The sequence below is a fragment of the Capnocytophaga sp. H2931 genome (assembly GCF_002302535.1).
GTDB lineage: Bacteria > Bacteroidota > Bacteroidia > Flavobacteriales > Flavobacteriaceae > Capnocytophaga > Capnocytophaga canis.
Genome location: NZ_CP022381.1, coordinates 1,043,530 through 1,101,200, shown reverse-complemented (window position 1 = coordinate 1,101,200; position 57,671 = coordinate 1,043,530). Strand labels below are relative to the sequence as shown.

51 protein-coding genes (2 of these 51 only partly in view) are annotated in these 57,671 nt (G+C 35.8%); 25 read left to right on the top strand and 26 right to left on the bottom strand.

Annotated elements, in window-relative coordinates:
- Positions 1 to 324, top strand: the 3' end of a protein-coding gene (locus CGC52_RS04670; RefSeq protein ID WP_042008927.1) for a M81 family metallopeptidase. Its footprint begins 1,248 nt before the window's first position; the window shows 324 of its 1,572 coding nt (coding positions 1,249–1,572); the start codon falls outside the window, past its left edge; the stop codon is at positions 322 to 324.
- 207 nt (positions 325 to 531) lie between these two features.
- On the opposite strand, the gene CGC52_RS04665 is transcribed toward CGC52_RS04670, so the two are convergent.
- Both CGC52_RS04665 and CGC52_RS04660 read right to left on the bottom strand, forming a co-directional pair.
- Complete coding sequence (locus tag CGC52_RS04665; RefSeq protein WP_232751841.1) at positions 532 to 2,109, bottom strand: exo-alpha-sialidase; 1,578 nt, start codon at positions 2,107 to 2,109, stop codon at positions 532 to 534.
- 103 nt (positions 2,110 to 2,212) lie between these two features.
- The gene (locus CGC52_RS04660) at positions 2,213 to 3,373 is read right to left on the bottom strand and encodes an AGE family epimerase/isomerase (RefSeq protein WP_095893578.1); all 1,161 of its coding nucleotides are present in this window, start codon (positions 3,371 to 3,373) and stop codon (positions 2,213 to 2,215) included.
- A gap of 167 nt (positions 3,374 to 3,540) precedes the next feature.
- Here CGC52_RS04660 and CGC52_RS04655 point away from each other — a divergent pair, with 167 nt between their 5' ends.
- The 14 genes from CGC52_RS04655 to CGC52_RS04590 all read left to right on the top strand — a co-directional run bounded on the left by CGC52_RS04655 (position 3,541) and on the right by CGC52_RS04590 (position 18,885).
- Entirely contained in the window at positions 3,541 to 4,275 is a 735-nt protein-coding gene (locus CGC52_RS04655; protein WP_042345034.1) for a FadR/GntR family transcriptional regulator, read from the top strand.
- 130 nt (positions 4,276 to 4,405) lie between these two features.
- Entirely contained in the window at positions 4,406 to 5,854 is a 1,449-nt protein-coding gene (miaB, locus tag CGC52_RS04650; RefSeq protein WP_095893577.1) for a tRNA (N6-isopentenyl adenosine(37)-C2)-methylthiotransferase MiaB, read from the top strand.
- A 23-nt stretch (positions 5,855 to 5,877) separates the two neighbouring features.
- Positions 5,878 to 6,867 (top strand): SDR family oxidoreductase, encoded by a 990-nt coding sequence (locus tag CGC52_RS04645; RefSeq protein WP_095893576.1) that lies wholly within the window; start codon positions 5,878 to 5,880, stop codon positions 6,865 to 6,867.
- A gap of 83 nt (positions 6,868 to 6,950) precedes the next feature.
- A complete protein-coding gene (locus tag CGC52_RS04640; RefSeq protein ID WP_198540573.1) occupies positions 6,951 to 7,310 on the top strand; it encodes a four helix bundle protein in 360 nt (119 codons plus the stop codon).
- A 2-nt stretch (positions 7,311 to 7,312) separates the two neighbouring features.
- Complete coding sequence (locus tag CGC52_RS04635; RefSeq protein WP_095893574.1) at positions 7,313 to 8,641, top strand: nucleotide sugar dehydrogenase; 1,329 nt, start codon at positions 7,313 to 7,315, stop codon at positions 8,639 to 8,641.
- A gap of 64 nt (positions 8,642 to 8,705) precedes the next feature.
- A complete protein-coding gene (locus tag CGC52_RS04630) occupies positions 8,706 to 10,217 on the top strand; it encodes an oligosaccharide flippase family protein (RefSeq protein ID WP_042008910.1) in 1,512 nt (503 codons plus the stop codon).
- A 36-nt stretch (positions 10,218 to 10,253) separates the two neighbouring features.
- On the top strand, positions 10,254 to 11,342 hold the full coding sequence (locus CGC52_RS04625; protein WP_095893573.1) for an EpsG family protein: 1,089 nt from the start codon (positions 10,254 to 10,256) through the stop codon (positions 11,340 to 11,342).
- Positions 11,342 to 12,226 (top strand): glycosyltransferase family A protein, encoded by an 885-nt coding sequence (locus tag CGC52_RS04620; protein ID WP_042008905.1) that lies wholly within the window; start codon positions 11,342 to 11,344, stop codon positions 12,224 to 12,226. The genes CGC52_RS04625 and CGC52_RS04620 overlap by 1 nt, the downstream gene beginning before the upstream one ends.
- A gap of 15 nt (positions 12,227 to 12,241) precedes the next feature.
- On the top strand, positions 12,242 to 13,339 hold the full coding sequence (locus CGC52_RS04615) for a glycosyltransferase family 4 protein (protein ID WP_095893572.1): 1,098 nt from the start codon (positions 12,242 to 12,244) through the stop codon (positions 13,337 to 13,339).
- Positions 13,340 to 13,430: 91 nt separating this feature from the next.
- Positions 13,431 to 15,263, top strand: a complete 1,833-nt coding sequence (gene asnB / locus CGC52_RS04610; protein WP_095893571.1) for an asparagine synthase (glutamine-hydrolyzing) — start codon at positions 13,431 to 13,433, stop codon at positions 15,261 to 15,263.
- A gap of 12 nt (positions 15,264 to 15,275) precedes the next feature.
- The gene (locus tag CGC52_RS04605; RefSeq protein WP_198540572.1) at positions 15,276 to 16,439 is read left to right on the top strand and encodes a glycosyltransferase family 4 protein; all 1,164 of its coding nucleotides are present in this window, start codon (positions 15,276 to 15,278) and stop codon (positions 16,437 to 16,439) included.
- The gene (locus tag CGC52_RS04600; protein WP_042008897.1) at positions 16,432 to 17,037 is read left to right on the top strand and encodes a sugar transferase; all 606 of its coding nucleotides are present in this window, start codon (positions 16,432 to 16,434) and stop codon (positions 17,035 to 17,037) included. The genes CGC52_RS04605 and CGC52_RS04600 overlap by 8 nt, the downstream gene beginning before the upstream one ends.
- 2 nt (positions 17,038 to 17,039) lie before the next feature.
- On the top strand, positions 17,040 to 17,690 hold the full coding sequence (locus CGC52_RS04595; protein ID WP_042008895.1) for a NeuD/PglB/VioB family sugar acetyltransferase: 651 nt from the start codon (positions 17,040 to 17,042) through the stop codon (positions 17,688 to 17,690).
- 61 nt (positions 17,691 to 17,751) lie between these two features.
- Entirely contained in the window at positions 17,752 to 18,885 is a 1,134-nt protein-coding gene (locus CGC52_RS04590) for a DegT/DnrJ/EryC1/StrS aminotransferase family protein (RefSeq protein ID WP_111966934.1), read from the top strand.
- Between the two features lie 428 nt (positions 18,886 to 19,313).
- Here the strand turns inward: CGC52_RS04590 and CGC52_RS04585 are convergent, their stop codons facing one another.
- The 8 genes from CGC52_RS04585 to CGC52_RS04550 form a co-directional block, all read right to left on the bottom strand.
- Complete coding sequence (locus CGC52_RS04585) at positions 19,314 to 22,589, bottom strand: DUF2723 domain-containing protein (RefSeq protein WP_095893570.1); 3,276 nt, start codon at positions 22,587 to 22,589, stop codon at positions 19,314 to 19,316.
- 166 nt (positions 22,590 to 22,755) lie between these two features.
- Positions 22,756 to 24,354: a SusD/RagB family nutrient-binding outer membrane lipoprotein gene (locus CGC52_RS04580; protein WP_042005348.1), complete on the bottom strand. Its 1,599-nt coding sequence runs from the start codon at positions 24,352 to 24,354 to the stop codon at positions 22,756 to 22,758.
- 9 nt (positions 24,355 to 24,363) lie between these two features.
- Positions 24,364 to 27,483: a SusC/RagA family TonB-linked outer membrane protein gene (locus CGC52_RS04575; RefSeq protein ID WP_095893569.1), complete on the bottom strand. Its 3,120-nt coding sequence runs from the start codon at positions 27,481 to 27,483 to the stop codon at positions 24,364 to 24,366.
- Between the two features lie 683 nt (positions 27,484 to 28,166).
- Positions 28,167 to 28,526: a diacylglycerol kinase gene (locus CGC52_RS04570; RefSeq protein WP_369800750.1), complete on the bottom strand. Its 360-nt coding sequence runs from the start codon at positions 28,524 to 28,526 to the stop codon at positions 28,167 to 28,169.
- Between the two features lie 30 nt (positions 28,527 to 28,556).
- The gene (locus CGC52_RS04565) at positions 28,557 to 29,264 is read right to left on the bottom strand and encodes a polyprenol monophosphomannose synthase (RefSeq protein ID WP_095893568.1); all 708 of its coding nucleotides are present in this window, start codon (positions 29,262 to 29,264) and stop codon (positions 28,557 to 28,559) included.
- A gap of 156 nt (positions 29,265 to 29,420) precedes the next feature.
- On the bottom strand, positions 29,421 to 30,683 hold the full coding sequence (locus CGC52_RS04560) for a pyridoxal phosphate-dependent aminotransferase family protein (RefSeq protein WP_095893567.1): 1,263 nt from the start codon (positions 30,681 to 30,683) through the stop codon (positions 29,421 to 29,423).
- An 81-nt stretch (positions 30,684 to 30,764) separates the two neighbouring features.
- On the bottom strand, positions 30,765 to 31,010 hold the full coding sequence (locus CGC52_RS04555; protein ID WP_095893566.1) for a recombinase RecA: 246 nt from the start codon (positions 31,008 to 31,010) through the stop codon (positions 30,765 to 30,767).
- A 108-nt stretch (positions 31,011 to 31,118) separates the two neighbouring features.
- Complete coding sequence (locus tag CGC52_RS04550) at positions 31,119 to 32,120, bottom strand: PLP-dependent cysteine synthase family protein (protein WP_095893565.1); 1,002 nt, start codon at positions 32,118 to 32,120, stop codon at positions 31,119 to 31,121.
- Between the two features lie 383 nt (positions 32,121 to 32,503).
- Here CGC52_RS04550 and CGC52_RS04545 point away from each other — a divergent pair, with 383 nt between their 5' ends.
- The 5 genes from CGC52_RS04545 (at position 32,504) to CGC52_RS04525 (ending at position 40,630) form a co-directional block, all read left to right on the top strand.
- Positions 32,504 to 32,833 (top strand): PadR family transcriptional regulator, encoded by a 330-nt coding sequence (locus CGC52_RS04545; protein ID WP_042007682.1) that lies wholly within the window; start codon positions 32,504 to 32,506, stop codon positions 32,831 to 32,833.
- Between the two features lie 3 nt (positions 32,834 to 32,836).
- The gene (locus CGC52_RS04540) at positions 32,837 to 34,699 is read left to right on the top strand and encodes a PspC domain-containing protein (protein ID WP_095893564.1); all 1,863 of its coding nucleotides are present in this window, start codon (positions 32,837 to 32,839) and stop codon (positions 34,697 to 34,699) included.
- A gap of 406 nt (positions 34,700 to 35,105) precedes the next feature.
- Positions 35,106 to 38,339, top strand: coding sequence for a SusC/RagA family TonB-linked outer membrane protein (locus CGC52_RS04535; RefSeq protein ID WP_095893563.1), 3,234 nt, complete (start codon positions 35,106 to 35,108; stop codon positions 38,337 to 38,339).
- A 21-nt stretch (positions 38,340 to 38,360) separates the two neighbouring features.
- On the top strand, positions 38,361 to 39,929 hold the full coding sequence (locus tag CGC52_RS04530) for a RagB/SusD family nutrient uptake outer membrane protein (RefSeq protein WP_095893562.1): 1,569 nt from the start codon (positions 38,361 to 38,363) through the stop codon (positions 39,927 to 39,929).
- A 353-nt stretch (positions 39,930 to 40,282) separates the two neighbouring features.
- Positions 40,283 to 40,630 carry a hypothetical protein gene (locus tag CGC52_RS04525; RefSeq protein WP_095893561.1) on the top strand — a complete coding sequence of 116 codons (348 nt, stop codon included), beginning with the start codon at positions 40,283 to 40,285 and terminating at the stop codon, positions 40,628 to 40,630.
- A 385-nt stretch (positions 40,631 to 41,015) separates the two neighbouring features.
- Here the strand turns inward: CGC52_RS04525 and map are convergent, their stop codons facing one another.
- The 5 genes from map to CGC52_RS04500 form a co-directional block, all read right to left on the bottom strand.
- Positions 41,016 to 41,822 carry a type I methionyl aminopeptidase gene (gene map / locus CGC52_RS04520; protein ID WP_042343858.1) on the bottom strand — a complete coding sequence of 269 codons (807 nt, stop codon included), beginning with the start codon at positions 41,820 to 41,822 and terminating at the stop codon, positions 41,016 to 41,018.
- Positions 41,823 to 41,890: 68 nt separating this feature from the next.
- Entirely contained in the window at positions 41,891 to 42,547 is a 657-nt protein-coding gene (locus CGC52_RS04515) for a DNA alkylation repair protein (RefSeq protein ID WP_095893560.1), read from the bottom strand.
- A 101-nt stretch (positions 42,548 to 42,648) separates the two neighbouring features.
- Complete coding sequence (locus CGC52_RS04510) at positions 42,649 to 43,014, bottom strand: hypothetical protein (protein WP_095893559.1); 366 nt, start codon at positions 43,012 to 43,014, stop codon at positions 42,649 to 42,651.
- A gap of 54 nt (positions 43,015 to 43,068) precedes the next feature.
- Positions 43,069 to 44,688: a glucose-6-phosphate isomerase gene (gene pgi / locus CGC52_RS04505; protein ID WP_095893558.1), complete on the bottom strand. Its 1,620-nt coding sequence runs from the start codon at positions 44,686 to 44,688 to the stop codon at positions 43,069 to 43,071.
- Between the two features lie 5 nt (positions 44,689 to 44,693).
- Positions 44,694 to 45,992 (bottom strand): peptidoglycan DD-metalloendopeptidase family protein, encoded by a 1,299-nt coding sequence (locus tag CGC52_RS04500; RefSeq protein ID WP_042343855.1) that lies wholly within the window; start codon positions 45,990 to 45,992, stop codon positions 44,694 to 44,696.
- A 308-nt stretch (positions 45,993 to 46,300) separates the two neighbouring features.
- On the opposite strand from CGC52_RS04500, the gene CGC52_RS04495 reads away from it, so the two are divergent.
- The 5 genes from CGC52_RS04495 (at position 46,301) to CGC52_RS04475 (ending at position 51,387) form a co-directional block, all read left to right on the top strand.
- Positions 46,301 to 47,596 (top strand): TolC family protein, encoded by a 1,296-nt coding sequence (locus CGC52_RS04495; RefSeq protein WP_042343854.1) that lies wholly within the window; start codon positions 46,301 to 46,303, stop codon positions 47,594 to 47,596.
- Positions 47,597 to 47,683: 87 nt separating this feature from the next.
- Positions 47,684 to 48,925 (top strand): efflux RND transporter periplasmic adaptor subunit, encoded by a 1,242-nt coding sequence (locus tag CGC52_RS04490; RefSeq protein WP_095894449.1) that lies wholly within the window; start codon positions 47,684 to 47,686, stop codon positions 48,923 to 48,925.
- A 71-nt stretch (positions 48,926 to 48,996) separates the two neighbouring features.
- Entirely contained in the window at positions 48,997 to 49,545 is a 549-nt protein-coding gene (locus CGC52_RS04485) for a porin family protein (protein WP_157909106.1), read from the top strand.
- A gap of 291 nt (positions 49,546 to 49,836) precedes the next feature.
- On the top strand, positions 49,837 to 50,493 hold the full coding sequence (locus CGC52_RS04480) for a CBS domain-containing protein (RefSeq protein ID WP_095893556.1): 657 nt from the start codon (positions 49,837 to 49,839) through the stop codon (positions 50,491 to 50,493).
- A gap of 3 nt (positions 50,494 to 50,496) precedes the next feature.
- Entirely contained in the window at positions 50,497 to 51,387 is an 891-nt protein-coding gene (locus CGC52_RS04475) for an NAD kinase (RefSeq protein ID WP_095893555.1), read from the top strand.
- A 655-nt stretch (positions 51,388 to 52,042) separates the two neighbouring features.
- Here CGC52_RS04475 and CGC52_RS04470 read toward each other — a convergent pair.
- The 11 genes from CGC52_RS04470 to CGC52_RS04420 all read right to left on the bottom strand — a co-directional run.
- The gene (locus CGC52_RS04470; protein WP_231550011.1) at positions 52,043 to 52,507 is read right to left on the bottom strand and encodes a DUF6691 family protein; all 465 of its coding nucleotides are present in this window, start codon (positions 52,505 to 52,507) and stop codon (positions 52,043 to 52,045) included.
- Positions 52,508 to 52,560: 53 nt separating this feature from the next.
- Entirely contained in the window at positions 52,561 to 53,124 is a 564-nt protein-coding gene (locus tag CGC52_RS04465; RefSeq protein WP_042344605.1) for a YeeE/YedE family protein, read from the bottom strand.
- Positions 53,125 to 53,132: 8 nt separating this feature from the next.
- On the bottom strand, positions 53,133 to 53,426 hold the full coding sequence (gene trxA / locus CGC52_RS04460) for a thioredoxin (protein WP_042344603.1): 294 nt from the start codon (positions 53,424 to 53,426) through the stop codon (positions 53,133 to 53,135).
- Positions 53,404 to 53,628: a DUF6132 family protein gene (locus CGC52_RS04455; RefSeq protein ID WP_095893554.1), complete on the bottom strand. Its 225-nt coding sequence runs from the start codon at positions 53,626 to 53,628 to the stop codon at positions 53,404 to 53,406. The genes trxA and CGC52_RS04455 overlap by 23 nt, the downstream gene beginning before the upstream one ends.
- Complete coding sequence (locus CGC52_RS04450) at positions 53,612 to 53,845, bottom strand: hypothetical protein (protein ID WP_095893553.1); 234 nt, start codon at positions 53,843 to 53,845, stop codon at positions 53,612 to 53,614. Before CGC52_RS04450 ends, CGC52_RS04455 begins: the two co-directional genes overlap by 17 nt.
- The gene (locus CGC52_RS04445; RefSeq protein ID WP_042009765.1) at positions 53,845 to 54,105 is read right to left on the bottom strand and encodes a heavy-metal-associated domain-containing protein; all 261 of its coding nucleotides are present in this window, start codon (positions 54,103 to 54,105) and stop codon (positions 53,845 to 53,847) included. Before CGC52_RS04445 ends, CGC52_RS04450 begins: the two co-directional genes overlap by 1 nt.
- Positions 54,102 to 54,311, bottom strand: a complete 210-nt coding sequence (locus CGC52_RS04440; RefSeq protein ID WP_042344600.1) for a DUF2892 domain-containing protein — start codon at positions 54,309 to 54,311, stop codon at positions 54,102 to 54,104. The genes CGC52_RS04445 and CGC52_RS04440 overlap by 4 nt, the downstream gene beginning before the upstream one ends.
- Before the next feature lie 31 nt (positions 54,312 to 54,342).
- The gene (locus tag CGC52_RS04435) at positions 54,343 to 54,672 is read right to left on the bottom strand and encodes a rhodanese-like domain-containing protein (protein WP_095893552.1); all 330 of its coding nucleotides are present in this window, start codon (positions 54,670 to 54,672) and stop codon (positions 54,343 to 54,345) included.
- A 26-nt stretch (positions 54,673 to 54,698) separates the two neighbouring features.
- Positions 54,699 to 56,111: a rhodanese-like domain-containing protein gene (locus CGC52_RS04430; RefSeq protein ID WP_095893551.1), complete on the bottom strand. Its 1,413-nt coding sequence runs from the start codon at positions 56,109 to 56,111 to the stop codon at positions 54,699 to 54,701.
- Positions 56,112 to 56,187: 76 nt separating this feature from the next.
- Positions 56,188 to 56,985, bottom strand: coding sequence for a sulfite exporter TauE/SafE family protein (locus tag CGC52_RS04425; protein ID WP_095893550.1), 798 nt, complete (start codon positions 56,983 to 56,985; stop codon positions 56,188 to 56,190).
- A gap of 63 nt (positions 56,986 to 57,048) precedes the next feature.
- A protein-coding gene (locus CGC52_RS04420) for a Crp/Fnr family transcriptional regulator (RefSeq protein ID WP_042005374.1) crosses the window boundary here: on the bottom strand, positions 57,049 to 57,671 show its 3' portion. Its footprint extends 1 nt past the window's final position; the window shows 623 of its 624 coding nt (coding positions 2–624); its start codon straddles the right edge of the window (only 2 of its three bases are visible, at positions 57,670 to 57,671); its stop codon occupies positions 57,049 to 57,051.

The following is a 57,671-nucleotide window of genomic DNA, read 5'->3' as shown; positions in this document are numbered from 1 at the left end:
GTTAAAAGTGGAGCTATTTCTGTGATTATCACCGAAAAACGAAAAGCGTATCACTATGAGCGTTACTTTACTGAAATTGGGTTAAACCCTCGAGAAACGGATATTTTAGTGGTAAAAATCGGATATTTGGTACCTGAACTTTACAATATGCGTAAAGGCTGGGTAATGGCTTTAACGCCAGGTGGTGTTGATCAGGATTTATTGCGTTTGCCTTACAAAGGTATCCAACGTCCGATGTATCCATTAGATGCAGATATGCCCACGCCTAATTTAAAGGCTCGTTTTGTGCCGTTGGCAGATGAGCCACCAGTTACGAAACTATGATTTTTTATCACATATAGTGGGCTATTTGAGGAATTTTCCATAGCCTCTTTTTTGTGTGATTGATTGCTATTACTTAAATCAGACTTCCCAGAAGTATAAAGAAACCTCATCAAAGTTTTCCACCCAGAGTGGTTGAATTTGATGAGGTTTTATAGCATAATTTTGAAAGAGAAAGTCGCTAAAACGATATATTTTCAGATCTTTTGTTTATTTTATAAGTTCCGAAATAGGAATTTTTTGAAAGATTAAATCACCAACTCCTTCGTAAAGTATTCCGATGTATTTGTTATCGATCAGAGACATGCAAGAATATCCGAAATTACCATTGGCATAGAGTTTTATTTGAGGGAGTTTATTCCACGTATTGCCGTCGTCATCACTCGCTTTGATGGTGATGTTAATTCTATTTTTTGCATCGGCAGGGTTCGAGAAAAACAAATATTGTTTACCGTTATTAGCCGAGTAGGAAATGATACTTGCCATACAGTTGGGTTCGGTTAGTGCCTTACGTGATGTGCTGTGTTCTGTCCACGTTTTTCCAAAATCGCGAGTAACAGCCACTGAACGTCCGTGAAAGGCATCGGAAAGCGTGTAATTCTGCCGATTTCGGTCGTCACGCATATTAAGCATTATACTTCCATCAGAAAGCTGAACCACCTGAGCCTCTGTAGTATGCGATTTAGCTCCCGTTCCACAATGCCACGTTTTTCCGTGGTCGTCGCTATATATTAAGGTAGAATGTGGTACTTGATTTTCATCTTTATATTGTGCCGCAAACATTATTTTTCCATCAGCAAGGGTAATTCCGTTACCAGGACCATTGAAGAAAAGATACCATTTGGGGTCTTTGGTCTGCGGAGTGATGCTGATGGGGTCGCTCCACGTGATGCCGTCATCGTCGCTTTTTACGAGCATTAGCTGACCTGTTTCGTGTGGCGTCATTCCAGGTTTGGAAGCCCACCACGCCATTTTGTCTTTGTCGTGTCCGTGAAGCCAAAGAGCTGCTACCCAAATAGTTCCTGTGTTTTTATCCACCAATACGGCAGGGTCGCCAATTCCGTTGAGTTGGTTGGAGAGTCCGCCCCATTCGCCCAAATCCATAATTTCTTTCATCGGTTCCCACGTTTGTCCGCCATCGGTACTTCGGCTCATTCCCACGTTTACGTCCTCTTGCAGGTCTTTGCAATTGTTGTAACGATTGTCGTACACCGCAATGAGCGTTCCTTTGTTGGTGGTCGCCAACCCTGGAATGCGATAACACTCAACGCCGTCTTGTTTTTTGTCGCGAACGGTAAAGGCGAAGCGTTGTGCAGGGTTTTTGATGTTTTTCGTGATGATTTTTTGTGAGTTTGGCAAATTTACCTCCACTTGTGTTACCTTTATCTTGTTTAAAAGATTCGGATTTGCCACCGTTTTAGCCACTACCCATACGTATAGTGTTTTTTCTGCGGAAGTGTAATTTCCGTTGAAGGTGTTTTTGTTTTTAATTTGGTGGATTTTTCCGAAAGAAACACCGCTCTTAAATTCGTCTTTTTCAGCAAGATAAATTTCGATTTCATTTAGGTCGAACGCATTGGTTTCCGCTTTCAAATCAATGGCGATTTTTTTAACCGAAATAGGTTTATCACTTCGTATTACGGCTTTTGCCAGAATATTATCCCGATTTGTTTGCAATGGCATTTCGGGTTGGGTTACGTCTATCGAAATTGACGGCGTTGTCAAAGCACTTTTACAAGCACTTGCCATAAAAATCATTGCCCCGAGGCATAAAATGTATTTTTTCATTTTAATTTGGTATTATTTTATTCGTATTTATTTTTTTAGCGATTAGTGGTTGGTGGTTGGTGGTTAGTGGTCAGTGATTAGTCTAATTGCTAATCCCTATTCCCTAATTTCTATTCTCTATCTGTTCAAATGTTTTCCAGCATTGGAACATTGCACGCGGCACGTGAAAACAACCTTTCCATTTTCCGCCTTTAAGCGTAAGCAAGGGCTTGCCTTCCCGATTGAGGTAACCAAACCATTCGCCATTTTCAGGGTCAGAGAAATGCGACCAAGCATAGTTGTGTACTTTTTCGTACCACGTCCAAATTTCTTGGTTTTTGGTGTGAAGATATGCCTTTGAAAGTGCAACCAAAGTTTCCAGATGCACCCACCAAAGTTTTTGGTCCCACTCCAATTGCTGTGGCGGGTTTCCTTTGGAATCCATAAAATAGAAAATACCTCCGTGAGTTTTGTCCCAGCTGTAATTGAGTATGTTAAGTATGGTTTGCGTAGCTTTTTCGATAAGGGATTGGTCGCCACGACGCAGGGCAATGTCAATCATAAACCACATCGCTTCGATGCCGTGACCAGGGTTTAACAATCGACCGTTAAAGCTATCTTCTTTGCTTCCGTCAGGGCGAACATTCTCAAAAATAATACCTGTTTCAGCATCTAAAAATACGTTCATTACTTCATTGATACTGAAATCTATCGTTTTGTTGATTTCTTCTTCTGAAAGAACGCTTTCCAATTCCAAAACCAAGTTAGAAAGAATCATCGGGAGTGAAAATCCTTTGAGCGGACGCACGTCGGTTGTTTTTTCGTATTTGCCCTTGGGATTGTTTTGTTTTTTTAATATGTTGTGATATGTGCTGATAGCCAGTTTTTTATAAGTTTCATCACCCGAGGCTTTTGCATACTGACTGAAAGCCATTGCTGCAAAACAATCCGAAAAAATGTTGTAAGGTTGAACCAGTGGTTTGCCATCGCGAGTGAGTGCAAAATAGAAATTCCCGTCGCTGTCCATTGCGTGATTTTTCAGAAATTCAACGCCTAATTTTGAGATTTCAAGCCATTTTGGATTTTTCTCTACCTGATTGTAAAGCATCGCAAAAGTCCACGCTTGTCGTCCTTGCAACCAGATGAATTTATCGGTGTCAAAAACGTTTCCTTCACGGTCAAGGCAAGTGAAATATCCGCCAAATTCGTGGTCTAACGAATGTTTTTCCCAGAAGGGAATGACATCTTCTAATAATGTTTTTTTATAAAGTTCGCTGTGTTTCATAAAGATATTTTATGTTATTTTTTCTCTACTTGTTTGTTGTTTATGTAAAAAAGGCGTACCTTAGCAGGGTTTTGTTACTTGACCCGAGAAGTACTTTTCAATTTCCGCAAATGTAGGATTTTTTTTTGAATAAAAGAACATGTTGTGGACGTAAATAATTAAAACAAATGATAGAACTTCAGAAAATAGAACCTTCAGAAAACGTCTCTTTAGTAGATAGAATTGAACAACAAATTATTTTGTATATCAAAGAAAATGATCTTCGTCCTGGAGATTCGCTTCCAAAGGAGATGGAATTGGCTGAACAGTTGGGGGTAAGTCGTACGGCAGTGAGAGAAGCTATGTTACGACTGCGAACCTTAGGACTTATTGAGTCAAAAAGACATAAAGGGATGGTTCTCAAAGAACCCAATTTGATTGAAAATTTGGAGAAAATGCTCGATCCACACATGCTGGATAAAGCTACATTGCATAATTTGTTTGAATTTCGTTTGATGTTTGAAATCGGAATGACTGATTTTGTGTTTGCACGTAAAACTCAAGAGCAAATTCAAACATTGGAACAAATTGTCAATAAAACCAGAGATGTGCAATGTGATAGTAATAGCTTTTCATTGGAAGATGAGGTCTTGTTTCATAAATCACTTTACAAAATAGCTGATAATGAGATGCTTTTGCGATTTCAGAAAATTATCCTTCCAGTATTTGAATATGTTCATCACCTCCAAAGAGAAGAGATGAATGGAGCGTTAGCGAATGGTACTCTGGAAGACGAAATTTCCATAGTAACTCACAGAGATTTGGTGGAGGAATTAAAAAATGGGACTCCGCAATCATTTCGCGAAGCTATGCGACAACATTTGCAACCGCATTTCAGTCGAATTTTGCGAAGTAAATGTTAGTAGTGTTGGGTAGGCAGTTCCAGTGCAATCTGATTTGTTTTGGTAAGTTGTTGTTTTTCAAAAACAACGATGAATCAGGTTGTGGATTGCTAATTATTTTCTATCTTTGTGGCTTGAAAAATATGCATTTATGGAAAAAGTGATAGATGAATCGAAGCAGGGGCAAAGTCTTGTTTTAGAGGTAAATAGAAATAACAGCAAAAAGGTATATATCGAAAGTTATGGCTGTCAGATGAATTTTTCTGATAGTGAGATTGTGGCTTCTATTCTTTCTCAAGAGGGCTACAATACTACGCAAACTTTAGAGGAGGCCGATTTGGTGTTGCTTAATACTTGTTCGATTCGTGAGAAAGCTGAACAAACCATTCGAAAACGGCTGGAGCAATTTAACTCTGTAAAACGCAGTCGTCCGGCTATGAAAGTGGGGGTGTTGGGCTGTATGGCAGAACGTTTGAAACATGCCTTTTTGGAGGAGGAAAAGATAGTAGATATGGTAGTTGGCCCTGATGCCTATAAAGATTTGCCTAACTTATTACAAGAGGTAGACGGAGGACGAGAGGCCGTAAATGTGATTCTTTCCAAGGAAGAAACGTATGCCGATGTTTCTCCTATACGTCTCAATAGCAATGGAGTAACTGCTTTCGTTTCAATTATGCGTGGATGTGATAATATGTGTACATTCTGCATCGTACCTTTTACGCGAGGGCGTGAACGAAGTCGCGATCCATTTTCTATACTTGAAGAAATCAATAGTTTGCAAGTAGCAGGTTTTAAGGAAGTTACTCTATTGGGGCAGAATGTAGATAGCTACCTTTGGTATGGTGGCGGACTTAAGAAGGATTTTGATAAAGCTACTGAAATGGAAAAGGCAACGGCGGTCAATTTTGCCAAATTATTGGATATGGTTGCCACGGCACATCCAAAAATGCGTATTCGTTTTTCAACATCCAATCCTCAAGATATGACTTTGGATGTGATAGATACGATGGCAAAACATCATAATATCTGCAAGTATATTCATTTGCCTGTACAAAGCGGAAGCGATCGCATACTCCAAGCAATGAATAGACTACATACTCGAGCTGAGTATTTTACGTTGATTGACAACATTCGTGAGCGTATGCCTGAATGTGCCATTTCTCAAGATATGATTGCAGGATTTCCAACGGAAACCGAAGAGGATCACCAAGATACGCTTTCTCTCATGGAATATGTGAAATATGATTTTGGATTTATGTTTGCCTATTCAGAACGACCAGGAACATTAGCTGCTCGCAAAATCGCTGATGATGTTCCCGAAGAAACAAAGAAACGTCGTTTAGCAGAAATTATAGACCTACAACAGAAACACAGTCTGTATCGCACACAACAAAAAATCGGACAGATTTGCGAGGTGCTCATAGAGGGGAATTCCAAAAAATCAGATGCTCAGTGGATGGGGCGTAACACTCAAAATACAGTGGTGGTTTTCCCGAAAGAACATTACAAAGTGGGTGATTTTGTGAATGTTAAGATAAAAAGTTGTACTTCAACTACGCTCATAGGAAAAGCGATAGGATATAGCGAAATAATGAAATAGAAGAAATCTGAGTGATGATGCAGATGGAATTTTCTGAGTTGAAAAACAAAAAAATATTAGTAACCGGTGGAGCAGGCTTCATCGGTTCTAATCTTTCTGAAAAGCTCTTGGAATTAGGAGCTATGGTGACCGTTTTGGATAATTTTGCCACAGGACATAGACACAATATAGAGGCTTTCCTATCCGATGAGAATTTTATCTTGATAGAGGGAGACATCCGTGATTTAGAAACTTGTAAAAAAGCTTGTGAAGGACAGGATTTTGTCTTGCATCAGGCGGCTTTAGGTTCTGTACCGCGTTCCATCAATGATCCGATTACCAGTAATGATGTGAATGTAGGTGGTTTCCTTAATATGCTCGTAGCGGCGAGAGATGCGGGAGTAAAACGCTTGGTTTATGCCGCGAGTTCCTCTACTTATGGTGATTCTAAATCGTTACCTAAGGTGGAGGATGTTATCGGAAAACCTCTTTCTCCATATGCGATTACCAAATATGTAAATGAACTATATGCCGATGTTTTTAAAAGAACTTATGATTTTGATACTATTGGATTGAGATATTTTAATGTCTTCGGAAGAAGACAAGATCCTAAAGGAGCGTATGCGGCGGTAATTCCCAAATTTGTGATTCAGCTGATGAACCACCAATCGCCTACCATTAATGGCGATGGAACTTACTCTCGTGATTTTACTTATATTGATAATGTGATTCAGATGAATCTTTTAGCGATAACTTCGGAGAATCCTGATGCGCTAAATCAAGTCTATAATACCGCAGTAGGCGACCGAACGACCATCAAAGATATGGCAGAATTGCTCAAAAAATATCTTTCGGAATACGACCCTAAAATCGCAGAAGTAGAAATTCTGAACGGTCCTAACCGATTGGGCGATGTACCGCACTCATTGGCTTCCATAGAAAAAGCACAGAAAAACTTAGGCTATCAGCCCACTCATAAATTTGCTGAAGGACTGAAAGAAGCGGTAGATTGGTATTGGGAAAATTTGAAGTAGTGGATGGTGAATAGTGGGTAGTGAATGGTGGATGGTGAATGGTGAATGGTGGGAGAATTATTAACAATAAATAACCATAAAATATGATGTTGAGTTATAGAGAATTGGATGTTTGGAAAAATGCAATGAATTTAGTGGACGATGTTTATATATTGACGAAATCGTTTCCGCGAGAGGAGTTATTTGTTTTGACCAGTCAAATGAGAAGGGCATCGATTTCTATTCCATCTAATATCGCCGAAGGTTTTGATAGAAAAAATACTAAGGAATATTTACAATTTTGTTATATTGCTTTAAGCTCACTAAGTGAATTAGATACACAAATTGAGATTGCATTTAGACAAAAATACACTGGAAACACAGAAATATTATCTGAAAAAGTGTTGATTATAAAGAAACAGCTGTTAGCTTTGATAAAAAGTTTGAAATTAAAATTGAAATAAACATGAACAATACGAATACTCCAATCACTAATCTCCAATCACTAACCACGAATCCTAAAATCGCTGTTATCGGATTGGGATATGTAGGGCTGCCATTGGCCAGACTTTTTGCTACAAAATATCCCGTAGTAGGATTTGATATTAATAAAGAACGAGTAGAAAAACTTAACGGAGGACACGATGATACTTTGGAGGTTTCTGATGAGTTATTACAATCCGCTTTAGTGAAAGAGAATCCTTTAAAAACAGGAAATAATGGACTCTTATGTTCGGCAGATTTAAAAGATATTGAGGACGCGAATATTTACATCGTTACCGTTCCTACGCCAGTGGATAAAAACAATCGTCCTGTGCTTACGCCTTTAGTAAAAGCCAGTGAAACGGTGGGAAAAGTGCTGAAAAAAGGAGATATTGTAGTCTATGAATCAACAGTTTACCCAGGGGCTACGGAGGAAGATTGTATCCCTGTGGTAGAGAAAACTTCAGGAATGAAGTACAATGTAGATTTCTTTGCAGGTTATTCCCCAGAGCGTATTAATCCAGGAGACAAGGAACACACGGTAGAGAAAATTTTAAAAGTAACCTCGGGTTCTACACCAGAAATAGGAAAAATCGTAGATGATATTTACCAATCAGTGATTACAGCAGGTACGCATTTGGCTCCGACTATAAAAGTGGCTGAGGCGGCAAAAGTAATTGAAAATTCACAACGAGACATTAACATTGCTTTCGTTAATGAGTTGGCAAAGATTTTCAATTTGATGGATATCGATACCCATGCCGTGTTGGCAGCTGCAGGTACGAAGTGGAATTTCTTACCATTCAAACCAGGTTTAGTGGGCGGACATTGCATCGGTGTTGACCCATTCTACTTGGCTCAAAAAGCGCAAGAATACGGTTATCATCCTGAGATTATTTTGGCAGGAAGAAGATTGAACGATTCGATGGGCAAATATGTAGCAGAGCAAGTGGTAAAGGCAATGATTAAAAAGAACATCAATGTGAATGGAGCAGAAGTATTGATGTTAGGAATTACCTTTAAAGAAAACTGTCCTGATGTTCGCAATACGAAAATTGTGGATGTGATTGCTGCTTTGGAAGATTTTGGCGTAAAAGTAACTATTTTTGACCCATGGGCAAATCCAGAAGAAGTACAACACGAATATGGTGTGGAAAGCACCCAGAAACTATCTTCTACAAAGTTTGATGCCGTAGTTCTTGGTGTGGCTCATAAAGAATTTAAAGAGTTGGATATTCATTCTTTGACCAAAGAAAATGCCGTGGTGTATGATGTAAAGGGAATTTTAGAGGCGGTAGATGGAAGGTTGTGATTAGTAAATGAAGAAAAAATTAAACTTATTAAAATAAAAAGATGATTTAGTAAAATATACACCAATGAATCAGCTGAAAAAAGGAGCTATATTATCATATTTAAACATCATTCTTACTAATGTTGTAGGGTTAGTACTTACCCCTTTTATCATTCGTTCGTTAGGAGATAGTGAATATGGACTTTATACTTTGATAGGAGCATTTGTAGGTTATTTATCTATTATGGATTTGGGATTAAACAATACAATTGTAAGATATGTTGCTAAATATAGAGCAGAAAATAATAAAAAGAAAGAAGAAGATTTCTTAGGAACCTCCTTAATGATATATGGAGGTATTTCATTGATTGTTATGATATTTGGATTGTCTCTATACTCTAATATAGAAAATATTTTCGGAGAAACATTAAATCCTGAACAAATTTCAAAAGCAAAATTAATGATGCTTTTGCTTGTTTTTAATTTAATGGTATCTATACCTGGAGGCTCTTTCGCTGCAATTTGTAATGCCTATGAGCATTTTGTTTTTCCAAGAGCAATGAATGTTATTAAGTATGTACTTCGTAGTGTTTTAGTTATTACTGTGCTGTATCAAGGGGCCGATTCTGTGGGACTGGTGCTGTTGGATACCATTCTAAATGTTTTTTTTATATTAATAAGTTATTTTTATGTTAAAAATAATTTAAAAATTATTTTTCGTTTTCATAAAATGAATAAGAGATTTATCTTCGAAATATTTTCTTATTCTATGTGGATTTTTCTGTTTGCAGTTACTGAACAAATACTATGGAAAGGAGGGCAGTTTATAATAGGAACAAAGTCAGATCCTTCTCAAGTGGGGATTTATGCGATAGGAATTGTACTAGGGTCTTATTATGCAGCTTTTTCGGGAGCAATATCTAATCTTTTTTTACCCAAGGCTATTCAAATGATTGTAAAAAAAACGAGTTCAATTGAGCTGACTTTTCAGATGACTAAAATCGCAAGATTTTCATTATTTTCTTTAATGCTCATATTTATTGAATTCTTGCTTTTAGGGAGGCAGTTTGTAAGCCTATGGGTTGGTAAGAATTATATCGAATCTTACTATATAGCAGTTATCGTAATGATAGGATACACTACACCTCTAATTCAAAAGTTTGCCAACTCTATATTAGAAGCTAAAAATCTTTTTAAATATAACGCTTTGATTTATTTAGGTTGCATAGTTTTAGGAATGTTAAGTTCTTTGTTTCTTGTTGAAAAATTTGGCGTGATTGGTGTTATTAGTGGAATTGCAACAGGATGGATTATTGCACAGATTATTATGAATGTTTTTTTTGTTAAGAAGCTTGGATTAGATATTATATTATTTTTTAAGTTAACAGCAAAAGGGTTGGTGTTTGTGTTTGTATTAACCTTGGTAGTATCTTTTTTAATAACTCAAATAGTTCTATTTAAAGTTGGTTGGTTAGATTTTATGATAAAGGCAGTACTAATAGGTATAGTATATATTTGTTCTCTCTATACCATCGGAATGAATACCCAAGAAAAAGGTATGATTGTAAGTTTAATAAAGCACTATTTGAAACCTTAGAAGATTCTGTATTAAAATTCACTAACAGAGCAAAAAATGTTTGACTGGATTCCTTTAGAATATTATAAACCTTTATACTATTATACAAGTTTGATAATAGTATTGTTTATAGGTATTCATACCATGTCAAAAGATTTGCAAGATAGAAAAGTTGTAATAATGTCCCAAAATATTGGAATGTTATTTTTAATAGGATTAGTTTTTTACGTAGGCTTCAGGCCTGTGAGTGGTCAATATTTCGGTGACATGAGTGTCTATGCAAACTATTTTAACAATTATCAGGAAGGGAACCCAATCACTATTAAAGAGGATGTGTTATTTCATATATTTACAAAAATTTGCTCCTCTTTCATGAGCGTACATGCTTACTTCTTGACTTGTGCAGCCATGTATATTGTGCCTTTATACTTTGTCAGTAATAAATGGTTCAAGGCTTATTGGTTTTATGCGTTTTTATTATTGAGCGTTTCTTTTTCTTTTTGGGCTTATGGAACGAATGGTATAAGAAATGGGATAGCAACATCATTTTTTTTATTAGCCATATCAAGAACTCAATGGTTATGGCGAGGACTCATCTTATTTATTGCTGTAAGTATTCATAACTCTGTAGCTTTGCCGATGTTAGCATATTTATTAGCAAATTTTTATACTCAGCCCAAATATTATTTGTACTTTTGGATAGCATGTATTCCAATATCTTTGGTAGCAGGTATGGATTTACAAGGCATTTTTGCTGGTTTCATAGATAGTAGCAGAACCTCTTATCTTACAGATGGAAATGTGAATGATGATCATTTTTCAAGTACAGGATTTCGTTGGGACTTTTTATTGTATAGTGCTTCTGCAATAATAGCAGGATGGTATTATGTTTTCAAGCTAAATTACAAATACAAACCGTACTTAGTGCTGTATTGCACCTACTTGATAGCCAATAGTTTTTGGATATTAGTTATTAAAGCTAACTTCTCAAATAGATTTGCTTATTTATCTTGGTTTATGATGGCACTAGTCATTGTTTTTCCACTGATAAAACATAAGATTATGTCTAAACAAACTCAATTTTTGGTGTATGTTACTTTGGCTTATTTCGGTTTTACTTTTTTTATGTTTTTAATATCTAGGTAATGAAAAAAATCACTGTTTTTACTCCCACATATAATAGAGCTCATTTGTTACCAAGGCTGTATCAAAGTCTTTGTGAACAGACTTCTAGAGATTTTATATGGCTCGTAATAGATGATGGCTCTCATGATAATACTCAAGAATTGATTCGTCAATGGCAAAAGGATAATATAATAGAAATAACTTATCTTTTTAAAGAAAATGGTGGTATGCATACAGGACATAATCTTGCATACAAAAATATATCAACAGAACTTAATGTGTGTATAGATTCAGATGATTATATGCCTAGAGATGCTATTCAAAAAATATTGATAACTTGGTTACAAATTGAAAACAAAGAAAAAATTGCAGGGATTATAGGTTTAGATGCAGATAATAAAGGGAAAATAATAGGTACAGATATTCCTGTAGAACTTAAAAAAGGTTCTCTTTGGGATTTATATAATAAGTACGGAGTAAAGGGAGATAAAAAGCTTGTAATTCGTACCGATGTTATAAAACAATATCCACTGTATCCAGAATATGAACATGAACGTCTAGTTCCTTTGGATGTGCTATACATTATGATAGGAAGAGATTATGACTTTATGTATCAAAATGAAGTGTATTGCATTGTAGAATATCAGGAGGAAGGTTCTTCCAAAACTATTTTTAAGCAATACAAACAGTCTCCAAGAGGATTTGCATACGCTAGAAATATTTATAAGAAGTATGAAAAATCTTTTATTTCAAATTTAAAAAGTTCGGTGCATCTTGTTTCTTCTGCAATTTTTGCTAAAGATATAAAATTGATTTTGAAAGGTGAAAAAATATATCAAAATTGGATAGTTTTGCCATTAGGCTTCATATTAAATATGTATATTAGGTGCAAAATTCGATTTTAAAAATGATTACTTAAGATGAAGGTGTTACATGTAATAAATTCTTTAGGGACAGGAGGAGCCGAAAAATTAATCTTGGATACGCTTCCATTACTATCTCAAAAAAAAGGGGTAGAGATACATTTGGCTCTGTTGGATGCTAAAGCTTATCCTTTTTATGAGCAGATGAAAAAAAATACTAATATTAAAATAATAGAACTTTCTAAGGGAACCCCATATAATCCTCTGCTTATTTTTAAAATGATTCCCCTTTTGCGTGAGTATGATTTGGTACATGTGCATCTCTTTCCCGCTATGTACTTTGTAGCTTTTGCGAAATTATTATCTCTATCAAAAGTTAAGTTAGTATTTAGTGAACATAGTACATTTAATACTCGGACAAATAATATGCTATTATCAATATTAGATAAGAAAGTGTACAAGCTGTATGATCATTTAATAGCCGTTTCTCATGATGTAAAATCGGCTTTTGATAGATATTTGAATAAATTTCCTATAACTTTAATAGACAATGGAGTGAACTTATGTAGGATTTTTACTGCAAGGGGGTATGAAAAAGAAAAATTAGAAATAAAACAAATTGATAAAAATGATTTTTTAATTGCTCAAATCTCTGCATTTAGAATTGGAAAAAGGCAAGATATACTTGTAAAGGCTATGTCTTTATTACCAGAATCGGCTAAATTACTTTTAATAGGGGATGGACCAGATGAGAGAAAAAAGCAAATTAAAACTTTGGTAAAGGAGTTGGATTTAGAGCATCGTGTGTTTTTTTTAGGATTAAGGATGGATATTCCAGAGCTACTAAAAACGGTAGATGTTAATGTATTGTCTTCTGATTTTGAAGGATTATCTCTTTCGTCTATAGAAGGAATGGCATCTGAAAAACCTTTTGTAGCATCCGATGTAGAGGGGTTGAGAGATATAGTAAATGGTTCAGGAATTTTATTTGAGAATGAAAATTATAAAGAGCTATCATCAATTTTATTAAAACTGATGACTGATAAACAATTGGCGATAGAAGTAGGAAAAAAATGTAAAGAAAAAGCTAAGCAATATGATATTCAAAAAACCGTTGATCAAACATTTCAATTATATCAAAGGTTATTGAAATGAATATTACGATACATAAATTCACGGTATTTTCATGATATTTTAGTGGTATATACAAAGGGGGAATTAAAGTATTTTTTGTAACATTTTTATTATGAGCGGAATCAAGGGATTAATATATAAAAAAGCAGATTTGTTGTCTAAACAGCATTCGGAAGAGATGAATTTGAAAATTATTCATCCAAAACATGACGAGCACAGAATTTTCGTAGAGGAAAAAGAAAAACATACATATCCTGTTCATCTAGAAGAGCAGTCTAAAGTTCTTACTTTTGATGGGAGAATTTATAATTATTCTTCACTCAGAAAAAAATTAGAAAACCAAGGTTACCGTTTTAAAAATAAATCTGATACAGAATTAATACTTTATTTATATCAAGAATATGGAAATCAGTGCTTTAAAATGCTTGATGGTATGTTTGCTATTGCTCTATATGATAAAAGTAATGATAAAGTATTTATCGCTAGAGATTTCTTTGGAAATAAGTCATTATATTATACTCAAACACAAAATGGATTCGTTTGGTCATTAGAGTTGAAAGAAATTATTTCAACTTTGTCTCAAAAACCAAAAATTGATAAAATAGGACTGAATCTTTATTTTCAGTTGACTTATATTCCAGCACCTTTTACAATATATGAGGGGGTAAAGAAATTAGAAGCCAATAGCTTGCTGATCTATGATTTAAAAGCAGATACTTATTATATAGAACCTATTCATACAGATAAAGTTCAAAAACAAAATATAGACTTTTATTCCGCAAAAAAGAAAGTCAAGGATTTGGTTACTGAGAGTGTATTAGCCATGAGCGTTTCTGATGTGCCTTTGGGTACATTTCTTTCAGGAGGGGTAGATTCTTCTATTGTCAGTTTATGTTTGGCACAAAATACTGACCAGAAAATCAATACTTTTTCAATAGGTTTTGATAAAAAATCTTTTGACGAAACTGAAAAATCTAGAATGGTAGCTCAGTTGATAGGAAGCGAACACAATGAATTTGTTATTTCTCAGAAGGATTTAACACAACATTTAGATGCTATTTTATTGAATTTTGATCAGCCTTTTGCAGATTCTTCAGCTTTGCCAAGCTATATGGTAGCCAAAAAAACAAGTGACTTTGTAAAAGTGGCACTCACAGGAGATGGAGGTGATGAGGTTTTCGGAGGATATAACAAATATCGAATAGGAGCGATTAACCATAAGTACACTTCCATTGTACCTCAGTTTTTTCATAATAGCATTGTAAATATTTCGAATGTTTTTACTAAACAAAGGGAAGATCATAGAGGCTTGAAATTTAAAATAAGAAAAGCATTACAATCTATTAATTATGATGGTGAATTTTTTTATAATATCATTAAATTAGGTTTTCCAGAACATGAGTTAGATAGATATATGTTATCATCTTATTTTACGGAAAATCCTTTGAAATATTACAAGAGTCAGCTTCCTAAACCACAATCATTGTCTGATTTTAGACAGGTGGACAAAATGCTCAGTCTTGAAGGAGATATGATTGTTAAAGTGGATAGGACTAGCATGCTTGCTTCATTGGAGTGTCGTGCTCCTTTATTGACTCATGCTCTTTGGAATTATACACATTCATTGCCAGATCACTTTCTTCTCAAAGGAAATGATAAAAAAATAATTTTTAAAAAGGCTTTTGAAGACCAATTTCCTGAAGGATTTTTAGAAAAATCAAAGCAAGGATTCGGTGTACCTGTGGGGGATTGGCTGAAACAAGGTCTGAAAGATGAGCTACTTAGTTATATAGAAGATGGATTTCTTGAAAAACAAAATATTTTTAATGTTACAGAGATAAAAAGAATAGTGCTCAATCATGTGCAGAGTAAAGAAGATAATTCATTTCGAGTATGGACCTTCTATTGTTTTCAAAAATGGTATAAAAATATATATGATTTGTAATAAATATAGCTGATGAATCGAATTAAACTCTTCCGTATAACCACCGTCCCTATTTCTTTGAAGACCTTACTGAAAGGACAGCATCGTTTCATGTCTGATAACGGATTTGAAGTGGTGGGAGTGTCTTCTTTTGGAAAAGAATTAGGTGAGGTTTCAGAAGATGAGGGCATTCGTACCGTGGCTATTGAAATGTCGAGGCAAATCACTCCTTTACAAGATTTGAAGTCGCTTTGGAAAATGTGGAATTTTTTAAGAAAAGAAAAACCCGAAATTGTTCATACACATACCCCTAAGGCAGGTACTATAGGAATGTTGGCAGCAAAGTTAGCAGGGGTTCCTCATCGTTTGCATACCGTAGCCGGATTGCCATTGATGGAAGCCAAAGGAAATAAAAGAAAAATACTCAATTTTGTAGAGAAAATCACCTATTCCTGTGCTACAAAGGTTTATCCAAATTCTAAAGGCTTATACCATATTATTTTAGAAAATAATTTTACCACCAAAAACAAGCTGAAAGTAATTGCCAATGGTTCTTCCAACGGAATAAATACTGAGTACTTCTCTCCTGAGAGCATTTCTGACCAAGAAAAACAAGAGTTAAAAAAGACATTGAATATACAATCTGATGATTTTGTTTTTATCTTTGTAGGACGATTAGTTAGAGACAAGGGAATCAACGAATTGATAGTCGCTTTTTCTGAACTAAATTTACCTAATACTAAACTTTTATTGGTAGGAAGAGAAGAAAAAGATTTAGACCCTCTTGAAATCAATACTATTAAAGAAATACAGAAAAATGAAAATATCATAGCGGTTGGTTTTCAAAAGGATGTGCGTCCGTATTTTGCCATTTCCGATGGCTTGGTTTTTCCAAGTTATCGCGAAGGGTTCCCTAATGTGGTGATGCAAGCAGGGGCGATGGGATTGCCAAGTATTGTTTCCGATATCAATGGTTGTAATGAAATTATAGCGGAAGGAGAAAATGGATGCATTATCCCTTCCAAATCTGTAGAAGAACTGAAACTAGCAATGAAGAAAATGAGAGAGGATAAATCGTTGTATTATTCGTTGCAACAAAACAGTCGTAGAATGATTGTGGAAAGGTACCAACGAGAAGCAGTTTGGAAGGCTCTTTTAGAGGAGTATAACTTTTTAATAGCAGGGAGAAATGTATAAAACTTTCATAAAACCCTTTTTGGATTTCATTTTGGCACTCATTGGATTTTTACTGTTGAGTCCTGTGTTTATTATAGTTACGATAGGCTTATTTTTTGCCAATCAAGGAAAGCCGTTTTTCTTTCAGCTGAGACCCGGGAAAGATGGGAAGATTTTCAAAATCATCAAGTTCAAAACGATGAACGATAAAAAAGATGAACACGGAAATTTGCTTCCCGATGCGGATCGATTAACAAAAGTTGGTAGCTTTGTACGCAAGACCTCTTTAGATGAAATTCCGCAACTGCTGAATGTCATCAAAGGCGATATGAGTTTGATAGGGCCAAGACCGCTTTTACCCCAGTATTTGGAGCTTTATAATGAATTTCAGCGTAGAAGACATGAGATAAAACCAGGGATAACGGGCTGGGCTCAAATCAATGGAAGGAATGCCATATCGTGGCAGAAAAAATTTGAATACGATGTTTGGTATGTGGATAATGTAGGTTTTGGATTGGATTTGAAAATATTGTTTTTCACCATATTGAAAATAATAATTAGAGAAGGAATAAATCAAAAAGGTAAGGCTACAGTTGAAAGGTTTAATAGATACAATTAGGTATGAATAAATGTATTATAGTTGGAGCAGGAACTTATGGGCAAGTTTATGCTAAATATTTGAAAAGTGAATATGAAATTTTAGGTTTTATAGATGATAATGCACAACTGAAAGGCACAATTATTTCTCAGCTACCCGTTATAGGAAATCTTCAGTTTTTATTAGATGAAATGGACCGAAAAATAAAGGTGTTTGTGCCAATAGGAGATACGAGTAGTAGAGAAAGAATATTGAGAGAGGTTAGAAAGAATGGTTTTTCTACACCCAACTATATTCATTCTACCGTCAATATAGGTACAGATGTGATATTAGGAGATAGCGCAATTTATATTCTTCAAGGGGTAGTTATAATGCCTATGGCCGTAATAGATAACGATGTCATGATTAGTTCGGGAACAATAATTTCGCATCATGCTGTCATACAAAAAAATGTGTTTATTTCTTTTGGTGTTAACGTGGGAGCTTCTGTGTTAGTCAGAGAGAAGTCTTACGTTGGTATAGGAGCGACTATTATGACAGGTGTAAAACAAACAGGATATGATTGTCTTATAGGGGCAGGTGCTGTGGTGATTAGAGATGTTCCTGATTATGCTACAGTGGTAGGAAACCCTGCCAAGGTGATAAAGGTAAAAAATAATGCTCATGCACTATAATAGTGCAAAAAAATAAATAAAATGCACTTAGGTAGTGCAAAATTGTGAAAAACAAAATAAGATGAACACAAAAATATGGCTTTCCTCTCCGCATATGGGAGGTAATGAACTCAAGTACATACACGAGGCGTTTGACGAAAATTGGGTAGCTCCTTTAGGGCCGAATGTCAATAATTTTGAGCTAGATTTAGAGAAATTTATTGGAGAAAATACTAAGATTGCTGCCCTCTCGGCAGGTACGGCAGCTTTGCATTTGGCATTGATTATTCTTGGAGTAAAGGCAGGAGATGAGGTGATTTGCCAAAGTATGACTTTCTCCGCATCGGCAAATCCTATTGCCTATCAAGGGGCAACACCCGTATTCATCGATAGCGAACCCGAGACTTGGAATATGTGTCCGCAGGCTTTGGAAGAGGCTATCCAAGACCGCATCGTCAAAGGGAAAAAGCCCAAAGCGATTATCGTGGTGCATCTCTATGGAATGCCAGCAAAATTGGACGAGATTCTACAAATCGCCCAAAAACACGAAATTCCAGTAGTGGAAGATGCAGCAGAGGCACTTGGAAGTACTTATAAAGGGCAAAAATGCGGTTCGTTTGGAGAAATGTCTATTTTGAGTTTCAATGGAAATAAAATCATAACCACTTCAGGCGGAGGGGCTTTGGTGTGCAAAACTCAAGCACAGAAAGACCAAGCTGTATTTCTTTCCACTCAGGCAAGGGATAATGCTCCGCACTATCAGCATTCGCATATTGGGTACAACTATAGAATGAGCAATATTTCGGCGGGAATCGGTCGTGGGCAAATGGAAGTTTTGGAGGAAAGGATTGCTCAAAGAAGAGCCAATCACGAATTTTACAAACAGCTTTTCAAAGATATAGAAGGCATAACTTTATTCACCGAGCCGTCTTCGGATTTTTATTCCAACCATTGGCTTTCGGCGATTGTTATTGACGAGGACAAAGCAGGATTCCATCGTGAAGACTTGCGTTTGAAGTTTTTAGAGGAAAATATCGAGTCGCGTCCGTTATGGAAGCCGATGCACTTACAACCCATCTTTGCCGATGCCCCTTACTACGGTGGAAAAGTATCCGAAACCCTTTTTGACAACGGACTTTGCTTACCATCAGGCTCCAATATGACCGATGAAGAAAGAGAAAGGATAGCCAAGGTTATTCTTAAATTCCAATGGTAAGTGCAATTTTTTGGGATCGTTTTTCTCTCTTTTTTCTTTGGGCTAGCCCAAAGAAAAAAGAGAGAAAGTAAAAAAACTTTCTCTCTTCAAAAAAATGTTATTTCTTTGTCAAATAACCACATAAGACAATGAAGTATAAACATTTAACTTTGGAGCAAAGGTACGCGAAATAAAAGTATATCTTAAATGCAATAAATCACAAAAATTGGTATAATGGACAAAAATTAGGCTGTTTTTTAGTCTTAATTCACCACATTGCCGATATTAAAAACTGATTTTCAGGTTCTTTTACCGAGTTTCGGGATTGCTTGTGGTAGATATAGGGTATTAACTGATGTACAATATGTTATTAGTTTCACTTAACGTGTCGATTTAGGAAACCACAAATAAAAAGGTAGTCCGATACCCTTTAGAAAGACTTAGGTAGCTTATCGTTCCCCTTCAGTTTCTTTTTGTTCAGTTACTTGCTGTTCTTCAGGAATTTCCATTTGAATATGATCATATTCTTCCAACTCTTCTTCGCTGAGAAGCGGAGCTATCAGTTGACGAAGTAAGGCTTGTTGCTCTTTGTAGAACGTAGGGTCAACTTCCTCCATCTCAACTAGAAGAATCATATACAAACGAATTGTTCTGTCGACATTTGCATAATTTTCATACAATTCATTGGCGGACAGATTTAAATAGTAAGTCAATTCTTCTTGATATTTTTTCACTACTTTTTCTGCTAATGTACGCCCTTTTTCAGCTTCACCTACTTTGTAATAATTTGTTATATAAGGATTTAAATAAAAATAATTGTCATAATATTCCATAGGTAGGTTTTTCATAACTAAATCCAGTACATTTTTCGCTTTTTCGATTTTATCTTGTTCAATTAGTTTTTCAATCAAACGTGCTAAATGTCCACGGAAAACATTACTATTTCGGCGAGTTTCAATATCATGATATATTTCTGAACTTCCCATATTACCCCATTTCCATTTCATGACAATGTCATACATCAATTCAGTGTCAATACGACCGATATCGTACGGATTTTCTTTATCGATTGCTGTTTTTATTGGCACTAGTTTGTACACAAACCCATCTAATTGCAAATAATCCTTCAACCATATATATTCCTGATCTTCAGAACTTCCACCTGTGAAATAAATTGGACGTTTCCAATCGTTATTTGCTAAAATATCCAATTTTACCAAGCGAGCTTTATCCAAATATGGAGGTAAAGTGAGATCAATATAATCTACAATTAAATCCGCATCTTCAGGTTTTACTAAACCGCTTTTCAGAACATTTTCTTTGTTAACAGGAATACGAATTTTATTTGTTGGGTAATATTTTATTGTTCTTCCATTGGTAAGTTCTTGCTTGGTTTTAGGGTCTTCACTCGTTATCCAATTCATAAAATCCTTAATGTTCCAAATATTTTCAGTTCGTGGAATGTGGTGTACAACCTCGTTTATTCCGTGAGCATACTGACTGTGAACTAATTGAGATGGAATAGCATCACTTTCGTAAGCCTTGCGTTTCATCTGGTCTATGTACCAGTCCGTTTGTAAGAGACTAGTGTTGATGGTACGAACATCGGTGCGATAACCTTCTATTTCTTGTGCATACCACAACAAGAAAGTGTCATTATCTCCAATGGTAAAAATCATTGCTCCTACATCTTCTTGGATTGAATCTAAATAAGCATGAGCCATTGCTTGTGCTGAGTATTTTCCAGAGCGATCATGGTCGTCCCAATTTTGGTACGCCATCAATGTTGGTACCGATAAGAAGGTTAGAACTATTACCAAAGGTGCTGATAATTTAGGGTTTACATGTCTTCTAATCATATCAAATAAAGCATACACACCTACTCCAATCCATATTGCGAAAGCGAAAAAGGAACCTACTAACGCATAGTCACGCTCTCGCGGTTCGAAAGGTTTTTCGTTAAGATACACCTTCAGTGCTAATCCAGTAAACATAAATAATACGAATATTACCCATGTTTTTCGCTCACTACGGGTATACATAAACCATAGTCCCACAAGTCCCAGAATTAATGGTAGGAAAAAATAGGTGTTTCGTGCTTTGTTATTCAGCACATCGGAAGGCAAGTTATCCTGTGAGCCTAAACGTATTTCATCGATGAATTTAATACCACTGAGCCAACGTCCATGGTTATCTTGCTTACCTTGGATATCATCCTGACGTCCAACAAAATTCCACATAAAGTAACGCCAGTACATATATCCCATTTGATAGCTCAACATATAGTACATATTATCAGTAAAGCTAGGTTTTTCGATATCTAAATATTCTCGAAAACGAGTCAAAAAACGGTCATATTCTGCTGTACTGATTCTACCTCTCTCCACATCTTTTTTGAATTTATCCACTGCTTGATATAATTCTTTATGCGAAAAATATTCAGGTTTTATGTTGAATTTTAAATAGTTAGTGATTTGCATGTAGTTGTCGGCATGTGATGGATGCCACATACGAGGCAGAAGCCCAACGTGTTTAGAGTTAGGGGATTGCACGGTGTTTTTATAGTCGTTTACAATCACATACTCATTTTTCACGTAATCTCTTTCATATTTTGGTTGTCCGTCTTCATATGGATTTTCTTCATCCAAATCAGCGTATTTGTCAGAATACATAGGCCCATAAAATAGGTGGGTTTTAGGATATTGTTCCAATCTGTAGTAAGCTAATAACAAACGAGCATCGGTAGGGCTATTTTCATTAATTACCACATCCGCATTGGCACGAATCGGGATCATTAACCACGATGAAAATCCAATCAACACAAACAAAATACATAACGTAATGGTTTGCAAATACACCTTTTTGTGTTTATAAGTATAGCGTAGTACTAAGAAAAATGCTAAAGCTATCGACAATCCTGCGATGATTGTTCCGGAGTTAAAAGGCAGACCAAATGAGTTGACAAAAAATACTTCTAAATATCCAAAATAAGCCAAGGTGTAAGGAAGTATTAATTTGAAAATTAACAACAAAACAGCAATTGAAACCACATTGGCAATCACGAAGTTTTTGAACGTTTTTTTAAAGTTACTATTAAAGAAATATAACATCCCGATAGCAGGAATGGTAAGTAAAGCCATGAAATGTACTCCAAAAGACAAGCCAATCACAAATGAAATCAAAATCAGCCATTTATCACCACGTTCACTATGCAGGTTATCTGTCCATTTGATCCCTAACCAAAACATAGCTGCCATAAAAAGCATCGCCATAGCATACACTTCAGCCTCAACAGCATTGTACCAAAAACTGTCAGAAAAAGTATAGGCCAATGCTCCAACAAAACCACTTCCTAAAATTGCAATTCCCTGAGCTGTGGATATAGCTTCTCCGTTCTTAGTAACAATTTTCCTAGTGAGGTTAGTGATAATAAAATATAAAAACAATATGGTAAATGCACTTGAAAAGACGGACACGTAGTTTACAAACAAAGCTACATTTTCTGCTTCAGGAGCAAAAAAAGCAAAGAAAGCTCCCATCATTTGGAAAAAAGGAGCTCCTGGCGGATGTCCCACTTGTAATTTCGCAGCAGTGGAAATATACTCCCCACAATCCCAAAAACTCACCGTAGGTTCAACAGTTAATCCATAGACTATCAATGCGATAGCAAACGTAAACCACCCGACAATTAGGTCGTATTTTTTAAAATCGTTATTCGTAAACATCTTGATTTTTGTGTATTATCTATTTGAAAAGTGCGAAGATACAAATAATTTTTAAAAAATCCCTCAGAATGAATAGATTCCTTTGGAACAGAGGATACTACTAACGGCAATAAAAAAACAAGACCACTCCGAAGAGTAGCCTTGTTTCGAATTATAGAGTAATTGTCTACTTCGCCCAAATCAATTTATGTGTCATTGAGTCTTCGCTCATTCCCATATTTTGAAGAGCCTTCATATAATTTTCTTTATTCAATTGGCTATATCGAGCCGAATAAAGCAAACGTGCAGGCAAATCGGTTACTCCTTGAACCAATGAATTAAATACATAATTAGTAATATCTGGTTTGTCTTGCCGTCTAATTGGAGCTACCAAATCATACGTTTGCCCAACTTTATTAAGCGTATTAGGAAATCCTGTTCTACGATATTCACTCCAAGCCTCATAGGGTTGCATATACAAAGCGATATATTTTTGTGTAATTACATTTTCTTCATTCGCAGGAGTTAATCCAGCTACAAATGTAGCAGATTTTGCACCATCAACGCCCCAACGCTCCATAGAAGCCTCTACACCTTTTTTGTACCAAGCATCGTCCCAACCATTATTTTCTGAAAGCAAGAAACATACCTCAGCATATTCCATTAAAACTTCTGTGTAGTCAGGTTTTAATACATTATAACTAAAAGATGATACTCCAAAACCTCTTTGTGAAGCTGTGTAGGAGTTAGCAATACCATAAGGCATACCTACATAATCCGCTAAATCATCACTCTCTGCATAACTTTGAGCCTTTACTTGAGAAATTCTGGCAGTACGAGGTGCTGCATATTTTTGTAAACGCGGATCAACTCCATACGAACCTCTTTCTCCTTTTAGAAGCTCAACAAAGGAACTTGATACAGAAAAATCATTTCGTGCATCGACAAAGAAAGCTGTGTACATAGGAGATGGAGCTACTTCATTGTTTTCGTACGTTAGTCCTACTGTATCATCGTTAGACTGCATAACACCACCAGCAATCGCCTCTGTGATATGTGTTTGAGCAATCGTCGATAAGGCTGGTACATTCTTCACTCGGTTAGCAATACGCAAACGCAATGAATTAGCAAAGCGTTTCATTTTACCTACAGAACCAAACAAAGCGTCTCCCTTTGTAAATACTCTACTGTTATCACTCCCAACAGTCATCGCAACGGCTTCTTTCAATTCTTTAAGAATGTCTGTATAGATTTTTTGTTGAGAAACATATACAGGCGTAAATGTTTCATCTATATTTAAAGCCTGAAATTCAGGGTCGCTATTTCCGTAAGAATAGTATGGTACATCTCCGAAAGTATCAACTAAATTACTAAATACGTAAGCCAACATAATGCGGGCTGCCGCAACCTGATTTTCATTTTCGCCAAAATTTGATGCGTATAGCTTAGTTTCTTCGGAAGTATTTAGCTCAATGAGTGTTTTGTAATTTTTTGCTGCCAAATAATATCCCGACCATAAGTTATCACCAGAAGTTGGGCGATATTGGTATCTGTCTTCTTCCGTATAGTTTCTTTGTGCGGAATACTGTACCCATTGCAATGCCACACGTCCAGAGGTAAAAGCACCACGCGTACCATCCATCAATGATTTGTTTGCTCCATTAAATACAGCATACGAAATAAAGGCATCGGGGCTGTTAGGGTTTGTATTGATTTCCTCAAAATCCTTGTTGCAACTTGTTAGTGCAACCAACCCCCCTACTAATAATGTATATATTTTTTTCATGTCTTACTCTTATAATTTAATTTGAACGCTCATACCATAAGTTCTTGTTGATGGCAACGAACCAGTATCAATTCCTTGTACGTTTCCACTTCCATAAGAAGCCTGCTCGGGGTCAAAACCTTTGTAATCAAGCCCTGTTGTCCATAAGTTTCTACCATAGGCTGATAGAACAAGTTCCTTAATATGTTTGTTTTTTGGCAAATCTACCGTATATGAAAGTGATATGTTTCTCAATTTCAAATAGGTTGCATCAAAAACACTCTGAGCTCGAACCCCTGTATAGTGGCTTGCTCCCCAAGCTGCCACATCAGCTTTCGTTGTGTTTGGTTGCCCATCAGCAGTTACTCCGCTTAACACGACTCCTGCTTCACGAATGTCGCCTTCAGCAGTTTCTTTCAACATCCCTGAGTACATCCCGAACATATGGTTGGTTGAGAAATACTTTCCTCCTTTTTGAAAATCAAATAACACAGAAAGGTCAAAGTTTTTGTAACGGAATGTGTTGTTAAGCCCCATGTTGTAATCTGGAATTATAGAACCTAATGATTCCACATTACCTTTCACGTAAAGTCCATTGCTTCCAACAATAGGCTGCCCTGTACCTTCATGGAATTTGTAGTTAGTGGTGTACAATTGCCCGTAAGTTTCTCCTTCCACAGCGTTTAGTATTGTACTACTAAAGAAGCTCGCTAACTGGTACACTTTCATTTGTGGGTGCAACTCTAACAATTTGTTGTTGTTTTTAGCAAAATTCCAAGTTACGTCCCATGAAAAATCATCTGTTTTTACAGGAGTAGCACTCAAACTTACCTCAATACCTTGATTTTGCATTGACCCTGCGTTGAGATATTTATACGCATATCCTGTTGAAGGATCTGTAGTCAAAGGTAAAATCAAATCTTTGATTTTGGTATCGTAATACGTTATGTCAAGCCCTACTCTATTTCTAAACAATTTAAGCTCTAAACCAACCTCTTGTGTCGTTTTAAGTTCTGGTAATAAATTTGGAGTGTTCTCTGTAGTTGGATTGGCATAACGAGATGCCCCCAAAAACGAATCACTCACTACAGGATGAGTTTCTAATCGATAAGGCCCTGTGTCATTACCCACTTGAGCCCACCCTAAACGTACTTTACCGAACGATAACCAATCCGCTTTCGCTACCGAAGAGAACACGAACGATCCAGTTACTGATGGATAAAAGACAGGTTTTGAAACCGTTGAGAACCAGTCATTTCTCCCTGTTGCTTCCACAAATAACATCTCTTTAAAGCCTAATGAAACCATTCCGTAAACACTGTTAGTCCTTCTCCAACTTTCATAATTGCTCCCTCTGGGGATCGCAGTACTATTAGCTAAATTGTAAAAATTGGGTTTTACCAAACCTCCAACAGTTGTTCCGTGTACATAATTGTAACGAGCCTCTCGGCGAGACACTCCTACGAATGAATTTATACTAAAATTGTTACCTATTTTCGGGTCAAAATGCAAACGAGCCTCATAGTTAAAATCCGATGAATTTCGGTTTATACTTGTGAAATACGATTGTGCTTGTGAGCCTATGGCTACATGTTCTTTAATAGCAAACGAATACACATCGCCATATACATTCCCCACAGCATATAATTTATCAGTAATATTATAAGTTACTCCCACATTACCGAAGAAACGATGACGTTTGTCCTCAGCTGTATTTTCGTAGGCAATCCAATACGGGTTGTCGGAATACAAAGGTGTAGGATCATCCCAAGCAACTCTGTTCCAAGAACGTTGTTCACCTGTTATCGGATTTTTGTAATCGCGTAACTTTTTCATATCCAATTGGCGTTGTCCCCATTGGTAAAATTTTTGGGCTACTGAGTTATCGTTATACCCTTGATCCTGACGGTTAAATCCGTTAGTAAAAACATAATTCAAACCTCCATCTACTTTAAATTTCTCACTTAATTTAGAACCGAAATTAAACGATAAAGTCGATTTTTTCAAATGCGAATTAGGAACAATACCTTCGGTTTTGGCAGTACTTGCCGATAAACGTAAATTCGTTGCTTGGATAGATCGCGTAATTGACACTGAATTAGAAGTAGTTACCCCTGTACGGAAAAACGAATCTACATCATTTTCAGAGGCTTTCCAAGGCACTTCTTTTAAATAATCATTTGGAAATGCTTCTTTATCAAACGCATACCAAGGCAAATAAGGTTGATTATCAAATTTAGGCCCCCAGCTCTCATCCGTTGAATATTCTGCAACATTATAGTCTTTACCGTTGATATTTACCGTTTGAAATTTATCAGATGAACCCCCTCCATATCTGTTTTGTAAGATTGGAGCAATATACGTCGATTCAAAAGTAATTCCTGATTTTACATCTACAGAGGTCTTTCCTTTTTTACCTGATTTTGTGGTATAAACGATTACCCCGTTACCACCACGGCTTCCGTAAAGAGCTGTGGCAGGACCTCCTTTAAGCACGGTAACTGACTCAATATCATCAGGATTAATATCTGCCGAAGCATCACCATAATCACGTCCTCCCAAACTTGAAGAGTTGTAGTTGCTGTTGTTCATCGGAATTCCATCTACAACAATAAGCGGACGGTTATCTCCAGTCACTGAACCAATTCCACGAATGGTAATACGCGTTGAACCTCCCATAGATGAAGAAGCCGTAACTTGCACTCCCGCGACGTTTCCTGACAAAGCACTAATAGCATTTTGTTGTCCTGCTTTGGAAAGTTGGTCTCCATCAACTTTTTGTGTGGCATACCCTAACGATTTTTCGTCACGTGAAACTCCCATAGCCGTAACCACTACCTCTTCCAATTGCTCTACTTCTTCTTCCATCACAACATCAATTTTAGTTGTTGATGCTTGAACTGATTTATCTACTGATCTTAATCCCAACCCAATGAAATGAAGAATATCTCCTACTTTCGCTTTGATTGAATAATTCCCATCAAAATCAGTTGCGACTCCTTTAGTGGTACCTTTCACTGTAACAGTTACTCCTAACAAAGGGTGACCTGACTCATCCTTTACTGTACCGGTAATTGTTTTTTCTTGTGCAAATGTGAATTGCAAAGCGAAGAAAAACAACGACATCGTCCAAATTAATTTTTGCTTCATATCTATATTTCTTTTACGTTAGTGATGCAAAGGTTTATTTTTTTTATGTAAAAAACAAATTTGACAATAAAAATTCATAAAAAAAGAGCTAAATAGTGAATTAAATCTGTGAAAAAGGTATTTTATTGATGAATGTTTATTTTTTTATTTAATAAAATGATAAATATCAATTTTTGTTCATCTTATATTGTGATATATCTAATTATTTTAAAAAGTAATTAAAAATATCATCTCATTTTTTTTGTTTAATTAATATGTTGATATTTAGTTTATTAAGTTTGTATGTGTTAAGTGTAATTACAAAATGAATATGGAATAAAATATAAAAATTAACTATTTTTAATAACTTAAACAGCTGTGAGAGAAGTTAAAAGTGTATAAAAAATATAGTTTCGATAAAAGAAATGGCATCTTACCTAGTTTATATAGCATAAGAAGAATATGATTTCCAAAGCGTAGATAGGTTTAAAGTTCCTAATCCTATGAAAGACGGGATGAATCTCACAGAAAATTGCTGTTCTACAAAGTAATTTATAAGTTCAAAAATCTTTGTATTACCGAAATAAACTTTTAAGACAAACCTTTATTTTTCAGATTTTTGCCGAATTTTAAGAATAGTTTGTAGTAAATGCACTGGGTGTTTTGCTGATATAGAATACTTTATAGAGTATTCTAATGTTTTTTTAGAAGAAATAAGGAAAGTAAATAATTGCCAAAACGATAGTTACTGAACCAACCATAAAACCCACTGCTCCCGCTGCAATGTCCTTAATATCACCTATTTTTTTATGGTAATCAGGATGAATGAAGTTACAAATTTCCTCAATAGCTGTATTTAGACTCTCAACCGTTAGCACCAAACCGCAACCGATGATTTGTACAATCCATTCGGAAGGTGTAATGCCTACATAAAACCCTAAAAAAGTAAGAAACAGCGTAATAGTAACATGCACAATTATGGGAGATTCCTTACGGATTAATCGCCACATGCCTACAAAAACATAGTATAAACTCCTGATTCTATTTCGAATAAACGCTATTATCACTTCAATAATTTTAGTCTCTCTGCAAAGTTAGAAAATATTTCGTAATTTCATAGCTATAACTCCCCAAATAGCTTCCTTGATAATATTTCCATTCATTTTAGATTTTCCTCTCACACGATCAGTAAAAATAATCGGAACTTCAGAAATTTTAAATTTTTTAATGTAAGTTTTATATTTCATTTCAATTTGAAATGCATAGCCTACAAATTCGATTCCATCCAAGTCAATAGATTCTATTACCTTTCGGGAATAGCAAACAAACCCTGCAGTTGGGTCATGAATTTTCATTCCAGTGATAATTTTCACATATAAGGATGCCCCGTAAGATAACAAAATCCTCGAAAGAGGCCAATTCACCACATTGACTCCCTTCACATAGCGTGAGCCTATAGCAACATCACTCCCATTTTGGGTACATTCTGTATATAATCGCAATAAATCGGCGGGATTATGTGAAAAATCAGCATCCATTTCAAAAATATAGTCATAATTACGCCTCAAAGCCCATTTGAATCCATGAATATAGGCTGTTCCTAGGCCTTTTTTCTCTGTTCTAACCTCCAAAAAGAGTCTTTCTGAGAATATTTGTTGAAGTTCACGAACCTTTTGACTCGTTCCGTCAGGAGAATTATCATCTACAATCAGAATATGAAATTTTTCCGATTGGTCAAAAACTGCCTTAATGATAGCTTCAATATTTTCAATTTCGTTATATGTAGGAATGATTACAAGCATTTAAAAATGTTGGGACGAACTAAATTCGTCCCATATAGAAATTCGTATTAAACAGTTCGCTGTATAAATAAATACTCTCGTGAATTTTTGAGAATATTGACAACTCAAAATCCGAGAAATGAATTATATGTAGTAAAAGTTTACTATCGGAAGAAATTACATATGTCCCATTTGTTCGGCTAGTTCTGCATTTTGTTTACGATATTGACCGCTTTGCAATTTTTCACGAATAGCCGAAAAAGCTTCTAATGTTTCTTCAATATCCTTCATGGTATGTGATGCGGTTGGAATCATACGTAACAAAATCATTCCTTTCGGAATCACTGGATATACCACAATGGAAAGGAAAATACGGTAGTTTTCACGCAAATCATTGACCATTGCCATTGCCTCTGGGATACTGCCCTCTAGGAATACGGGTGTGACACAAGTATTCGTATCTCCAATATTGAATCCTCTAGCTTTCAAACCATTTTGTAATGCATTCACATTTTCCCAAAGTTTTTGCTTTAACTCAGGCATGGTTCGTAGCATCTCTAAGCGTTTTAATGACCCCTTCACGAAAATCATCGGCAAGGCTTTGGCAAACATCTGTGAACGTAGGTTGTACTTCAAATAATCGATAATCTGTTGATCTCCAGATACAAATGCTCCAATTCCAGCCATTGACTTAGCAAAAGTCGAGAAATATAAATCAATTTTATCTTGAACGCCTTGTTCCTCACCAGCTCCAGCTCCCGTTTTTCCGAGTGTTCCAAATCCGTGAGCATCATCTACTAAAATCCGGAAACCATATTTTTCTTTGTGAGCCAAAATTTCTTTCAAAATTCCTTGTTGCCCGCGCATTCCAAATACACCTTCGGTGATAACTAAAATACCCCCTCCTGTAGTGTCCGCAATTTTCTTTGCTCGTTCAATGTTTTTCAAGAAACTTTGTTCATCGTTGTGTTTGTAGGTAAATCGCTTTCCAAAATGCAATCGCACTCCATCTATAATACATCCATGAGAATCAACATCGTACACGATTACGTCATTTTTAGTTACAAGAGCATCAATAATAGAAACCATACCTTGATACCCAAAATTGAGTAAATAAGCAGCTTCTTTCTGTGTGAATTCTGCTAATTGACGCTCTAACTCCTCGTGCATCGAAGTATGTCCACTCATCATTCTCGCTCCCATTGGATACGCAGCTCCATATTCGGCCGCTGCCTCAGCATCTATCTTACGAATTTCAGGATGATTCGCCAAACCTAAATAATCATTAATACTCCAATTCAGGATTTCTTTACCCTGAAATTTCATTCTTGGACCCAGTTCACCCTCTAATTTTGGGAATACGTAGTACCCCTCGGCGTGAGAAGCCCAACGCCCAATATTTCCTTTATTGTCTTTAATTCTCTCAAATAAATCCTTCATCTTATAGTTATATTTTAATGTAATTTTGTTGTATCTTCCTGGCAGAAAATGTTTATTTTACACTCTTAAAAATTTTTGTTCCTACAGGGGTTTCATCTTTTCTTCTGCCCAATAGATTGCCTCTTCAGCGGCTTTACGTGCTTGAGGACTGTTTTTATAGCAACTACTTTTGGTAATTTGTGAACCTGCTAACAGAATAAAATCGACCGATGCTTCTGCAAGTTTGTCTACTGAATCAAATCCCATTTGCTCCAAACGGTTTACAAAAGTATCTCCTATTCCTTTGATTGCGGTAAGTTCTTTTCGTTCTTGTGCTGTGAAAGGCATATGTCTAAATTATTTTTGTTTTATGGAATCACAAAATCCGCAATCCTTGTTTTTATGGTAAAATATGTACTCGAAAAGTACTAATAGCAATGCTGTAATTCATTCACTTCACAGAAATCCTTGTTGTTTCATCCATTCGTTATTGTAAATCTTGCTCATATAACGAGATCCATGATCTGGAAATAGTACCACTATCACACTATTTTCATCAAATTTACCCATTTCGGCATATTGTTTCACCGCCTGCATAGCCGCTCCACAAGTGTATCCCATGAAAAGACCTTCACTTCGAGCCATCTCACGAGCCATCAAAGCACTTTCTTTGTCAGTTACTTTGACAAATTCATCAATAACATCAAAATCGGTTGCGGTTGGAATGAGGTTTTTACCCAAACCTTCAATTTTGTATGGATATATTTCAGCGGGGTCAAATTCACGTGTTTCATGATATTTTTTGATGGCAGAACCATACGCATCTACTCCTAATATTTTTACATTCGGATTTTGTTCTTTCAGGTAGCGTCCAATACCTGATATTGTACCTCCTGTACCACTACAAACTACCACGTGGGTCACCCTACCCTGTGTTTGTTCCCAGATTTCCCGTCCTGTGGAATGGTAATGTGCTTGTATGTTTAACTCATTGAAATACTGATTTATATAAACGGAATTAGGTGTATTCTCATGGATTTGTTTAGCCACTTGATAGTAGGAACGTGGATCATCAGGAGCTACATTGGACGGACATAGGTGTACCTCTGCACCCAAAGCCTCAAGCATTTCAACCTTATCCATAGATGATTTATCACTGATAGCGATAATACAACGATATCCTTTTATTGCACCTATCATTGAAAGACTAAACCCTGTATTTCCTGAACTGGTCTCCACGATAGTGCTACCAGCTTTGAGCAATCCATTTTTTTCGGCTTGGTCGATGATATAGGCAGCAATACGATCCTTAGATGATTGCCCGGCATTAAAAGCTTCAATTTTAGCAAAAAATTGTCCTTTGAGGTCTTTGGTTATTTTATGAAGTCTTACAAGAGGAGTATCGCCTATCAAATCAAGTAGGCTATCGTAAACACGCAATGATTTATCTGCTTGCATCTTTAATATATTAAAAATTAATGCAAAGATACGAAATCAATTACGAATTAGCAACCTCGTTTTATGAAATTCGTTGCAAAAATGTGCTTTATTCTCAAAAAAAATAATCATCATACGGAGGCGAAAAGCTACATTCTAAAATAAGGTATTTCACTCTTTGGTTTAGCACATAGGTCAGCCTCTCCATTAAAAGTAAATATTTTAGTACTATGTATTGCATAGTATTATTTTTTGTTATATATTTGCCACAACAAAGTACTAAAAAATGAAAACATGTAATGATAAAGCAGAAAAAAGCATAAATAGTATTATTTACAAGGAGTAAAACACAAGCAAAAACCTTTAATCTTCGAATTTTTAATTTTTAAATCTTTAAATTTCTTATGGAAGTAAACACAGAAAAAACAAAAACTCAAATGCGTAAAGGCATTTTGGAGATGTGTATTCTTTCCATCATCAGCAAGCAGAATGAAGCGTATGTTTCAGACATTATTGAAAACCTTAAAGCAGCTGATATGATTGTAGTTGAAGGTACGTTATATCCACTTTTAACGCGACTGAAAAATGAAAAACTATTGGACTACAATTGGAAAGAATCGACTTCGGGACCTCCCCGAAAGTATTACGAACTGACCGATAATGGGAAAATCTTTCTCCAAGAAATCGTCAAAACGTGGCACGAATTACAAACAATGGTAAACAAAATTATTTAAGTTATGGACAAAACACACAATATTAGTTTAGGCGGATTTGCTTTTTTGATAGAAGATAGAGCCTATCAACAGCTTTTAAAATATTTGAATGACGTACGCAAATCTTTAGGTAACACATCTGATACTGAAGAAATTATATACGACGTGGAACAACGTATGGCGGAATTACTAAAAACTCAAATGAAAGGCAGAGAGGTAATTGTCAGTCAAGATGTCGTCTATTTGATAGATGTTTTGGGAACACCCGAGCAATACATTGATGAGGAAGCATCACACGACTATTGTTTTGAAGAAATGGATAGAGATACTAAAAATCAATACAATACATCCGATCTGAAAGGAGCAATGAATAAGATACCTAACTTTTTCAGACATAAGAAACTCTTCCGTGACTTAGAAAACAAACGTTTGGCTGGTGTTTTCTCCGGATTGTCGCATTATTTAGACATGGAAGCTGTTTGGCTGAGGATTCTCTTTTTAAGTGTATATTTGTTAATGCTGGTAATTCCAAAACTGTACTACTTATATCCATTTTACGCAATGATTTGGACTTCGGTTTATCTCTTGTTTGCTTCGATTATTCCGATTGCTAAAACCACAGCCGATAAATTGGCAATGCGAGGCAAAGAAGTGAACATTGACACGCTTTCATCCGCAAAAGAAAGCTATGATTCGGACAAAATTCGTATGCGATTAAACAAACAGAAAGGCAAATTTTTAGGAGTTTTTGCAGGGATGAGTGAATATTACAACTGGGACGTAACGTGGTTGCGAATTGGTTATGCTTTGTTAGTTTTATTAAGTCTACCATTTAAAGAAGCTTTATTTTCTTTATTTTGTGTTATTTTGTATGTAATGTTATGGTTATCAATGAATAACCCTAAAAATAATTTTTTAAAAGCAGACGCAGAAACCTCCGAAAATTCAGAAAAAGCTGAGTTTAAATTTGTGCCAAAAAGCAACAATTTTAGTTTTTGGGGAATCGTCAGAGGTTTTTTTAAAGGGATTTTCTATTTCATTACAGCGATTATTTTGAGTATTTTGCTAGTGCTATTTGTTGGTTTATCTTTAGCATTTTTCGGAATAAACATATTCTTTTTAGGAACGATGGGAGGGACAATGCTGGTATATGACTACCTACCGTTTTTGATTGAAACAAAATGGGAATTAGTATTGCTTTATGTGTCAATATCTATGTTGTCATTTGTAGCATTATTCGTCCCTATAAAACTGTTAATCAATCTATTCTCCTCTAAAAAAGCCACATTTCCAAAGAAATGGATTGTTACAAACGTAATCCTGTTTTTTGTAGGAATTATTGGAATGAGCATTGTTGCAGGTAGCACAATCCGTAGTTTTAAAGCCTATACATTTGACACTCAAAAATATAGTTTACAAAATTCGGACAACACCTTAGTTCTGCAAAATGCTCGTAGCCAGTTTATGCTGTTAGATGATGTTTTTTCCTCAAACTATGTAGATCATGACGGGAGTATGTTTATGTATCACAACGAGAATATTGAAATTTACGTAACTGATAAACAGCCCTATTTGGAGGTTATGAGAACTACCAGAGGAGGAAACATTCCAAAAGCTAAAATCAATATTGATAAGACTTTATACCCGTTGGAAATCAAAAACGACACTATTTTGTTACCTAATCATTATAAAATTGAAAAAGGAGGACTTTTCAGAGGACAGGAAATACGCATAAAGTTATATCTTCCTGAAAAGAAGAAAATTACATTTGATAGATATTCTAAAACAGTTGTGTGGTTCAATAAAAAGTTTACAAGGGTAATGGGCAATAAAGAATATGTTGTAACCAAAGAAGGATTACAAGAGGAGCCTACACTTCTTAATTAAAAACTTAAGGAAATAGTACTTTTTAACATATTCCGATTCGTGTAATCGTGTCTTAAATATAGTTAAAATTGTTTTTTAACAATATTTACTCGATATTATTACAAAATAAACGAACTTAAAAATAAAATATTGATAATCAGTGTTTTATTTTTATAAAAACAACACATTGGATTATTTTACAGCAAAATATATTTTTAATCAAAATCAGCAGAAATAATTTTATTTTACGTATAATATTAATTAAATGACAAACAATTAAATAAAAATCTGAATATTTTTCACTATTATTTCATTTTTATCTATTTTTTTAGATAAGTTCACTTGCAAGGTTTCAACAGATTAAAAAATTTGTATTTACTAAAAAAAAAATAAATCTTTGCCGAACTAATTTAAATAAGGATAAAAAATGAGAGGAAAATTAATTTGGACACTGTCATTGTTTTTCTTCGCGTTGCAATTTGTGTTTGCACAAGAAAAAACAATCACGGGTATGGTAAAGGATGAGTCTGGTCAACCTTTATTAGGTGTTACAGTTACGATTAAAGGAACCACACGTGGCGTAGCGACCGACTTTGATGGAAACTATTCTATCAAAGCGAAGGCAGGAGAAGTGCTTCATTTTGTCGCTTTAGGAATGAAGCCTATTGATAGACCAGTTTCGGCATCTACTACCAAAATAGACGTAATCATGGAAGAAGAAGCTCACGAACTGGAAGAGGTGGTTATTGTTGCTTATGGAACTGCTAAGAAACAGTCCCTAGTAGGATCACAAGCTATGGTTTCGGCTAAACAATTAGAAACAAGACCAATCACTAACCTTACAGCAGCCTTGTCAGGTATAGCACCTGGTGTTCAGGTAACCACCTCTAGTGGGCAACCTGGAAGCTCAAGCGACATTCGTATTCGTGGGTTCGGTTCTATTAACGCAGGAAGCGATCCTATATACGTTTTAGACGGATCTATATATAGAGGGGCTATATCTGATATTCCTAGTCACGACATTGAAAATATATCTGTGTTGAAAGATGCGGCTTCTACATCTTTGTATGGTTCAAGTGCGGGTAATGGTGTCGTTTTGATTACAACTAAAAAAGGTTCTTCTAAAGCTAAAAATACTCCTATTATTACATATACCAATAACATAGGTTTTTCTAAAGAAGGTCAAGAGCATTATGAAACAGTAGGGGCGATGGATTATTACCCTTTGCGTTGGCAACAATGGTTTAATGAATACAAATATTCACGTAAATATACCGATGAACAAGCCGCTGCTGCCGCTAATAAAGATGTACTTGATGCTTTTAGATACCAACCTTATGCAGGAATAAAGTCATACTATCAGTATGATAGTACTAACAATATGTGGAATTTAACTACAACACCAACTTCTACAGATAGCTATCCAGCTTTGGTACTTGCTGATGGGAAATTAAATCCTGAAATCACAGGGCTTTTATGGAATGATGATTTGGATTGGGAAAAAGCTTTATATAGAACAGGAGTAAGAAATGAACATAACTTGAGCGTCAATTACGCTACAGATAAGCTTAAGAGCTATATGTCTGTAGGATACATAGATGAACAAGGATATCGAATAAAATCAGACTACCAAAGAATTTCAGGGAGACTTAATTTAGATTATGATGTAAGGAAATGGCTTTCTGTAGGATCCAATTTAGCATACACCAATAGAAAAAGTAATTCTCCTACAGCCACTGGTGGACAGCTTAGTAATACATTTAGCTTTATAAGAACCATAGCACCCATTTATCCTATCCATAGACATAATGATGACGGAAGTTATATGATAGACAATAAAGGCAATAAGGTTTTTGATTATAGTAAAGATCGTCCTTTCAGACCCAATTTTAACCCTATCCTCTTATCAGAGTTAGATTTGCTTGCTTCTGACAATAATTCATTTGTTTCAAGAAGTTATGCAGAAATAAAGGTTATTCCTGAATTGAAATTTAGAGCAAGCTATTCCCACGATTTGTTACAATATACAACACGCGAACGATACAATAACGTATTAGGTGATCAACCTGATGGTTTGTTTGAAATTTACAACTATAAAAATAGTACCACTACTTTTATTCAATCGTTAGAGTATGACAAAATGTTCAATAAGCATCATTTTAATGTACTTTTAGGACATGAAAGTTTTGATTATAAGCGATATAGCAATACATCCTCAAAAAAAGGAGTTGTATTTCCTGGTGTGGATGAGCTTTCAAACTATAAAGATCCCGCCTCTTTGACATCAGTAACTGATAGATATACCAAAGAAGGTTATTTTGGAAGAATCAATTATAACTATTCTGATTTATATAACCTTTCATTATCGTATAGACGAGACGGAACCTCACGTTTTCATCCGGATCATCGTTGGGGAGATTTTTGGTCAGCTGGAGCAGGTTGGCACGTGAAAAATCAACTATTGAAAGAAGTTAAATGGATTGATAGACTGAAATTGAGAGCTTCTATAGGACAAACTGGGAATGATGCGGTTAGCTCATACTATGCCTATCAGACTACATATTCAATAGTGCGTAATGGTGAAGATTTAGGACTTCGCATAGGTAATTATGCAAATCCGAATTTGGTTTGGGAGAAACAACAAAGTACTGATATTGCTCTGGAGTTTGGTTTTTTTGATAGATTAGAAGCCTCCTTAGAATTGTTTGACAAGAGATCTAAAGACTTGATTTTTTCTTTTCCGCTTCCTACCTCTACAGGAGTTGGAAGTATAGACAAAAACATTGGTCAGATTCGTAATTATGGAATTGAAGCCGATTTGACTTTTCATATTTTTAAAAGCAGAAATTTCAGATGGAATATAAACGTAAACGGTACTGTACTCAAAAATAAGGTTCTTGAGCTTCCTGAACATAACAGAAAAGAAGGGATAGAAAGTGGGTATCATAAGTATCTAGAAGGGTCTAGTATATATGATTATTATTTAAGAAAATGGGCAGGAGTTAATCCTGATGACGGGTTCGCTATGTATGTTATTGATGCAGAAAGATACCCTGATAAGGCAGATCCTAACAGTCCTAATTTCGAAGGTATTGATAAAACAGGAGAAAGAGCAAAATACACAAGAAATGCTGATATTGCCAAAAAAGAATTTGCTGGATCCGCTATTCCTGACTTGTACGGAGGAATCTCTACAAACTTAAGTTGGAAAGGATTTGGTTTAAATATGCACTTTTCTTATCAAATTGGAGGTAAAGGGTTCGATGGAGGATATGCTTCGTTAATGGGAAGAAGCCTCAGTGGAGGTAATGCTTTACACGTAGATATGAAAAAAGCTTGGACAAAAGAGGGGCAGGTTACCGACGTTCCGCGACTTGATTCTGGGCATTATGGGCAATTTGATTCACATTCGGCAGATAGATTCTTAGTTTCCAGAACGGCACTTATGCTCAAAAATGTGTCATTGACCTATACATTACCAAGCGATTTGGTAAAAAAACTTGATGTGTCTAATATTCGTATTGGGGTATCTGGAGAGAATTTATTTTTATGGTCTAAACGTAAAGGATTTAACCCTATGAGTAACTATGGAGGTGTTACAGGATTAAATTCCTATAATTACGCTAAAATAGTAACATGTAGCTTTTTGATTTCTCTATAATAAACTTTTAAACAAATAAAGATGAAAAATATAGTTAAAATAATAATGTTGTTAGCCCTTGTTTTTACAATGAGTTGCTCTAAGGATTTTTTAGAAACTAGTCCTTCGAGCTCTATAGGTCAAAAACAAGCAGAACAAACAGAACAAGGAGTGGAGGCTATTTTGCAGGGTTTGCATAGTATGGTTTATTCCTACAATTTTGGACAAGGTTTCGGTCTTGGACAACCCTCAATGGCTGTCCAACTAGATATTATGGGAGACGATGTAATTAATACACTTCCTGCTATTTACATGGAACAGTATAGATATACAGGTAGTATGACGGCAAGCAATGACAGTCATATAAACTACAAAGCTTGGGATTATTATTATACCATCATTCAGCACGCTAATAAATTGCTCAATGGACTTGAGAACTTAAGTGGTCTATCATCGGAAACAAAAGCAAATCTGTTAGGTCAAGGATATGCATTTCGTGCTTGGGCTTACCATAATTTAGTTCAACTTTTTGGTAAGCGTTACCAAAAAGGGGGAGCTAATGATCAATTAGGAGTTATCATCAGAACACCTGATAAGTTAGAAGATCATTTACCACGCTCAACCGTGGCAGAGGTTTATGATTATATTCAGGCAGATATGACAAAAGCCTTAGAGTATTTAAAAGATGTGCCTAATAGCGGTAAAAAGAATGATTTGCGCTATGCGACTGTTTGTGGTATCGCAGCGAGGATAGCTTTGAGTAAAGAAAATTGGGAGGAAGCCGAAAAATATGCAAGTTTGGCTATTGAAAAATCGGGTGCTTCTTTACAAACAGGTAAATCATTATTGAATGGTTTTAATGATATTAATGCTACCGAGTGGATGTGGGCTTATAAGCAAGGCGCAGACCAAAATTTTTACTACAATGGTTTTTTTGCTCACTATTCATATAACTTTAATTCTTCAAGGATAAGAAGTTTAAAAATTGCCATAAATAGAGATATTTATGATGATATGGGAGAAAATGATGTACGTCGTAAATGGTGGGTTTGTTTGGATAGAGGAGATAAAATACCTTCGGATGCCTATGATTTATATTTTAGAGGAGGTGTAAATAATCCTAATTGGGAAATTACAGGTCAATCAATAAAGTTTAAAGCTCTTTCGGCAACAGATAGTAGAGGTGATGTGGTTGTTATGCGTTTAGCAGAAATGTATTACATTAAGGCAGAAGCAGAGGCACGTCAGTCTAAAGAAGCTCAAGCAAGAGAAACCCTCAATAAAATAATGATAACAAGAGATCCTGATTACAATACGATTGCAACAGGTGATGCTTTGATAAATGAGGTAATGCGTAATAAACGTATCGATTTATGGTTGGAGGGACAAAGATTCTTCGATATGAAACGATTAAAAGAAGTGCATAATAGAGTAAATTCAAAGAACATAACACGCTATTTACGAGGTTCTAGGAAGCAAACAGCAATTAATCGAAATTCAGGAGAATTTGTTCGAAATATTCCGACATCGCCGGATAGCAAGTATTGGCAATTTGCCATACCATATGGTGAAATAAAAGGAAATCCGCTTTGTGAGCAAAACGAATTATAAATAGTACTCCTTATTAGAAGTAAGTGCGTACAGTAAAAAAGGAAGTTGCCCGAAAAGGGCAACTTCCTTTTTTATTTTAAAACGCTGTATGTTGCTTAGGATATCAAAAACATCTAAACCATACTAATTTTGAAAACTCTGATTTTCATCAAAAACAAACCTAAAGGACTTTTATTCAACATAAATTAATAACGGAAAGAAAATGTTAAAATAAAACTGTTAAAATACATTTTTATCACGCTTAATTTTAAAATAAAAATTAAAAAACAAAACTTTGGCACTATTGTTGTATTTTATTTATCGTATAACATAAAACTATAACAAAATGAAAAAAACTAATTACATTTTTAGGTATGATTTGCCTATCGGCAGTATTGTTTTCTTGCAGTAAGAGTGATGACCCTGCTGATAATGACATCTTTGTTGGTACATACAAAGGTAGTATCGGTTATAAGAGTAGCGATGGAGAACAGAACTTTGACAAAGGCTCTGTAACAGTAGCCAAAGTAGGAGATGACTACTATTTCAGATTTTCTGACGGGATTGAAGACCTTTCGGGCGTAAAGATGCAAAAAGGAAACAACAATCTAATAAACATTGATTTAGAGGAGGGATTAAAAGTCATTCGCATTACGGCTTCAACTCTGATAATCAAATACTCGAAAGACGGAAAAACTTGGACAGCAAACGCAAGTAGATAGTATTTAATCCCCCTAAAAAGGTCATAAAATCTTTTTTAGGGGGATTATTTATATTGCCATAAGCAAATGGACTCATTACAAAGGTGATATAAAGATGATTTCTATTTGGGGTTGAGCTGTAGTTACTAGTAATATATTGATAGCATCGCCCAGAACGCAACTTTTACAAGGGCGTAATAGGCGATGATTTTGTTATAGGAGCCTTGTAGTGTTTTTGAGTACAGTAATAAAAACTCTGCAGGGTTTTGAGCATAAATACATAAACCTTTGTCTATTTTAAGCAAAACCTAATTAATTGTAAATTAGTTGATTACACCTTTTAAGGATGGTTGTTTATCCTTTATCAGTACTGAAAAAACATAGTTCAATTATTTTCAGATAACGCCTATGAGAATTCGAATTCCTTTTCTTCATCACTTTCAATACCCAGAGCTTCATATATGTATTTGAAGGTAGAAAGTAACTTTGGTTTTCCGTTTACGATGGCAACATTATGTTCGAAATGAGCCGATGGTTGTCCGTCAGCGGTTAGGATCGTCCATTTATCTCTAAGTTGCTTTACTTTGTGTGTTCCCATGTTTACCATGGGTTCAATAGCCACAACCATTCCATCTCGGAATCGTTTTCCATTTCCGCGTTTTCCATAGTTGGGCATTTCCGGATCTTCGTGCATTTTTTTGCCAACACCATGTCCCACGAGCTCTCGGACGATGCCATATCCGTGTCTCTCGCAATGGTTCTGAATAGCAAAGCCTACATCTCCCACGCGATTTCCAGTTTTGAACTCTCGTATACCTACGTAAAGAGATTCTTTAGTAACTTGCAAGAGTTTTTTTACCTCATCAGATATTTCGCCAACGGCAAAAGTATAGGCGTGGTCTCCATAAAAACCGTTTTTTAATGCTCCACAATCAATCGAAACGATGTCACCCTCTTGCAAAGGTATGTTGTTTGGGATACCGTGAACTACTTGAGCGTTTGGACTGACGCATAAGGTGTTAGGGAATCCATAGAGTCCCAAAAAACCAGGAACTGCTCCTTGGCTTCGGATATATTCCTCTGCGATTTTATCTAATTGCAGGGTCGTAATACCTGGTTTGATTTCTTTTGCTAAAACGCCCAAAGTTCGTGAAACCACCTGAGCACTTTCTCTCATTATCTCAATCTCTTCTAAAGTTTTGATGTATATCATGTCACCAATAATATATTTATGTAAAAAATAGTTTAAAAATTTGTGTAAATTCAAAATATGTTTATGATTTAAATGTATTTACAGGCTTCTCTGACACTCAATTTTGTCATTTTAGATTCGTGTCTTTTAATGAAATCACGTACCCACTCTGGATTAGTTTTGCTGTAATCCCTAAGAGACCATCCAATGGCTTTATTGATAAAAAATTCCGTTTGTTCGAGGTTATTTACTATGATTTTCTCTAATAAATCTGTATTAGTTTTTTCCTTTCGGAGCAGTTGATGGTCAATTGCAATACGTCTTAGCCAAAAGTTATCGTCAACGCTCCATACGAGAAGAGTATGATTTAACTCAGGGAACCGCAGTGCGATACTTCCGATAATTCTATCCAGTTGGTCAATCGAGTCCCACCAAGATTTACGCAGTGCCAAATCCTTAAGTTTTGGAATGTCCGCGAGAGTAAGGAACTCTTTTTTCAAACCCAAATAATCCAAAGCGAAGTACTGTAGTTCTCGATATGGATTCTGCCAACATTGTTCAATAAGTTCCCAAGCAATAGCATTATCTTTTTTAAGTGTAGCGAGAAAAGGCTTTGTAATTTTCTTGCGAATAGGAGATTGTACCCCTAAGAAAAGAAAATTATTTTTCATATACCGACTCATTTCCTTGGCTTTCTGTTCGTTGGAGTAAGTTTTGAGTGTTTCGAATATCGAATTAAATAACATATTATCTTGCTTGTGAGATAATAAACTTTGTCAAATCTTAATTACAGAGGATTTGACAAAGTTTGTTGAATTTTTCTAAAAAGATAATAAAGCAAAATTGTTTATCCTTTCATGTAAGTAGTTCCTTTATAGCTAATTCTTGAACCAGACTCCCAAGTAAATACATATTCTGTATTCTTTCCTTGGGCATCTGTCAACGTAATTGTGTAATGCTTTTTGTTTTCAGATGTTTGTTTCATAACTCGAATTGCTTTAGAGTCTATTTTTCCTTTGTAGCAATCATCTGCTTTTTCGTTTTCTTTAAAGCAAAAATCATTCGTTTTAAACATAATTCTTTTTTTTCCATCAAAAGTATACCATTCCCCTTGTATCCAATCTGGTGGAGCTATCGCAACGGTACTATCCGTGTCTTTTCCACAAGCAACAAAAAAAGTTGCTATCATGAATAAGAATAAAATTTTTTTCATACTATATAATTTGTTAAAATTAATACGATATAAGTGGTATTGAAACGTTAAAAATTATTTTTTAAACGCTTGTAGCAGAGCTTCTGTAGAGCTGTCATGTTGTGAAATGTTCACAGTTTCAATGTCTTTTAAGATAGTGTTTGCTAACTGTTTACCAAGCTCTACGCCCCATTGATCATAGCTGTAGATATTCCAAATAATTCCCTCTACAAAAATTTTATGTTCGTACATAGCGATCAAAGCTCCTAAACTTTCAGGAGTTAATTTCTCAATTAAAAAGGTGGTAGTAGGCTTATTTCCTTCAAAAACTTTGAAAGGTACAAGACTTTGGTTCACGTTGTTACCCATTTCAGAACGTACTTCGGCTTCTGTTTTGCCTTTGAGCAACGCTTCGGTTTGAGCAAAAAAGTTGGCCATAAGTTTGTTGTGATGGTCTGTGTTTCCGTAAAGCGATTCTTTAAATCCGATGAAATCCGTAGGGATTAATTTTGTACCTTGGTGAATAAGTTGAAAGAAAGCATGTTGTGAATTCGTTCCGGGTTCGCCCCAAATGATAGTTCCTGTTTGGTAATTAACCGCTTTGCCGTCACGTCCTATGTATTTTCCGTTACTTTCCATGATGCCTTGTTGCAAATATGCAGGGAAACGGTGTAGATATTGTGTGTAAGGAATAATTGCTTGACTTTCTGCGTGGTAGAAATTGTTATACCATACACTCAAAAGGGCTGTAATTACAGGAATATTATTTTTAAATTCTGCAGTTCTGAAATGCTTGTCCATTTTGTTAGCTCCTTGTAGTAGTTTCTCAAAATTGTCATAACCTACTGAAAGAGCTATTGTTAAACCTACCGCACTCCATAGAGAAAAACGTCCCCCAACCCAGTCCCACATAGGGAATACATTTTCCGAAGCAATACCAAACTCTGCAATTTTCGGCAAATTCGTCGATACAGCCACAAAGTGTTTTGCAACATCTTCCTGTTTTGCTGATTTCAGGAACCATGCTTTAGCGGTAGTTGCGTTACTAAGAGTTTCTTGTGTTGTAAAGGTTTTTGAAACAATCACAAAAAGTGTTGTTTCAGGGTTAAGATGTTTGATAACCTCCATCACGTGGTCACCGTCTACATTGCTGATAAAGTGTATGTTCAGCTGATTTTTGTAGTATTTCAATGCTTCACAAACCATTACAGGCCCTAAGTCAGAACCTCCAATACCGATATTAACCACATCGGTGAAGGCTTTACCCGTGAATCCTTTGCGTTTTCCGGAAATCACATCCTCTGAAAACTGTTTCATTTGTTTTTTGACAGAAATTACTTCTGGTAGAACATTTACTCCATCTACTTGAATGTTGCTATTCTCATCAGCACGTAACGCTGTGTGTAGTACAGCTCTTTTTTCGGTAGCGTTAATAAGATCTCCTTCAAAATACTTGTTTATAGCGTCCTTCAGTTCGCATTCCTCAGCCAGTTGTAGTAATAGCTCAAGAGTTTTCTCATCAATTCGGTTTTTGGAATAATCTACCAAAAAATCGTTCCAGTTTATTGAAAATTTGAAAGCTCGTTGAGCATCTTTTTCGAAAAGAGTTTTGATGTGAATGTCTTTTACTTCTTCAAAATGAGCTTGTAATGATTTCCAAGCCTTTGTTTGCGTAGGGTTTATATTTTTTAACATATCTATTATAATTGTGTAACCTGATTTTGTTCTTCCAATGAAATTTCTAATTTTTCTTCTTCGACCTTGGTTGCTGTCAAAGCATCTAATTGTTGTTTTAATGTACTGATATCTTGCAGATATTTTTCTTTCAAACGTTCATCCATAGGGATTGCTTCTGGCATTTTTTCTTTTAGAGGATCAACTTGTTTTCCGTTTTTCCAGAAGCGGTAGCACACATGAGGCCCTGTCGCCAGTCCTGTACTTCCTACATTTCCAATAACATGTCCCTGTGGTACGTGTTGTCCTTTTTTTACTAAGATTTTTGACATGTGCAAATATTGTGTAGTATAGGTGTTATTGTGCTTGATTTTTACGTAGTTACCATTTCCTCCGTTGTATCCTGCTTCGATAACCGTTCCAGCAGCTGTAGCTCGGATAGGAGTTCCGTGAGGTGCAGCATAGTCCGTACCGAAGTGATTTTTCATCCTATGCAAAACAGGGTGGAAACGCATTCCAAAACGAGAGGTGATTCTAAAAATTTCTAAAGGAGCTTTTAAAAACATACGTTTCATTGTATTCCCTTTTTCATCATAGAAATCTCTTTTCCCAGAAACTGAATCCGTTACGTAGTTAAAAGCGTAGTAAGGAGTTCCTTTGTGTTCAAAGTATGCTGCCTTGATGTTTGCTACTCCTGCATAGATGGAATCTTCAACATAACGTTCTTCGTAGATGATTTTGAAGTTATCCCCTTGTTGCAAATGGAAAAAGTCGATGGTATAATCAAAGATTTGCGACAAATTAAAGGCTACGTTGTAAGTCATACCTACATCCAAAGCGGACTCAATCAAACTACTTTTGATATAACCAGCTTTTTCTTTTTCAACAAGCGTAATAGCTCTTTTTTCATTTCGAACCGAAACTGAATCGGCCATTTGAATTACATAGTATTCCGTTATGGAAGGTTCGTAAACGAAACTGTGTAGCTTTTCAGGGTTTTTCTTGTCGAAAAGTAAGGCGTACATTTTACCAACACGTAGCGTTCGAGGGTCAAAAGTCTCTTTGATTTTATTGGAAATGTTGTGAATTTCAACGGATTGAATGTTGTGACTTTGTAGAATCTTCCCAAAGGTGTCGCCAGATTTTAGAGTGTCTTTAACGATAGTGTAGTCGTCCAGATTGAATCCATATTCAATAACAGGTAGCTTTTCAACAATTTCCTCAACAGGTGTTGGAGCAGGAGTAGAGGAGTCATCACAACCCCAAGCCAGTACAACGGTTAGAAGTAAAAATATATTTCGCTTTAAAATCTTTTTTCGTGCCATTAGAATTAATATTTTTGGTTGAAAAAATAAATCAAAATCCGTATCATTCCTATTATTTTTAATTTGGAATAATCGGAATGGTCAAAGGTGAAAAAAAAAACCGAAGTAAGCAAACCTTTTGTGAGTTTTTTAGGAAAATAGTTTTTGTGACAGACATGCGTAATCTGTAGATATATCTGACATTTGCAAAACACATCCAAAGAATATGTTGTATATCAATGTTTTGAGGCTGAAACTTAAAAAAAACGCTCAAAAAACATCTTTATTTCAAAAAAATGTAGTACTTTGGGCGGGCAAAATCATGTAACATGAGAAGATTTATATACTTATTTTTGTTTCCTGCATTGGGATATGCCCAAACTTTATGGACGTTGGAGGATTGCATTAACCACGCTTTGGAGAAAAACATTTCTATCAAACAATCCGAGATAGACCTCAGTGCTTCAGATGTGGATAAGTTACAAGCTCGTGGGGCATTTGTACCTTCTTTAAATTCAAATATGACCTACAGTTTGAATGAGGGAAAGAATATCAATCCTGTGACCAACCAATTTGAAAATACATTTTTTCAATCGGCATCAGGAGGAGTAAGTATGGATATGACTCTTTTTGCTGGTTTGCGAAATTGGCGACAGCTCAAACGGGCTGAACTTGGCAGAATGGCGGCTCAGTACAACCTCGAAAAGATGAAAGATGATATTGTTTTGATGGTTATCAATGCTTATTTGGACGTACTTTCAAACAAAGAGCAATTGAAAAACCTAAAGATACAGTCCAAAATATCAAAACAGCAGTTGGAACGTACAAAGGATTTGATTGAGGCAGGTTCTTTACCAAAGGGAGATGTGTACGAAGCTGAATCACAGGTGTTTGCACAGGAACAGCAAATCATTGCTACCGAGAATATGTTGTTCATATCCAAAATGGGATTAGCTCAACTGTTGCTTTTGAAGGATTATCAAAATTTTGAAATCGCAGATACTTCGTTTGATGTGCCTATTACGGACGTTCTGTCAAAGAATCCTAATGAGATTTTTCAACGAGCTAAAGAGGTAGTGCAGGATATTAAAATCGCTCAAGCCAATGTGGAGTTAGCAGAAAATAGCCTAAGATTATCAAAATCAGCTTATTCGCCTCGTTTGGCTGCTCAATGGGGATACAACACTCGTTGGTCAAAAAGCCAAGCTCAGAATTTTTTGGATCAACTGGATGCTAACAAGGGTATGTACGCGGGTTTAGGACTCTCTATTCCAATTTTAAATGGTTTTTCAACCAAAAGCAATATCAAAAGGCAACAACTTAACTTGCTCAAAGCCGAATGGAATAAAGAACAGGCAGTATTGAACTTGGAAAGAACAGTCTATCAAGCATATACAGATGCGTCGAATGCGAGAAAATTATTCGAAGCCTCCGAAAAAACAATGCAAGCAAAAGAACAATCCTATCTCTATTCAAAAGAACGACACGATGTAGGGTTGATGACTACCTTTGATTTTAACCAAGCAAAAACACAATATGAAAATGCTGAAAATGAATACATTAGAGCGAAATATAAATATATTTTCAAGATAAAAGTGTTGCAGTACTATTTTGGCGAAAAATAAAGTATGGATGATTTGGCTTAAATCTGAGAGATGTATAATTTCTCGGATTTCCCTAATTTACATACCTTAAATAAAAAAAGAAACTATATGAGCAAAAAAACGATTATTATTGGGGCAGTTGTTTTAGGAATTATACTCCTTATTGTAGGAAAAAAAGCAGGTTGGTTTGGTGGTGAACCTAATGGAAAAGAAGTAGAGATTCAAAAAATAGCTTTAGCAACCCTGACACAAAAAGTGGCGGCTACAGGGAAAATACAACCCGAATTGGAAATAAAAATCTCGTCAGAGGTATCCGGAGAAATTATTGATTTACCTGTGCTTGAGGGGCAAAGTGTGAAGAAAGGCGACTTGTTGGTGCGTATCAATCCGGATATTTACCAATCGGTGGTAAACCGAAGCGTTGCAGGATTGGAGAACGTACGAGCTTCGTTACAACAGGCTGAGGCGGGATTGAGAGAGAGCGAAGAAAGCTACAAGCGTAGTAAAACGTTGTTCGACAAAGGTGTAATCTCAAAATCCGATTGGGATAAGGCAGTGTCATCTTACGAGATAGCTAAGGCTAATCGTGAGTCCGCACGATTTAGTGTACAAAGTGCAATGGCAAGTGTCTCCGAAGCTCAAGATAATCTAAAGCGTACGGCTATTTTTTCTCCCGCCGATGGAACTATCTCCAAATTGAACGTGGAATTAGGCGAACGAGTGGTAGGAACCGTACAGATGACGGGAACCGAAATTATGCGTGTTGCTAACCTCCGAAGTATGGAAGTAGAGGTGGATGTGAATGAGAATGATATCATTAAAGTAAACGAGAAGGATAGCGTAAACGTTGAGGTTGATGCTTATTTGAAACGTACGTTTAAAGGCGTAGTAACCAACATAGCTAATAGTGCAAATTCGGTAGCGAGTGTTGATCAAGTAACCAATTTCAAAGTGAGAATACATATCGAAGAAAGTTCTTATGAGGATTTGTTACAAGGAAAACCCTCGACCTATTCCCCTTTCCGCCCGGGAATGACTGCCACGGTGGATATCATCACAATGAAGAAAAAGGATGTGGTAGCCGTACCCATCAGTGCTATTGTAATAAAAAAAATGTCTGAAATTGATCCAGAAACACCTGAAGAAGATGCTGACAAACGCCAAGAAGCCGTTTTCGTAATGAAAGATGGAAAAGCAGAACTTCGAGCAGTACAAACTGGTATTCAGGATAATACAAATATTGAGATTATTTCTGGGGTTGAAAAAGAGGATGAAATCATCACAGGCCCGTACACTCTGGTAAGTAAAAATTTGAAAAAAGGAGATAAAGTAGTTGTAAAACCAAAATAATAACTCATTTTTTTATTACAAAAAAAAGTTGTATGTTTGCCCTACCGTTAACATTTAAAAAATTAAATAGCATGAAGAAATTTTTATTTAGTGTAGCATTTGCTTTCGTAAGTGCATTAGGTTTGGCTCAAGAGGGTGGATTGGCTGTTAAAGCAGGAGTGAATCTCAACAAAATGTCAGGAGAAGGGAGATCAACTGATAATGCTTTTGGTTTTCATGTAGGAGTTACTTATGACCACTATTTTAATGAGGTTTTTGGAATTGAAACTGGTTTATTAGTAGATACAAAAGGGTCTAAATATGCAGAATCTACGGGGAATGTTTTAGGATTGACGATTCCAGTATTAGCGAAAACTAAAATCAACGTGGAAACTTTTGATGTTTTTTTAGTTGCGGGACCATTTGCCAACATCGGTTTGATGGGTATGCAAGATGCTAAAGACGTAAAGTTTGGAAATGAAGGGATAAATCGTTTTACTTTTGGACTTAACTTCGGTGGCGGTGTTGAATTTGGAAAATTTATCGTTGGAGCGGGTTATGATTTAGGACTTTCGGAAGTTGCTAAAGATTCTAAAACAAAATACCACAGCATCAAAATTGGAGTAGGCTACAGATTTTAGGCAATTTTTCCTACCATGAAAATAAAGTTAAACAAGAAAGGCTCCTTATAGGAGCTTTTCTTGTTTCTAACAATTTATTATGCTTTGAAAATCCTTTTCTTTTACCTTGTCATCCCGTTAGTTAGAGTTACCATAGAGTGCCTTTGAGAGCGTCGGATGTATATTTTGTAATCAAGTACACTGAATAGAAACTCCTTAGTACAGTTATTTTATCGACATTCAAAAATATATGTTCATAAAATGGGTTATGTCAAATAAATTTAATTATTTTGCATAAAAATACCTTTAGTGATGAGCATTCACAATTCATTACAGACGAAATTACCTATCATTACCCCACATTCCACTGTAAAAGAGGTGGTTGCGATAATGGACTCTTTTCAGGTTTCACACGTTCCTATTCTGAACGCTTCTCATTTCATTGGAATGTTACCTTTGGAGGCTATAGAAATTGCTTCTCACGACGAACAAATAAGTGATTTTTTGTACGACTTAGATACTTTCTTCATAAAAGAAACTGCAAAATGGGAGGAAGCAATGGAGCTTTTTGCAAAATATGACACCAACATTCTTCCTGTTTTGGACGAACAAAATCAATACATAGGTTACTACCTTTTGCAGGATTTGATGGGATTTTTCTCCGAAATGCCTTTTTTGAAAGAAAAGGGTAGTTTTGTTGTTTTGGAAAAAGATCAAGAAAGATATTCGTTCAGTGAAATTGCTCAGATTGTAGAGTCTCATCAAGGGCGAATATTAGGTATCTTAATTTCAAATACTTATAACAATCGCGTTCAGATTACTTTAAAAATTATAAGTGATTCTATTTCAGAGATTTTGCAGACATTTCGCAGGTATGAATATGCCATTCTGCTGGAAAAAGAAGATGATTTATATTTGCAAGAATTGAAAGGTAAGACGGATTATTTTGAAAAATATTTGAATATCTAAATTATGAAAATAGCAATTTACGCACAGCTGTACGCTCCTGAATACAAGGCTGTTTTCTCTGATTTATTAATCCATTTTGAACCGACAGATGTAGTTTATGTGGAACATCATCTTTTCAATAGTTTGGTTTGTGACATTCCTGCATATGAAGAGTTTAGAACTTTTTCTGCTTTTTCAGATTTGGATACTTCTTTCGATATGATGCTTACTATTGGTGGAGACGGAACCATTCTAAGGGCTATCACGTTTATCCAAAACTGGAATATACCTATTTTGGGAATCAATGTTGGGCGGTTAGGTTTTTTGGCTACAGCTCAAAAAGATGAGATTACGGAGGTTTTCACCGCTTTGCGTAATAAAAAATACACCACCGTGGAGCGTACGCTCATTGAGGTACTTAATGCAAATGGCGATCCAATACATCCGATGAACTTTGCATTGAATGAAATGACCGTGACCCGTAAAAATACGGCTTCAATGATTACAATTAATACGGAACTCAATGGCGAATTTTTAACATCGTACTGGGCAGATGGGTTGATCATCTCAACACCTACTGGGTCAACAGGCTATTCGTTAAGTTGTGGTGGACCTGTTATTATGCCTACTGCCAAAAGTTTTGTCATAACCCCTATAGCTCCTCATAACTTAAATGCTCGTCCGTTAGTAATTCCAGATAATACAGAAATAAAATTGAGTATTTCGGGTAGAGAAAGTGAGTTTTTGGTGTCTCTTGACTCTCGTATCGAAACTCTTTCCAATGAAATCAGTATACACATCAAAAAGGCTGATTTTTCGATTAAACTGATTCGTTTAGAAAGAGAGAGTTTTATTAAAACCTTGAGAAATAAACTTTTATGGGGCGAAGATAGTCGAAATAAATCAATGTGGTAGAAAATATTTTACTTGTGGTTAGGATTCCCTATTTCATTTCAGAGATGTCGTACTGTGAAAATGGATCAATTATACAAACCTTAATGTACTTTGTAAACAGCAATTCAATCTGTAAATGCAGTTTTTAGCGACATTTTAAAAGTGAAACTTTGGTTCTTGAGAATATGTCTTTTTATAGTTTTTAAGGCTAAAATATTGGTGATGTGCTTCGCAGTTGATGGTTCTCAATTAATTTTACTAATGCCAAATTTTATTTACTGTTGTTTATTTTTTTAAGGAGATCACGGATACTTAGCATTCCCAACCTATTGTAAGTTAAACACATCAATAACATTTTTGGAGCTGTCACAATTTGAATCACATAGAAATATAGAATAACTCTACATTTCTATGTGATTTAGAGTTTATCTTACCAGAGTTTTAAGTTTTTATTAACATTTGAATATAAAATAGGTTCGAATAAACGAATTAGAGGTTGATAATTTTCGAGTGCTTAGCTTAAACCCCGATGATTAAATCTACCTCAAAATATCCAAATTCTTCATTGTTTAGAGCAATTTGAAGTCATAAACTGATTCGTTTTTTCTCACCCCAAGAGACTTCCTAAAATTATCGGACAGTTTCTCTCTCTTTTCTTATTATATAAACATCTCTATTAATGAGGGAGTTTCTCTCGTAAGAATCCGTAGACCCAAGTACCAGCGATAGCACTCAATAGCGTGACTATGATAACAGTAGCTCCCATTCCTATTTGTGCAAATAAAGGCCCTGGACAAGCTCCTGTGATTGCCCATCCAAAACCAAATAACAATCCGCCATAAATCTGTCCTTTGTTGAACTGCTTTGGAGCTATTCGGATAGGTTCTCCATAGATGGTTTTAATATTGAATTTTTTAATGAGAAATACGGAAATTACTCCTACGGTAACGGCACTACCGATAATTCCGTACATATGGAACGATTGCAAGCGGAACATTTCTTGAATTCTAAACCAACTAATCACTTCCGCCTTTACAAATAGAATTCCAAATAATATACCAACGATAAGATATTTGATATTGTGATACCATTTGTGTTCTAATTTGCTTTCATTGACGCACATAGCATCTTTTTCACGCATTTGTAAATCGTCTATTTTGTCTGTATTTTGATATTGCATAAATTATTTCTATTTTAAAGTGAAAGAATGAAAGGTAAGATGAGATTTGCCATAATAAACCCTCCTACCATAAAGCAAATAGTTGCAATGAGCGATGGTAATTGCAGGTTTGACAACCCCATAATGGAATGACCACTGGTACACCCTCCTGCATATCGAGTTCCGAAACCTACCAAAAATCCACCGACAACCATTGTTACAACTCCACGGAGAGAGAAAAGCGATTGCCAATTGAATAGATCCTGAGGAACAGGATTATCATAATTCGTTATTCCATAACCTGCTAATTCTGACGCTAATGCAGGATGAACCTCAATAGGTTCAGGATTAGATAGTAAATTTATAGCGATTACGCCTCCTAAAAAAATCCCAAATACGAAAAACAAATTCCAAACTTCTTTCTTCCAATCATATTTGAAAAAAGAAATATTTGCAGGAATACAAGAAGCACAAATGTGTCTCAATGAAGAACTAATTCCAAAGGTTTTGTTTCCTAAAATAAGTAAGGCTGGTACGGTTAGACCAATTAATGGCCCTGCCACATACCAAGGCCAAGGTTGTTTCAAAAATTCTAACATATGATTGTTTATTTATCTTGATTTATTAATTCCTCCAATTGATTTGCCTGAGCTACTCCTGATTGTCTCCAAAGAACTTCTCCTTTTCTAAACAAAATCAATGTAGGTACGCTACGTACCTGATATGTCGCAGCTACCTGTGGATTTTTGTCCACATCTATTTTTATGATAGTTGCACGATCTCCTACACGGATTTTCAGCTCCGTAAGAATGGGCGCCATCATTTTACAAGGTCCACACCATTCGGCAAAAAAATCTACCAATACAGGTTTGTCCTGATTAATTATTTCCTGAAATGTCATCTGTTCTATTTTTTTCTTTTTTAAACATCGAAAACAAGAGCCCACCCATAACTGAACCGTAAAGAGTACTGTTTACCGGACTTGATGTTATAGCGCAAGTTCCTGAATTACAGCCTATTTGTTGCCAGTAAAAGTATCCCGCCAATGCCCCAACGGCTATACCTATCAATGTGAGCAAATGTTTTTTAACGAATTTCTTCATACTCTATTTCTTCTTGTTTTTTATTGGTCTTGGAAGTCGGTGTGCTACATCCTGAAGTTGTACAACAGCCTATGTTTAGCAAAGGCATTAGTGAGAATAAACACCCTAACAGTATAAACACCCATTGACCTGTATGAACTCCTTGCATAATAATCAAAACACCCAAAACCAGGCGAAACAGACGCATAAAGTTCCAATTTTTTAAATAATTTTTCATTAGTCACTTATTTTTCCCATGGCACAGCTCACATAGGATTTTGCTTTCTGGATAAAATTATTATTTCCTTTTTCTGAATAACCTAATTTTGAAAGGGCCTTTACCAAAATAGTTTTATCTACTGTACCTTCTACGCTTACGGTTTCTGTTTCCTTATCTACATGTACCTCCTGTACTCCTTCTATTTTGAGCAAGGCGGTTTTGATACTGTTGATGCAACCTCCACACTTAATGTTTTCTACTACTATTTCATGTTTCATTTTTTCTTATTTCTACAAGTGTTGATTCCCAGAGGTAAATATAGAGGGCAAAAACCTATAAACGAGGTAAGTACAAACACCCCTGCTAAAATACCTAATACGATTGCCAATGTTCCAGAAATAACATTAGTGAAATATAAAATACCGATAGCTACCGCGATCAATAAGCGGATGATTCGGTCTGTTGCTCCCATATTCGTTCTCATATTTTCTTTTTTTATCGCGTTTACATTATTGTTATTTCTTCGTCACTTCACTTACTACCTCTTTCACATTTTGCCAAGTTTTACCGTTGATTACATTCTGAAAGCCGTTTTGTTCCAAAATACTTTTTGCCTGACTGCTACGTGCTCCACTACGACAAAAAACTACAATGTTTTTTTTGTTTTTGAATTTAGACAAATTACTCGCAATTCTATCCAGTGGGATATTTACCGCTCCTTGTACGCTACCTGCCGAAAACTCGGCAGGTGTGCGAACATCTACTAAAAATACCCCTTCTTTTATAGCCTCTTTTAGTTGACTATTATCCGCTGATCCAAATATGTTTCTAAAAAATTCAAACATTACGATTCTTATTAAGATAATAAAAATTAATTGAATACTTTACTTTGACATACAAAATCGGTTTTTGGAACATTCGTCTTTGCTATAGCATTGAAACCACCTGCCACTTCCGTAAAATTTCTGTAACCTCTTGCTTGTAGGATACTTGCCGCAATCATACTGCGATATCCTCCGGCACAATGCAAATAGAAGTGTTGCTTTGGATCAATACCGCTTATCCAATCATTAATATATGCCAGTGGTTTACTAAACGCATCTTCAATATGTTCCGCTGCGTATTCGCTTTCTTTTCGGACATCAATCACTTGGTTTTCTTCTATTCTTACCTCATTAGCAAACTCTTCAGCACTGATGCGATTTATTGAGTCGATGTCTTTTCCAGACTTTTCCCAGGTTTCAAAACCTCCTGACAAATATCCCAACACGTTGTCAAATCCAACACGGCTCAACCTTGTCACAGCTTCTTCCTCTTTATCTCTATCAGTAACCAGCAAAATAGGTTGATTTACATCCACAATTAGTGTTCCTACCCAAGGAGCAAAATCGCCATTCAAACCAATATTGATAGATTGTGGTATGAATCCTTTTGCAAAATCTTGATTGCTTCGAGTGTCTAAAATCAACGCACCTGTATTTTCTGCCGTTGTTTCTAACTCATCAGCGGTAAGAGGATTCATTCCTTGATTAAGCACTTCATCAAAGTTACTGTATCCTTTTTTATTCATAGCTACATTCATCCCAAAATAAGCAGGAGGAGGTAAAAGCCCTTCTGTAACAGCCTTGATAAACGCCTCCTTGTTAGGTTGATTCAATGCGTAATTCATTTTCTTTTGATTTCCGAGGCTGTCTACAGTTTCTTTCATCATGTTTTTCCCACAGGCGGAACCTGCTCCGTGTGCTGGATAGACCGTTACCTCATCTGGTAGTGGTAATATTTTGTTATACAGGCTCTCGTAGAGTAATCCAGCTAATTCTTCTTGGGTCATGTTGGCAGCTTTTTGAGCCAAATCAGGTCTTCCAACGTCACCTAAAAATAAAGTATCTCCGCTGAATAAGGCAGTTTCTTTACCGTTTTCATTAAGCAGTAAAAAACAAGTGCTTTCCATAGTATGCCCAGGAGTGTGCAATACTTTAATTTTCACACTTCCCAATTCAAAAATTTGATTGTCTTCCGCAACAATCGCCTCAAATTCAGGATTTGCCGTAGCTCCATAAACAATGGGGGCTCCTGTTTTTTTACTCAAATCCAAATGTCCACTCACAAAATCAGCGTGAAAATGTGTTTCAAAGATATATTTGAGAGTCACGCCATCCTGAGCTAAACGGTCTAAATAAGGTTTCGTTTCTCGCAAAGGATCTATGATAGCAGCTTCTCCATTGGAAGTGATGTAATACGCCCCTTGAGCTAAACATCCTGTGTAAATTTGTTCTATTTTCATTGTTTTCTATTTTTTAAGTGCAAAATTATGAATACGTGTTTAATATACAGTTACTTTGGTTACATAAGTCCATTTTTTATTGTAAAATAGTTTCTTTGATGATAATGTAAATCCCCATAATCAAAACGAACCACCCGAAGATAGGCTTCAGTTTAGCACCATCAATCTTTTTAGACAGAGCCATACCTATGAAAATCCCAAATATGGCAAATGCAGTAACCTTTGCAAGGAAAAGATAATCCATTGGGGTTTCGCTATTTTCTCCTAAAAAACCTATCAAAGACTTTGCTGCAATGATAACTAATGAGGTTCCCACAGCCTCTTTCATTGGTAATTTACTCAAAATCACTAATGCAGGGATAATTAAGAAACCGCCTCCCGCTCCTACAAGTCCTGTCAAAATACCTACAACGATTCCTTCAATCAAAATCAAAGGATAGTTAAACTGTTGTTTTTTAGCAACTTTCTCTTGATGGTGCTTAGTTTTCTTTATCATGCTGTAAGACGCTACAATCATCAACACAGCGAAAAGTAGCATTAGCAATATATTTTTAGTAATTACAAATTCTCCAACAGCCAATATTTCGTGTGGAATTGCAGGAACGATATAGGCTCGTGTGAAATAAACCGCAACAATGGATGGAATCCCAAAAATAACAGCCGTTTTGACGTTCACCAAACCTTTAATAAAATAGGAGAAAAACCCCACAACGCTTGTTGCTCCTACAATAAAAAGAGAATATGCTGTTGCTAATACAGCATCTATCCGAAAAAGATATACCAACATAGGAACCGTAAGAATACTACCACCTCCTCCGATTAGTCCAAGGGCGATTCCTATAAAAATTGAAGCTACATACCCCGCTATTTCCATATTCATTATCAAATTAACGAGGACAAAAATGCGGAGATTATTTGAGATCTACAGTTACTTTGGTTACATAAGGATAATCTTGTTTCTGCCGAGTTTCAGTACTTTGTTGTCTTCCAACTGTTTTAGTAAACGAGACACCACTACTCTGGCAGTTCCTAATTCATTAGATAGTTGCTCGTGGGTGATATTTATAACAGAATTTTTGGTAAGTTCTTGTTTTTTTTGTAGTAAAGCTAAAAGTCGCTCGTCCATCTTTTTGAAAGAGATGGCATTGATGATTTCCAATAGTTCCTCAAATCGTCTATGATATAATCTGAAAATATAATCCAACCACTCAGGATGCTCTTTTATGAACAGAGAGGCTTTATCCATCGGCAGGAACAATATTTCAGCATCTTCCTCCACCTCAGCCCTCACTTTACTGGTGTCATTATGCATTCCTCCTAAAAAGGACATCACGCAACTCTCTCCGGCTTTGATATAATAGAGTAGCAACTCCCTTCCATCATCTTCGGTTCGGATGACTTTTATCATCCCTTTGGTGACAATGGGAATGGAATTAATGTAGGCATTTTCATTTACGATAATCCTTCCTGCCTCAAAACTTTTTTGTATGCTGTATTGATACAGTTTTTCAACCAACTCAGGCGAGGTTCTAAACTCTGTAATTTGTTGTAAATCTTCCA

What these genes read in the sequence shown, in the direction of transcription:
- CGC52_RS04465 (WP_042344605.1), bottom strand. Translation starts at nt 53,124, where the DNA reads ATGTTAGAATTTTTGAAACAACCTTGGCCTTGGTATGTGGCAGGGCCA.
- trxA (WP_042344603.1), bottom strand. Translation starts at nt 53,426, where the DNA reads ATGACATTTCAGGAAATAATTAATCAGGACAAACCTGTATTGGTAGAT.
- CGC52_RS04575 (WP_095893569.1), bottom strand. Translation starts at nt 27,483, where the DNA reads ATGAAGCAAAAATTAATTTGGACGATGTCGTTGTTTTTCTTCGCTTTG.
- CGC52_RS04445 (WP_042009765.1), bottom strand. Translation starts at nt 54,105, where the DNA reads ATGAAACATGAAATAGTAGTAGAAAACATTAAGTGTGGAGGTTGCATC.
- CGC52_RS04565 (WP_095893568.1), bottom strand. Translation starts at nt 29,264, where the DNA reads ATGCTTGTAATCATTCCTACATATAACGAAATTGAAAATATTGAAGCT.
- CGC52_RS04600 (WP_042008897.1), top strand. Translation starts at nt 16,432, where the DNA reads ATGTATAAAACTTTCATAAAACCCTTTTTGGATTTCATTTTGGCACTC.
- CGC52_RS04475 (WP_095893555.1), top strand. Translation starts at nt 50,497, where the DNA reads ATGAAAATAGCAATTTACGCACAGCTGTACGCTCCTGAATACAAGGCT.
- CGC52_RS04455 (WP_095893554.1), bottom strand. Translation starts at nt 53,628, where the DNA reads ATGAAGAAATTCGTTAAAAAACATTTGCTCACATTGATAGGTATAGCC.
- miaB (WP_095893577.1), top strand. Translation starts at nt 4,406, where the DNA reads ATGGAAAAAGTGATAGATGAATCGAAGCAGGGGCAAAGTCTTGTTTTA.
- CGC52_RS04435 (WP_095893552.1), bottom strand. Translation starts at nt 54,672, where the DNA reads ATGTTTGAATTTTTTAGAAACATATTTGGATCAGCGGATAATAGTCAA.
- CGC52_RS04635 (WP_095893574.1), top strand. Translation starts at nt 7,313, where the DNA reads ATGAACAATACGAATACTCCAATCACTAATCTCCAATCACTAACCACG.
- CGC52_RS04515 (WP_095893560.1), bottom strand. Translation starts at nt 42,547, where the DNA reads ATGTTATTTAATTCGATATTCGAAACACTCAAAACTTACTCCAACGAA.
- CGC52_RS04585 (WP_095893570.1), bottom strand. Translation starts at nt 22,589, where the DNA reads ATGTTTACGAATAACGATTTTAAAAAATACGACCTAATTGTCGGGTGG.
- CGC52_RS04605 (WP_198540572.1), top strand. Translation starts at nt 15,276, where the DNA reads ATGAATCGAATTAAACTCTTCCGTATAACCACCGTCCCTATTTCTTTG.
- CGC52_RS04535 (WP_095893563.1), top strand. Translation starts at nt 35,106, where the DNA reads ATGAGAGGAAAATTAATTTGGACACTGTCATTGTTTTTCTTCGCGTTG.
- CGC52_RS04440 (WP_042344600.1), bottom strand. Translation starts at nt 54,311, where the DNA reads ATGAGAACGAATATGGGAGCAACAGACCGAATCATCCGCTTATTGATC.
- CGC52_RS04655 (WP_042345034.1), top strand. Translation starts at nt 3,541, where the DNA reads ATGATAGAACTTCAGAAAATAGAACCTTCAGAAAACGTCTCTTTAGTA.
- pgi (WP_095893558.1), bottom strand. Translation starts at nt 44,688, where the DNA reads ATGTTAAAAAATATAAACCCTACGCAAACAAAGGCTTGGAAATCATTA.
- CGC52_RS04480 (WP_095893556.1), top strand. Translation starts at nt 49,837, where the DNA reads ATGAGCATTCACAATTCATTACAGACGAAATTACCTATCATTACCCCA.
- asnB (WP_095893571.1), top strand. Translation starts at nt 13,431, where the DNA reads ATGAGCGGAATCAAGGGATTAATATATAAAAAAGCAGATTTGTTGTCT.
- CGC52_RS04540 (WP_095893564.1), top strand. Translation starts at nt 32,837, where the DNA reads ATGGACAAAACACACAATATTAGTTTAGGCGGATTTGCTTTTTTGATA.
- CGC52_RS04470 (WP_231550011.1), bottom strand. Translation starts at nt 52,507, where the DNA reads ATGCGTGAAAAAGATGCTATGTGCGTCAATGAAAGCAAATTAGAACAC.
- CGC52_RS04495 (WP_042343854.1), top strand. Translation starts at nt 46,301, where the DNA reads ATGAGAAGATTTATATACTTATTTTTGTTTCCTGCATTGGGATATGCC.
- CGC52_RS04490 (WP_095894449.1), top strand. Translation starts at nt 47,684, where the DNA reads ATGAGCAAAAAAACGATTATTATTGGGGCAGTTGTTTTAGGAATTATA.
- CGC52_RS04525 (WP_095893561.1), top strand. Translation starts at nt 40,283, where the DNA reads ATGATTTGCCTATCGGCAGTATTGTTTTCTTGCAGTAAGAGTGATGAC.
- CGC52_RS04555 (WP_095893566.1), bottom strand. Translation starts at nt 31,010, where the DNA reads ATGCCTTTCACAGCACAAGAACGAAAAGAACTTACCGCAATCAAAGGA.
- CGC52_RS04665 (WP_232751841.1), bottom strand. Translation starts at nt 2,109, where the DNA reads ATGAAAAAATACATTTTATGCCTCGGGGCAATGATTTTTATGGCAAGT.
- CGC52_RS04500 (WP_042343855.1), bottom strand. Translation starts at nt 45,992, where the DNA reads ATGGCACGAAAAAAGATTTTAAAGCGAAATATATTTTTACTTCTAACC.
- CGC52_RS04630 (WP_042008910.1), top strand. Translation starts at nt 8,706, where the DNA reads ATGAATCAGCTGAAAAAAGGAGCTATATTATCATATTTAAACATCATT.
- CGC52_RS04450 (WP_095893553.1), bottom strand. Translation starts at nt 53,845, where the DNA reads ATGAAAAATTATTTAAAAAATTGGAACTTTATGCGTCTGTTTCGCCTG.
- CGC52_RS04530 (WP_095893562.1), top strand. Translation starts at nt 38,361, where the DNA reads ATGAAAAATATAGTTAAAATAATAATGTTGTTAGCCCTTGTTTTTACA.
- CGC52_RS04510 (WP_095893559.1), bottom strand. Translation starts at nt 43,014, where the DNA reads ATGAAAAAAATTTTATTCTTATTCATGATAGCAACTTTTTTTGTTGCT.
- CGC52_RS04645 (WP_095893576.1), top strand. Translation starts at nt 5,878, where the DNA reads ATGGAATTTTCTGAGTTGAAAAACAAAAAAATATTAGTAACCGGTGGA.
- CGC52_RS04590 (WP_111966934.1), top strand. Translation starts at nt 17,752, where the DNA reads ATGAACACAAAAATATGGCTTTCCTCTCCGCATATGGGAGGTAATGAA.
- CGC52_RS04620 (WP_042008905.1), top strand. Translation starts at nt 11,342, where the DNA reads ATGAAAAAAATCACTGTTTTTACTCCCACATATAATAGAGCTCATTTG.
- map (WP_042343858.1), bottom strand. Translation starts at nt 41,822, where the DNA reads ATGATATACATCAAAACTTTAGAAGAGATTGAGATAATGAGAGAAAGT.
- CGC52_RS04625 (WP_095893573.1), top strand. Translation starts at nt 10,254, where the DNA reads ATGTTTGACTGGATTCCTTTAGAATATTATAAACCTTTATACTATTAT.
- CGC52_RS04580 (WP_042005348.1), bottom strand. Translation starts at nt 24,354, where the DNA reads ATGAAAAAAATATATACATTATTAGTAGGGGGGTTGGTTGCACTAACA.
- CGC52_RS04615 (WP_095893572.1), top strand. Translation starts at nt 12,242, where the DNA reads ATGAAGGTGTTACATGTAATAAATTCTTTAGGGACAGGAGGAGCCGAA.
- CGC52_RS04430 (WP_095893551.1), bottom strand. Translation starts at nt 56,111, where the DNA reads ATGAAAATAGAACAAATTTACACAGGATGTTTAGCTCAAGGGGCGTAT.
- CGC52_RS04640 (WP_198540573.1), top strand. Translation starts at nt 6,951, where the DNA reads ATGATGTTGAGTTATAGAGAATTGGATGTTTGGAAAAATGCAATGAAT.
- CGC52_RS04425 (WP_095893550.1), bottom strand. Translation starts at nt 56,985, where the DNA reads ATGGAAATAGCGGGGTATGTAGCTTCAATTTTTATAGGAATCGCCCTT.
- CGC52_RS04545 (WP_042007682.1), top strand. Translation starts at nt 32,504, where the DNA reads ATGGAAGTAAACACAGAAAAAACAAAAACTCAAATGCGTAAAGGCATT.
- CGC52_RS04660 (WP_095893578.1), bottom strand. Translation starts at nt 3,373, where the DNA reads ATGAAACACAGCGAACTTTATAAAAAAACATTATTAGAAGATGTCATT.
- CGC52_RS04485 (WP_157909106.1), top strand. Translation starts at nt 48,997, where the DNA reads ATGAAGAAATTTTTATTTAGTGTAGCATTTGCTTTCGTAAGTGCATTA.
- CGC52_RS04560 (WP_095893567.1), bottom strand. Translation starts at nt 30,683, where the DNA reads ATGAAGGATTTATTTGAGAGAATTAAAGACAATAAAGGAAATATTGGG.
- CGC52_RS04595 (WP_042008895.1), top strand. Translation starts at nt 17,040, where the DNA reads ATGAATAAATGTATTATAGTTGGAGCAGGAACTTATGGGCAAGTTTAT.
- CGC52_RS04550 (WP_095893565.1), bottom strand. Translation starts at nt 32,120, where the DNA reads ATGCAAGCAGATAAATCATTGCGTGTTTACGATAGCCTACTTGATTTG.